Genomic DNA, 54,211 nt, shown 5'->3' with positions numbered 1-54,211 from the left:
GGGCCAACTCCGTTGGCCCAAGCCCGGATTGCTCCGCAATCCGGGCTGCAGAAATTCGCTCCGCGAATTCCTGTGGCTAGCTGGTGGAAGGCCCCCACCTTCGAGTTCCCGTAGCCCTGATGCTCTGTCAATTCTTAGCAAACTTAGTGGTACTGTCCGGCCTGGCATATCGGACTCGCAGCCGTGCCAGCTCTTGTAATAAGAAGAGCACCGTAGCGCGGCCCTACCAAGGTTGGGCGAACTGCTCGGGGAGAATCGCTCCGTACTTGTGCGAGAAGAGTCCCTGGTCGCTTTCCTGAGACCTTATGTCGCTCCGGTGCCGACCGGCTCTGCATCGGAGTCCGACAGACCTTCAGTACCGAGCAACCAGGACGAGCTGTTCGGTATCAACTCCGTTGATACCGAACTCCTTTGATGCCGTTCGCACGCTCCGTTCTTTCATGGCCCGACAGTCGTATACCGACATGCCATGTGTGACTACGGAGCGCGGAAATACCTTCATCGCCGACACCACATCGAAGAGGTGCACTCGGTCAGCTTCCTCGGGAAGAACTACACCATCCGTATCAGCGCGCCTCGAAGGACCCCTGCACGCCGCGCGCGCCCAAGGCACGACGGCCGCAGAGTACCGGGCCGAGCAACAACTCCCCGCCAGCGCCGCGCTCATGGCCATGGGTACGCGCCGCCCTCTCCCAGGCCTGTACCGCCGCGATGGCGGCGGTGGTCCGAGCCGAGGCCGCCCACGTGCTGGGCGGCCTGGCTGCGGTCCGCGGGACGCTGTCGTGACAGGCCGCAGGTTCCTGCCCGGTGTTTTCCGCCTTCAGATCAACGGCGACGACGCGGCCACGCAGCGTGCGCTCGTACCCGGCCCGTCACCCGTTCGGACACTTTGTCTCATTGTCCGGACCGCCTAAAGGCGTGGAGACTGTTCGGCATGATCAGAGCAAGAGCATCCCAGCTTCTCGCCCTCACAGCCTCAAGTGCCCTGCTTCTGCTGGGCGTTCAGGCCGCTCCTGCATCGGCTCAGGTCTTCTGTAACGAGGGCCACTCGGTCGACGGGGCCATCTGGACCGAATACACGCAGACGCCGGGCGTGCAGGCCTCCCTGGGCTGTCCGAAGTCCGACGAGATCCCGGTCTCCAAGGGCGGGGGCGCCCGCCAGGTCTTCGAGCATGGCTCGATCTACTGGAGCCCCAACAGCGGGGCCCACGCGATCTGGGGCCTCATCGGCGACAAGTGGGGGCAGCTCGGCTGGGAAGGCGGCAGTCTCGGCTATCCCACCAGCGACGAAGTCCGGCTTCCCGACGGCAAGGGCGTACGCCAGGTCTTCCAGGGCGGCTCGGTCTACTGGTCCCCCGACACCGGCGCGCACCCTGTCTGGGGTCGCATCGGCGAACGCTGGGGACAGGCCCAGTGGGAGACCGGCCGCTACGGCTACCCCATCAGCGACGAAGTCCAGGTTCCGGGCGTCAAGGGCGTCAGCCAGATGTTCAAGCACGGCCCCATCGCGTGGTCTCCCGAGGAGACTCCCAACCCGCAGTACGTGCAGGCACGCGACCTGTACCTCACCCCCAACAGCAGCACACGTGAGGGGGGTCTGCAGGAGGCCGCGAACCTGCTGCCCCTGGGAGGAGACCGGGGGATCGTCGTCGTACGCGGCTACATCGCCACCGACAACAATCCGGTGAACGACATCATCGGCAACCACCGCCAGTGGAGCACCGACCCGGCCGCCGAATCCAAGGTGACCGTCGCGTGGGACACCGAAACGGGCCGCGTCGGCGTCTACGTCGAACACTCCTGCGTCCATGACCCCAGCTCCACGCTGAACGGATGCCGCGACGCCAAGCCCCTCGTCCGCACCGCACACGCCGAAGTCGTCCAGGATGACCCCATCCCCCAGAATGAATACTGGGTCGAGCCCACCGGCGGCGGGGGCATCAAGGTATCGATCTCGGCGGTCAACTCCTTCGTCGGCGTCACGGGCTACCAGTTCGGAGACCTCGGCCGGATCAACGCGACGTGGTACCTGACTCCGCACGGGTACGACGACAAGAACAAGTCCTTCACCGGCTTCGACATCACGACGACGAAGGACAAGTTCCCGTCGTGGGAAGTGTTGCGCTACCCCCGGCTCCTCGACAACGCCGACGCCCCGCAGGCCAAATGGCAGGGCGCCGTCTGGCAGACCCATGTCAGGGACCTGCAATCCCCTCAGCACACCTGTACCCGGAACACCCCGGATTCCCAGGACGCCACCATGGCGTGCACCGGCTGAGCCTGTAGCGGCACGCCGAAGCCCCTCGTCAACCTCCGGGGCCGGGCGAGGGACTTTCGTCATCAAGATCCACTGAGCGCTCCTTCGACACGTATCTGGCTCGCGGCGCGGGGACGCAACGCGCCCGCGCCGCGGGCCCGGTCGAGCATGGACATCCGGCAAGGACACCAAGGCCGTTGATCGCCCCGCAGCCGAAGGACCGCGACTACCGCACTGTCATCGCCTGACGCACCATCGACGCCCACCCAGTGGACGTGTCCGGCAAGGCTGTGGAACTCGCCTTGGACTGCGTGCGCGAAGGCTGGGTGCCGGCGCGGTCCCCGTCGGACGCGTCCCGGCCGCGCGGATGACAGGGCTGGCCCGGTACGGGCTGCCCTCGAAGGTACCGCCCCTCAAGCGGCTGCCGCGGTGGTCCCGGATTCCGGCGGGGACAATGACGCGGAACGCCGGGCCGAGCTGGTCGCCCACTAGGGCACCGGGCGTGGCGCCGAACTGGGCGACAGCCGCGCCGACATGTTCCTGGACTTCATCACCGACGCCCTGCACCCGCGGATCGAACGCGACTACAGCACCACTCCAAGCGGTCAGGACTTCAACGACCGAGAGATCCTCGGAGACCTGGCCGTCCACCAGAATCCCGCGAAGAACGTGGCCACATCCTTCCACCGCCTCACCTCACGGGGCGGCTCCGTCACCAGTGCGCTCATGCACGAATCGCACGTGACGCTCGTGGACCGAGTCGACCGAACGGGCTGCGGAGCTTCCTCTCGGTCCGGGCCCAGGATGATCGCCTCCGGGTATGTGACGACCTTCCTGTTCCGCGGCGATCTGGAACAGCTTCCTGCTGCCGCTGGTGATCGCGTTCCTGCCGCTCCAGCGGTACTGCGGTCGGGGTCCAGGGCGGCCCGTGTGAAGGAGAGGCGTCACCGGCCGCTCACCCGAACCTCGCATCCGTGCGCACGGACCCGTAGGTCGGGTCCGGGCACCGTCCCCGGGCGTGCGGGACGGTCCGGCCGCATCACCCGGCGACGTCCCGCTCCCCGCGGCAACGGCACGGCCCGCCGCTGTGACGGCACCCCGTCTTGAGCACGATCGGCTTCCTGTGCGGCGGCCCGTGCGCCGGTTCACCATGGCACGGGGCCCTCGTCGTCGAAAAGGCCCCCGGTCGGCCCGTCATCGGGGAGGGTCGCCAGCCTGATCGCGACCCGAGCGCCCTCCTCGGGGGTACGGGTGCCGCTGAAGCCGTTCAGGTCGGTGGCCACATAGCCGGGGCAGGCGTTGTTGACGAGGACCGGGGTGCCGCGCAGTTCGGCGGCGTACTGGACGGTGACCGCGTTGAGGAAGGTCTTCGTCGGCGCGTAGCCCCCGCTGATGCCCCCGAGGTCGGTGCCGGGATCGGTCTGCAAGGTCAGGGAGCCGACGTGGCTGGACTGGTTGACGATCCGCGGATGCGCGGAGCGGCGCAGCAGGGGCAGCATCGCGTTGGTGACCCGGATGACCCCGACCACATTGGTGTCGACCAGCCGCAGGAGGGCGGCGGGATCGAGCGACGTCGGCTCGTCGGGCCAACCGCCCGCCGCACCGGCATTGTTGACGAGTACGTCGAGCCGGCCTGCGCGCTCCTCCACGAGCCGGGCGGCGGCGCTCACGTCGGCGTCGTCGGTGACGTCGAGCGGGACGGCGAAGGCGTCGATCCCCTTCGCGCACAGCGCCGCGGCGGCCCGCGCACCGCGCTCCGGGTCCCTGGCGCCGATACCTACGCTCCAGCCGAGCGCGCCGAGGCCCGCTGCGATCTCGTACCCGATTCCCTTGTTCGCGCCGGTGACCAGCGCGATCGTCTGTTCGCTCATGTCCGCCAGCATCGGCGGCCGGGGGCCGGGGACCAACACCGTACGGGTCTGGCAACGATGCCTTCGCGGCATCGGTCGCGGTCCGGGCGGGTTACGGTGCCGACATGGAGATGCGTGAGCTGCGGTACTTCGTCGCGGTCGCGGAGGAACTGCACTTCGGCAGAGCGGCTGAGCGGCTGGGGATCGCCCAGCCAGCGCTGTCGCGTGCGCTCGCCGGCCTGGAGGGACGACTCGGCGTGCTGCTGCTGGAGCGGTCCAGCCGCCGGGTCGGACTGACCGATGCGGGAGCGGTACTGCTGACGGAGGCGCGGGCGATCCTCGCGGCGGCGGAGGCCGCCGAGCGCCGTACCCGGGAAGCGGCCGAGCGACGACCGCGTATCGCCCTGGCGGTCAAGGCCGGTACGGCGGGTGAGCTGCTGGCCAAGGTGCTCGACGCGTACGGTGCGGATCCCGGCGCGTGCCCGGTCGACCTGCTGCTGTGCGAGGCGCACGAACAGCGGGAGCTGCTGTGCGCGGGGCGGGCGGACGTGGCGCTGCTGCATCTGCCGTTCGACGCCGTCACCGGACTCGACACGGAGGCGTTGCTGACCGAGGGGCAGGTGGCGGTCCTGCCCGGCGACCACATGCTGGCCGGCCGGACGGCGGTACGGCAGGCCGAGGTGACGGCCGCGCCCGGACCTCCCCCGGCGCGCTGGCCCGCCCCCGACGGCAGCTGCCCCGAGGGCCCCGGGGTCGCAGTGCGGAACCTGACCCAGCTCTTCCAGCTGATCGCGCTCGGCCGGGCCACCGTGGTCCTGCCCACCTCGGCCGCCGTCGACCTGCGGCGGGACCTGGTCGCCGTGCCGGTGACGGACGCGCCGCCCGTGACGACGGTGCTCGCCTGGCTGCCGGAGAGCCGGTCACGGCCGGTGGCCGATCTCGTGCGCGTGGCCACCTCGTTCTAGGAGGCCATCTCATTAGGAGATCGAGCCGCTGATGGACTCCTCGGCAGAGGCAGCGAGGATGGTCTCCTTCAGTTTGACCGCGGCTGTCACCGTGCCGGCGTGCCGGTCCAAATGTGCCCCTTGGCCACCGAGAGCGTGACGCCGGACTGTCCGTAGACGGTCTTGCTCTTGTCACCGACAAACGTGCTCTTGACGCTGGAGAAGGAGACGCCCGGGTCGGGCGTGCAGCCGTCCGGATTCACCGGGTGGTTGGCGTTGTCCGAGTCCGCTCCGGGGTCCACCGCGTCGATGTCGTCCGGCGTCTGAGGAATCGGGTTGCCGTCCAGGTGGGCATTGACCTCCGATGAGGTGTCCGACACCGACGGGGCGTCCGCTGCGAAAGCAGTTCCCACTCCCCCAGCTCCGACGACGAGAAGCGTGGTCAGCGCGGCGGCTGTGCAGGTGCGCGCCAGCGTGGCATTCATCAATTTTTCCCTCCCCTGCGCTGCCCACTGGGAGCAACATGAGCACGACAATCATGAGCCGCTTGAGTGGTCGTCAAGTAAATGTGAAGAGTCGGGCGGTGCCGCGCTCGAGCGTCATCGAATGTTCGCCGATCAGCGGGGCCGGATGCGTTGGGGCGTGCGGTGATACGCGTGCGCTGGAGCGCCGCGGTGCGACGGGGGCAGCGGGACGGAGCGGCCCACCTGGCCGGCACATGCGGCCGGCGCCGGGTGTGGCTGGTGGCGTCGTGCAGGAACGGCCAGGCGGGTTGCCTGGCCATTCCGTGTCCGTGGTGTCGGGGTCGGTTACCTCAGGCGTGAGGCACCAGGTTGTGCTCGGTACCGAGGGTCTTGCTGCCGGTGTCGGCGTACATCGTGGTCTCGCCGTCGGACCAGCGGATGATGAGATCGTCGGTGCGGTGGTTAGTGGTGAAGGATCCGGTCGTCATGACTGCGTTGTGGGTCCACAGGTCGTTGGGATTCTGGATGCGCGCTTCGGTGCCGAGGGCGGAGGTGGTGGTACCGACGTAGTTGTCGATTTCGCCGTCCGACCACTGCACCATCAGGTCCCATTTCTGGTTGCCGGAGTACTCGCCGGCGGTCAGCAGGGTGGCTTGGGTCCAGATCGAGTTGGGGTCCTGGAGTTTGTGTTCCTGTCCGAAGCCTCCGGCGCCCACGTTGGTGTAGAGGGTGAGTTCGCCGTCGGACCAGCGCACCATCAGGTCCGTGACGTAGGTCGAGGCGATGAAGCGGCCTGCGGCGATCTGGGTGGCGTGCTCCCAGATGGTGTGGGGTGCGGCCAACTGGGTGCCGGGCACGTTGAGGCCGTTGGTGCCGATGTCCCCGTAGAGGGTGACCTCGCCGTCAGACCAGCGAACCATGAGGTCGAACTGGTTCGATCCGGTGAAGTCACCCGCGGTGATGGTCTGCGCGTGTGACCAGGTCGAGTTCGGGGCCAGCAACTGGCGTTCGGTGATGAAGTGGCCTTGGCCGTCGTTGGTGTAGAGGGTCGCCTCGCCGTCGGTCCACACCACGAGCAGGTCGCTGTGGCCGGCTCCGTTGAAATCGCCGGCGGCCATCTGCTGGGCGTGTTTCCAGGTGTTGCCGTCACCCATGGAATAGGGGAGGGCCGGCTGGTGGTAGGGGCCGTGGTCGGTGTGCAGGCCCTGCTGGGCGTCGTCGTAGAGCTGGAAGAATCGGTCGCCGTGCAGAGGGCTGTAGGTGATCCTGTTGTACAGCGGGCTGCTGGAGGGCACATCGGGGCCGCCCCCCATGAAGCCGCCGACATTGCCGATGATCTCGCCGGTTTCACCCGAGGAGTCGAACTTGGAGAACCACGGTCCGCCGGAGACTCCTCCCCACATGCCGCCGCAGTCGATCTGCATCTGGTTGTAGGCGGGCAGGGGGGTCGTCCAGATGTCGCGGCAGCGGAACGCGCGGTCCTGAGTGTTGTGTGCGACGCTCGGATAGCCGATGACAGTCACCTGGTTGACGAACCCCGGGGTTCGGGCCAGCTTGTTGGCACCCACAACGTCCTGGACCTGGCGTCCACCGTCCTCCTTCAGGCTTGCGAAGGAGAAGTCCAGGTCGGATTTGGCGCTGCGGTCTGAGGCGTACTGCGAATCGCGGAACCACTCCTTGACCGGCCAGATGCCGTACGGCTGGTCGCCCGCTGACTTCGTGTCATCGTACTTGGGTACGAACGCGGCTTTATCGCCGAGGCAGTGACCGGCGGTGAGGATGAGGTTGTGCCCTCCACTGTTGACCACACTCGCGCTGCAGTAGTGGGCCTTCATGTCCTTGCTCTGGCTGAAGAGCGTGCCCACGGACTTGATGCCGTCGAAGTGCTCACCGTCGGTCGCGGTCAGGGACTGCTTCGTGTGTGGCGCTGTCCAGCCCTGAGGCTGCGCGTCGCGACCCGAGGGATCGGTGGCTGAGGCGATGCGCTCGGGCGTCCAGAACCGAATGGCGTCCTGCACCGTCCAACTGCCGTCTTCGCCATCACCGGCGGCGGGCATGGCCCGTGCCGGCGTGGGAGTGGTTTTGCCACTGGGCGCCTGCTTGGTGGTCGCCGGACGCAAGGGCGTTGGCGTCGGACCGGCTTGGGCCGCCGCAGCGTTGCCCAGCAGCAGGGCGGCGGCCAGTGCGACAACAGCCCCGTAACGTATTCGTCGGGTATACAAGTAGATGTACTCCAGAGTGAGCATGCCTGAGGGCGGGCCAGGGGCCCGCGACATGCGTGAGGGTGGCGGCCGCCGCCGAAGGCGGGGCCGGGTCTCCGCGCCCAGGAAAGTCACCCCTGCAGTCACGCGAGTTACCGCGACCCGCGAAAGCTCGCCTGGCCTACGGGGGAATCACGCGTACCGGAGTCCTCCGAGCCTACGGAGACGGATCCGCCGCTATGAGAGCAACAGCAGGAAGCCGCCTGTCGGAACAGGAACGCCGGTCTCGACCCGGGCATCACTCCGAACAGCGCTACCGCGCACGCAGCGGCGAGCGCTGCGGTCTGCCTCTGCGCCGACCGCGGGCGTATCGCTTTCTTGTCCGGTCAAAATCACCGCGCACCCCCCGATGCGTTCCCCGTGCCGCCATGAGGCGGATCCCAGCGACAGTGGTCAGCGTCGCGGCGCTCAGCATCGCACACACGATCGCCACGCGCACGCCACTATCGCGGCGATCGGCTCACCCAGTCGGGCGCAGCCGGGGCGAGCCCATGTGGATGGTGTCGCACACCGTCGCACGTACCCGCCGGCCGTGTGTATCGGACATGTGCACCAAGGTGCCGTAGTCGCTGCGCGCCGGGTGCGGCGGCTGCACCGTGATCCTCGGGTCCTCATCAACCGGTATGGCGCAGTATCCGTCGCGCAGGGGCTGAGCGGGGTAGAAGAGCGGGACCTCGACCGTGCGGCCGCGATTCACCCGCAGGCGGACCGGCGTTGTTGTCTTCGGCTTCGCCTCCGCCGCCGGACCCTTGCCCAGAGTCACCTCCACATACGGGTAACCGTCGAAGGCGCAGGCCGTGGCGCCGGTGTTGGTCGCGCTGAGCAGGGCCGTCGGCTCCTTGGCCGAGGGGGCGGCGAGACGTGTCAGCTTCCATCGCAGATGTTCAGTGCCGCACGCGGTACCCGCTGACGCCCGGGAGGGCGTACTCGTCCGCGCCGGAACGGGCGTTGGCACCACCGCCGGCGACGACGGCCCGGTGCCCGGTTTTCCGCCGTCTTGATGCGCCGGACCGCACGCTACCGCAGCTACCATCACCGTCAGGCTGATAGCCGAGACTGCCGCTGTCCGCCATGTCACGAGGACTCCCCCTAGGAAAGCGTCCGTTACGGAGGCACGGTGCCACCGCTCCTGCTGCCTGGACAAAGAGATGCATCTGCCTCCGCGAGGGTTCCTTTGAAGGGCGTTCATCAAGGAGATGCCGGCTTTCAGCTCGTCGTCGACCATGGCACAGGTCCGCTCGGCCACCTCGTCGCCGGCCTCTGGCCTGGGGTGAGCTTGTAGGGGCGGCCTGCTGCGCAGCCGGTGACGATCACGGGGACGCGTACGTCGTTGTCTAGGCCACGGAAGCCGAGGTCGGCGGCGCGCAGGTGGGCCAGGATGTGGTCGTGACGGGCGGCGGTGTTGTCGTGGCTGCGGCCGGGCCGGCTCCAGTACCGCCACGACGTCCTCGAAGGCTGCCTCGCAGGCACCGGACTCGTGCCCGCCCCGCCATGACGACATCACGAATTGAGGGGCAGTAACTCCAGCCTGAAAGGCGCACCAGCGGCCGGGACACCTGTCCCGGCCGCCGTCCGCACCCCCATGCCGGCGACGCCGTCCGTCCATGTCCCCCGGTGCGCACGATCGATCCGGGTGCGCACCAGAGTGCGCACCGGCCCCGGATGCGTTCCGGTCGCGGCCAAGCACTCCGGCCCGGGTCGCGATGGCACGGAATTACTTGGGCCCGGTGGAGACAGCCGGCTGCGGCCGCAGCCACCCGGGCGTTGGGGCCGGTGCCTCCTGCGCCCGGCAGTCCCGACGGCCCTCGACGCGGGCATCGGCGTCGGCACGCGTGCCGATGCGTCCCCCGCCCGTCACCGCCACCCCCGACAACCGCAGGCATCCAATCACCCATATTTCAGGCGAATCAGTAGCCCAAGCAGCTATACACTGCATGTATACGTGGTGTGTATAGTTCCGAGTATGACTTCCGCCTACCTGTTGCCGATGAAGACAGCGGCAGCGCTCTTCCCGCTCCTCGCGCTGATGCTGTTCCTCCCGACAGCGGTCGTTCTGTACCGCCGCCACGGCACCATGCCGCAATGGCGCGTCCTGTCGCTCCTCGGCTTCCTCTACTACGCGATCACGGCCCTGTGCATGACGCTCGTACCGCTGCCGACGCGTACGGCGGACATGTGCAAGAGGTTCGCGGCGGTCGCCCACCCGCAGTGGGCCCCGGGAAACACCTTCAGCGACATCTGGAAGGAGGCGCACCACAAGGTCACGCTGAACGCGCTGGTGCTCCACAACCCCGCGGTCAGCGGCGCGGTCCTGAATCTGGCCCTGCTGCTCCCCCTGGGCGTCTTCGTCCGCTACCACCTGCGGCGCGGCGTCACCGCCGCGATCGTCGCCGGCTTCGGCGCCTCCCTGTTCTTCGAGGTCACGCAGGGCACCGCGCTATGGGGCACCTACCCGTGCCCGTACCGGCTGTTCGATGTCGACGACCTGCTGCTCAACACCGGGGGAGCGCTCCTGGGCTGGTACATGGCCGGACCGCTGGCCCGGCTGCTGCCGACGGGGGAGACACCGGACGACGCGACGCTGGCCCGTCGGCCCATCACGCCCGGACGGCGCTTGGCGGCGCTGCTGGTCGACCTGATCGGGGTCTCGGCCGTCGCCGTCCTCGGGGCTCTGGCCACGGCAGACGACGTGTACAGCGCATTCCGTTCCGTACCCCGGGTGATGGTCGCGGTCTTCGCCGTGTGGTTCGTCGCACTGCCCTGGCTGACCAGGACGACCCCGGGCAAGCGGCTCCTCCTGCTGAAGCTGGCGCCTGTCGAGGGCGACGGGCGGCCCGCGCTGTGGCGGCTCGCAGTCCGCGCGGTGCTGCTCGGTGTGGTGACCCTCCCGCTGATGGCAACCCTCGTCACCGCGTCGGTGATTCTGCTGAACGGGCCCTCATGGGTGGTGCGGCGGGTCCGGGACGCAACGGCGGCGGACCAACGCATGATCCAGTGGCAGATGATCGACCGCTTCCCGCAAGTGCTGCTGATCGTCTTCGTCGCGGTCCTGCTCGGCGGACACGTAGTGATGACCCGGCGGCGGGAGGCGAACCTCTGGGCCCACGAGCGGGCGTCCGGGCTGCGCACCGTGGCCCTCACGCGCACCCGCGCCGCGACCGGTCCCCACCTCGGTTCCCAGGTCGCTCCCGACGACGAGTACGTGCATGCCCAGCAGGCTCTTGAGCCCTGCCCTTACCCTGGCCAGAAACCGCAGCGCGGACAGCCGCACCGTCTCTCCCGAACTGCTGAGGGCGACCACGCCGCCCACGTAGCCCCCCGGACATGAGCAGCACACTGGTCAGGCGCAGGTCGAGCACGCCGAGGATGTGCTGGTTGCCGCGCACGAGGCGGAACATCTCGGAAATGTGCACGGTGTCGCCCGGCCGCGCGTAGGTCAGCAGCTCGCGGAACTTCGGGCGCTGGGGCGGGTGGAGGCGGCTGGAGGTGCCCGGGTCCTTTTCGAAGACGACCGGCTGGAGTTGATCCGCACCGCCGACACAGCCGGACACCTGCTCACCATGCCCGAGGCCCTGTGCGCGGCCGCCACACGCCGCATGGAGGCCGGACTGGTTGCCGCCGACCTCCTCACCCCCGCCGCTGCCTGAACCACAAGCCCTCTGGAGAGACTGGCGCTCAGGAGCCCGTACGAATGTCCTGGAAGCCCGGCCCGAGGCCACGCCGCTTCGGCGATCTACGGGCCGGGGACACCGTCGCCGCGGCGGCGGCCGACTCCGGGGCCTGACAGTCGGTGCCGATGCCCAGGACCCGACGGGCGCCGTCGGTCGCGGCTGCCACGGCGGTGAGGGCCTGCGCCAGTTCCGCCCCAACACTGCCCAGGGCCCCGGCGAGGGTGTCGATCGCGTCGAGAACGTCCTCGGCGGCCGCTGTCGGAGGTAGACGCGCCGAACTTGCTGCACGGCGATACTCAAGGCCCGCGCCGGTGAGGAGCGATGCGACCCGGGGCGCGACCCAGGATGAGAGGAGCTACCTCTTGGCGATCTTGCTTGGGTTGCCCGTCGCCTTGTCGATCACCTCCCGGTCACCGAGGGCGGTTCGCAGGGTGTGACTCACTTGGTCAGGCTTTACGTAGGAGTAGGCCACGCCGGTGACAGGCACGTACGCCACATCGGCGCCGTGTTCGAGGCGGGCGGTGCCGACCAACTTCTGCATGTCCTGCGAGCCCACGCTCCGACACGGCGCGTGTTTCTTGCACTGGATCACCAGCTTGCGGCCGTCGGCCAGGTAGCCGACGACGTCCGCGCCCAGGTTGTGGCGATGTCAGGTGAGCAAGCCATCCCGTGCGCGCGAGGGGGGATCGGCCGACCGCCGCCGGTTCCTCGGCGGCTTCCCGCGGGGCGGGCACGCACTCGGTGACGGCCCGCACCGACAACGACAGGGACCGTCGCCGCTTCCGGAGCCGCTGGTCGTCTCACCGCTCTGTCGGGTAGAGCCGCCACAGCGGCGGTGCCTGGCGGGGCGGGGAGGTCGCGAGGAGGTGGGCGCGTAGTTCTGCCGACTGGGGTGGGAGCAGCGCCAGTTCCTCGGTGATGCGGCGGGTCGTGACGTAGGTGATTCCGCGGCGGGCGGTCGACTGCTCCCAGTGTGCGAAGCGCTCGGGGAGGGGGATGTTGCCGTCGGAGGGACGGGGGGAGGGGGTGTCCTGGTGTGGGGCGGCCGCCCGTGCGCGTTCCCGGGCGATCTCGGAGAAGCCGCACACCTGGAGGCTGGCCCGTTCTGCCGCGTCGAGGTCCGTGGTGTCTGCCAACGCCCTTGCCAGCGGGTTGAGTTGCAGGGCGCGTGTCAGGGTGAGCCGGTAGATGCCGGGGCTGGCGTCGGTGAGGGTGACGGGTTCGGGGGCGTCGCGTGTTCCGCAGATCCCGCGGATGCCCCGTGCCGCGGCGACCAGCAGGGCGCTCGCCTCCGACGGGTGCCAGTCGAAGACGCGCTCCACGACCTGGGTGTCGGCGGCGGTCAGGGTGCGCAGCGGTGCTCCGAGCGTGGGCAGCAGGGTCGCTTCGGGGACCTCCGAGTCGAGCCCCGGCCCGGCGATGTGCACCGAGGTGGAGAGCGAGGCGTGCGCGCAGGCGGCGAGGGCGAGCGCGTCGCCGAGCGGGCTGCGCAGGGTGGGCTCGGTGCCGTCGGCCAGGACGTCTCCCCCGACGTCCACGACGTCGACGTGGTCCGCTCCGCAGTACGCGGCGGCCTCCGTGATCTGCCGGGCGAGCCCCACCGCCCCGCCGTACGGGTCGAGCAGCCCCAGTTCCGTACGCAGATCCGCGGCGAGCCGGGGCAGCAGCGAGCCGGCCGGTGGCCGGGGCGCGGAGTCCGGGGTGACCAGGCGCAGCGTAGGGCCTGCGGGGACGGTGCCGGTGAAGTCGGACGGTCGGCGTGGGCCCGGAACCGGATCGACCACCAGCCGCTCCCAGGCGTAGGTGAGGATCAGCGCGGGTTCGTCGGGGCCGTGGAGGGCGGCGTGCACCATCGCTGTCGTGATGGCGTCCCCGCCCCCGCCAGCGGCCAGCAGAAGTCGCTTCATGGACGACATACGTATCTCAACAGCCGTGCGGATTCCAGGGATTCCCGGTTCCTGCCGTCCGTACGGGGCCCCGCCATGTCATGCCAGATGTTTCCGGGCAAGGCGCTGAAGGTGCCAACTTCGGTAAAGGAAAAGCCAATTACTTCGGTGGATCACCTCATGTATTCCGTCACCCTGTGTCGAGCATGCTGTCACTTGGCGCGACCATCGGACGGGATCGCCTCCCGATCCCGGTCCCGATCTCGACCCCGGAAGGAAGCATCGCTCAAGTGGCAACCTCGTTACCGCTCCGGATCTCCCGCTCCGCCCCCGACGAGCCGACGACCCCGTACAAGCAGTACGTGTACGCCTACCCGCACCAGAAGGCGTACCGGCTGGGTGAGGAACGGCCGCTCCTCACCGACGTGTGGGCCGGTGAGCGGCTGGACGCGCTCTCCCTCTACGTCCACATCCCTTTCTGTGAGATGCGTTGCGGTTTCTGCAACCTCTTCACCCGTACCGGGGCGCCCGAGGACGTGACCCGCGGCTTCCTGGACACGCTGGAGCGGCAGGCGGCCGCGACCCGGGAGGCGCTGGACGCCAACGGCTCACCGCGCTTCACCCTCGCCGCGTTCGGCGGCGGCACTCCGACGTATCTCACCGCCGACGAGCTGCGCCGGCTGTGCGACATCTGCGAGAACGTGATGGGTGCGGATCTGGCGGCGGTGCCGTGGTCGGTCGAGACCTCTCCCGCCACCGCGACCGCGGACCGCATCGCGCTTCTCGCGCGGCGCGGCGCGACCCGGCTCAGCATCGGTGTGCAGAGTTTCGTGGAGGAGGAGGCACGAGCCGCGATACGGCCGCAGAAGCGTGCGGAGGTGGACGCCGCGCTCTCCCGGCTGAAGGAGGCCGCCTTCCCCATCCTCAACATCGACCTCATCTACGGCATCGACGGCCAGACGGAGCAGTCCTTCCAGGTGTCCCTGGACGCGGCGCTGAGCTGGGAACCGGAGGAGATCTACCTCTACCCCCTGTACGTGCGGCCGTTGACCGGCCTCATGGCCAAGCACGACAAGAGCGGGGAGAGTTGGGACGAGCAGCGGTTGCGCCTGTACCGCTTCGGACGTGACCACCTGCTCGCCGCCGGCTACCGGCAGACGTCCATGCGGGTGTTCAGCCGGATCGGCACCGCGGCGGTCGACGGGGCGGACGACAGCAACATCAGCGAGTACAACCAGCAGGCCGGGATGGTCGGACTGGGCGTCGGAGCACGGTCGTTCACGACGGACCTGCATTACACGACCGACTACGCCGTCGCCGTGCCGGAGGTCCGGCGCATCATCGACGACTACATCGCCACGCCGACCGACGACTTCCGGCGCGCCCAGTGGTCGTTCCGCATGGACGACGACGAGCGGCGCCGCATGTACGTCCTGAGCATGCTGCTGGAGGCGGACGGCCTTCGCGTGGACCGCTACGCGGACCTGTTCGGCAGCCTCCCGCAGGACGACTTCCCCGCTCAGTTCGCTCTCGTCACCGGGCGCGACTGGGTGCGGGAGGACGGCGGGCGACTGCGGTTGACCCTGGAGGGCATGGCGTGGGCGGACGCCATCGGCCCGCTGTTCTTCTCGCACCGGGTGAACGAGGCCATGTCGTCCTATCGGGACCGCTGACCGGATACCAGGAATCGCTGACCGGACGCCGGGACATGCTGACCCCGCCACCCGTGAGGCACGTGTCGCGCGTCGCTGAACGGCTGCCGGGGAGCCGCTGGACGGCCTTCCGCGTCCGCCCCCTCCTGACGCATTCCGCGCCGCCCCCCTCCGGGCGGCGCGGGAAGCGTCCTTCCGTCGCCGGGTGAAGGCCGGCGCGGTCACTCCCGGGACGCCTCACCCGCACGGCCCCACCGGGCCGGTACGGAGACCAGGACGAGCCCGCCGAGCAGAAGCACCGCGCCGACGATCGCCGGTGCACCGAGTCGTTCCCCGAGCAGGAGCACCCCGAGCAGGGTGGCGACCAGCGGCTCCGCCAGGCTGAGGGTGCCGACGGTCGCCCCGCTGATCCGCGTCACCCCCCAGGTGAACAGGAGATAGCCCAGGGCGGTCGTGGCCAGGGCCAGCCAGCCGATCAGGACCAGCGCCCGCGGTTCGCCGAGCCCGTCCGAGTGGGCCAGGGCCCACGGCAGTACCAGCAGACCGGCCACGAACACACTTGTCGGGGCGGCGGCAGTGGTGTCCCCGCCGCGTTCCCCCAACTGCTTGGTCGCCGCGATGTACACCCCGAAACTGGCCCCGGCCACCATGGCGAGGAGCACGCCCGCGCTGTCGGTCGGCCGTCCGTGGGCCGGAACGAGGAGCAGGGCGATGCCGCCGACGGCGCACGCGGTCCCGCACGCCCACACGCGGCTCAGCCGCTCACCTGCCAGGACGCGCCCGCACACCCCCGACACCACCGGTACGGTGCCGAAGGCGACGGCGGTCGCCAGGGCGGCGCCGCAGCGCGCCACCGCCTCCAGGAAGCACACCTGGAAGGCCGCGGTGACCAGGATGCTCACCGCCGTCCAGCCGCGCGTCCGCCGCCGCACCAAGGTACGCATCCCGGCCCGTCGTGCGGTGAACAGCCCCAGGACGAGACCGCCGACAAGCATCCGGAACCCGCCGATCGACACCGGAGACGCGCTGCTCGCGGCCAGGATCTGCGCGGGTCCGACCGTGCCCCACAGGAAGGCGGCGGTCAGCACCGGCGCCACTCCGCCGCCGCGCACGAATCGGTCCGTCGTGCCCGCTGTGCTCGTCACACTCACTCTCATTCCGCAGAGCCGGGCAGGAGCCCGTGGCACAGCACACCTCGGTGGCACACCCGGCGATTCCTGGCTCCGACGCTAGTCAGCGTCCGGCGGCCGCCCCCATTGGGGGAAGCCACCAACTCTGCGGCCGCCGCTTGGAGTTATCCACTCCTGCCCTGGCCGACGGATCGAGCAGCGGTGCGGAAGCAGAGAAAACTCCACCTACAGTAATTCAGGAAGGGAAATCCAAGCGTGAATGCGGAACGGCCCACTCGACCTCATGGGCATCGGTGAATTGTTCGCTCCGCACAGTGCGGAAATTCCGTTGTGACACCAGGTACGGAACCATAGGATGCCCGCGCCAAGATGGACATGATCATGCAAGGACGAAGAGTGACTGAGAACGACGAGCAGCGCCACACCCTGACCAACGGGCAGGGTGTGCCGGTTCTGACCTACCTGCAAGGTGTACGGGAGGGGCACCCGTGGGCGGACCTGGCCGAGGTGGTCGGCCCCGATCCTGTCGGAACCATCGTCTCCCGCATGTCCGGATGGGCGGTGTCGGGATCCGTGGAGCTGGGTGAGCAACTGCTGCGCCGTGGCGCACGGGTGATGCGGCACGCCCATGAAATGCGGAGAGACCTGGTCGCGTGTCCGCCCCCGGTCGGCTGGTCCTCCCACGCCCTTGGAGACGGACTTCGGGCCGTCCCCTGCGACCGCGATGCCGCCGCGGTGTTTCCGGCATGGCGAGCCGCCTTTCCCGCCGACCATCCCGACCACCATCGCGGCAGCGACGAGGAAGCGCTCGACGAGCTCCTGACACCCATGCTGGCGGGCTCCGTTCTCGGGCCGGTCCTTGCGTGCAGCGCCTTGGTGGTGGACGAGACGGACCGCGTGGTGGCCGGAGCGATTGTCACCGACCGTGACGGACTGCCGTGGGTCGCGGACGTGTTCCGCCAGCCCGGAGCACGCTACGCGGGCCTCGGCGCCAGCCTGCTGCGCCGTGTGCTCGGCGCCGCCGCGGCCGACGGACTGACCGACATCTCGCTCGTCGTGAGCGATGCGAATCCCGCCCGCCGTGTCTACGAGAAGCTCGGGTTCCAGCTGACCGGCACATCGCTGACCGTCGTAGTGCCTTAGCCGAGTGCTGTCCCTCAACTGCGGTTGGTGGCCTGTGCCGTCATGACCGCGCATTCGGGGCGAGGCCGTCACCCGTACCGGTCACCGGTCACCGGTCTTCGTGTCCGGTCGCGGCTGGGTCCCGGCGCAAGAAGATGGGGCAGGTGTCCGCGTAGCCGCGGGTGAGGGTCTCGCGGTCGGCGCGGACCTCACGCTCCAGCAGCGACGGGCGACCTCGAAGCTGCACTCCGTTCCGCCCGCCGACGTCAGGCAGCCACCTGCCCGCACGCTCCGGACAACAGGGCGCTGAGGATGCGGCGGAGCTGGGGTTCCAGGTCGACGACGGCGTCCTTCAGTTCGCACTCGTAGAGTTCGCGCACCTGCTCGCCGGGGGTGGACATGTGCCACAGCGCGCCTGCCATGCCGGTCGCGGTGGCGACGGTGTCGACCGCCTGCTGCCGGGAGAGGCCGAGGAGGCGGCGCAGCTCGGTACTGATCAGGTCGACCTGGTGCAGTGTCGACGTCTTGAACGACCTCACCGCATCGACCGAGACGTTGCGTTCGAGGTTGAGAGGGGTGTGCGCGAGCAGGTCGCAGAACAACGGACGCGCCACCAGGGTTGCCGCCAGCACCCGGGCCACATCGGGGGGTGTGCTGCGTCCGGCGCTTCCCAGCGTGCGGCACACCTCCGCGGTCCACATCCGCCACTCGGTGGCCGAAAGACTGAGGAAGATCTGCTCTCGGGTCTCGAAGTAGCGCAGCAGGGCGGACTTGTGCATGCCGATGGCCGTGGCGATGTCGGTGAGGGTGATGTCCCGTACGCCCCGCTCCGCGGCAAGGGCGCGGGCCGCGCTCAGGATCGTCAGCTCGCGCGCCTGCTTGGCTTCGGCGCTGCGCGCGCGCTGGAAGACCTCACTCATGACGGCCAGTCTAGCCGACTTAGCGAGACGGTGTTGCCTTACGAGCGGCCGGCCGCCCGCCCCGGCGGCACCGCGAGAGGGCGAGGCTCCCTTCCCGTGCCGCACGAGCGACGTTAACGAACCGGCGTTGACTTATTAGCGCAACGGTGTTTTATTAGGTGAGGCGATCCGCCCCTCGAAGGAGCGACAAGCGGCACCCGCCCCGGCCACCTTCCCGGTGCCTGCCGCCCGGTGACCGCCCGCCCCACCGCCCTCACCGCCCTGCTGACGGACGGACACAGCCGCAGCACGCACGACGACAGCCCGACGGAACAGGAACAGCACATGCGTACCTATGACCAGCTCTTCATCGGCGGCACCTGGGCCGAGCCCAGCAAGAAGGACCTGCTCGACATCCGCTCCCCGCACGACCGCTCCGTCGTCGGCCGCGCAGCACAGGCCCGGCCCGCCGACATCGACCGCGCCGTCGCCGCGGCCCGCACGGCGTTCGACCGGGGCCCCTGGGCCGACACCAGCCCCGCCGAACGCATCGCGCTGCTGCGCCGCTTCAACGACATCCGCGAAGCCCACGACGACACCCTCGCCGCCCTCATCACCGCCGAGAGGGGCTCCGCGTCCTGGTTCAACACCGGCCTACAGGCCAGCCTCACACCCCAGTTCAACGCCTTCGTCAAGGCCGCCGAGGAGTTCGGCTGGGAGGAGACGCTCACACCCTCCGCCCCCGGCGCCCCGTACCGCAGCGTGGTGCGCCGCGAGGCCATCGGTGTCGTCGCCGCTGTCATCCCCTGGAACGCCCCGACCTCCTCCGCCTACGGCAAGATCATTCCGGCGCTGCTCGCGGGCAACACGGTCATCCTCAAGGTCTCGCCGGAGAACTCGCTCAGCATGGGGTTCCTGGCCGAGCTGCTGGAACAGGCGGGTCTGCCCGAGGGCGTCATCAGCGTGCTGCCCGCCGACCGGGAGACCAGCGAGTACCTGGTGTCGCACCCGGACGTCGACAAGATCGCCTTCACCGGTTCCACCGGCGCCGGCCGCGCCATCGCCTCCATCGCGGGGCAACAGCTCAAGCGGGTCAGCCTGGAACTCGGCGGCAAGTCGGCCGCGATCATCCTGCCCGACGCCGACATCGCCGAGTCCGTCAAGGACCTGCGGTTCGCCTCCCTGCTCAACAACGCGGAAGCCTGCATCGCGCTGACCCGTGTCCTCGCCCCGCGCGACACGTACGAGGAGGTCGTCACCGCGCTCAAGGAGCTCGTGGAGTCCCTCAAGGTCGGCGACCCGAGCGACCCCGACACCTTCTTCGGACCGCTGGTCCGTCCCGACCAGCAGGAACGCGTGCGCAGCTACATCCGGCTCGGTATCGAGGAGGGCGCCCGCCTGGTCACCGGCGGCCCGCAGATTCCCGAGGGCCTGGAGCAGGGCAACTACGTCACCCCGACGGTCTTCGCCGACGTCGACAACCGGATGCGGATCGCCCAGGAGGAGATCTTCGGCCCGGTGCTGGTCGTCATCGCCTACGACGACGAGGACGACGCCGTCCGCATCGCCAACGACTCCGAGTACGGCCTCTCCGGCGGCGTCTGGTCCGCCGACGAGGCACACGCCCTGGCCGTAGCACGCCGCATCCGCACCGGCACCATCGGCATCAACGGGGCCCCCGTCGGCTACGACGGCCCCTTCGGCGGCTTCAAGAACAGCGGCATCGGCCGCGAGTTCGGCGCAGTCGGCCTCGGCACCTACACCGAGTACAAGACCGTCACCCTCTGAGGTCCCTGTCGGCCTGCGGCCGCGCAGGGTCCGGCGTCAGGTGAACGGGGCCGTGCTCGGGCTCCGTTGCGCCCGGTGTGCGGGTCTGCCCACGATCCGTCGCCGAGAGGACGAAGACGACCGGGCAGACGGCGCCCGGCGGGAGAACTCGGCGCGATGGACCTCGGCCGGGTGGGCGGGCACCAGCCGCCCCTCCCCCTTGCGGGCCCTGGATCTGACATGCTGTCATCGAGACTCGGGCGTGGCTCGGATGTCGGAGGAGGCCACGGCAGGACGACGCCTTGGCAGGAGCCACGGCAGGCCGGACGGCCCGCCCGCGCCGCCGCGGACGCCCGGGAGAGGGCAGCCGCCCCACCCGGCCCGGCCGACGGACGTCTCCGGACCGCCGGGACGTACGGGCGGCGGACGAACGGGGGACGGACTGGTGGAAGAGCAGGCGGAACAGCGGGACCGCGCGGCCGCCGAGCGCGGTGACGCGGACGCGATGGTCCGGCTGGCGGTGCTGGCCGGGCAGCGCGGGGACGCCGCCGGGGCCGAGCGCTGGTACCGGCGGGCCGCCTTTGACGGGCACGGCGAGGCGATGCTCCACCTCGGCGGGCTGCTAGAGGAGCGCGGGGAGTCTGCCGAGGCGGAGCACTGGATCCGCAGGTCCGCGGAGGCGGGGAACGTGGACGCGGTCGGCGCGATCGGATACCTCCGCGAGACCCACGGCGATCTGGAGGGTGCGCACGAGTGGTACCGCACGGCGGCCGGCCGGGGCGATTCCTACGCGATGGTCCGGCTGGGTCTTCTGCTGGTGCGCGGCGGCCGCCCGGAGGAGGCGCGGGAGTGGCTGCGGAAGGCGGCGGGGGGCCCGGGACAGCCGCTGGTACGGGCCGACGCCATGCGGCAGCTCGCGCACCTGGCGGTGCAGGACGGTGACCGGGCCGAGGCGGAGCGGCTGCTGCGGGAGGCCGTGTCGATGCTGGTGGAGGCGGACGAGCCGGCCACGCAGGAGACGGTCCAGGTGTCGAACGAGCTGCTGACCCTGCTGGGGTCCCTGCTGCGGGACCGCGGTGAGTCCGCCGAGGCCGAGACGGTCTACGGATGGGCCGCGGAATTCGGGCACACCCCCGCGATGATCGAACTCGGGCGGCTGATGGAGGAGCGGGGCCGGCCCGCGGCGGCCGAGGAGTGGCACCGGAAGGGGGCCGAGGCCGGCGATCTCCGCTCGGCCCTGCTGCTGGCGATGCTGCTGATGGAGCAGCGGCGTCCGGCCGAGGCGGAGCCGTGGCTGCGGCGGGCGGCCGAGGCCGGGGTGCCGCCGGGGATGGACTTCCTGGGCACGCTGCTGGAGAAACGCGGGGAGTTCGCCGAGGCGGAGCGGTGGTACCGGGAGGCCGCCGAGGCCAGGATCGACCATGCGATGTTCCGGCTCGCCTATCTGGTGGAGAAGCGCGGCGACCTGACCGAGGCGCTGCACTGGTACGAGCGGGCCGCGGCCGCCGGACAGGACATGGCCATGCTCAAAATGGGCGAACTCAAGGAGCGGCAGGGCGACCGGGACGCGGCCGACCGGTGGTACGAACGGGCCGCCCAGGCGGGCAACGAGTTCGGCATGTTCCATGTGGCCCGTCTGCGGACGGACCGCGGCGCGCACGAGGACGCCGAGATGTGGCTGCGCCGGGGGTCCGCCGCCGGCAACGCCAACTGCATGGCGCTGCTCGGGATCCTCCTGGCCGAGCAGGGTGATGTGGCCGCCGGTGAGCAGTGGTGCCGGCGGGCGATGGCCGCCGGGGTGCCCAACGCCCTCACCGACATGAAGGCCGTACTGGAAGCACACCGAGGCCCCGGGCTGTGACCGCCCGCCTCTTGAACGGGGAGAACGATGCAGGCGTACATCCGGCTGACCGGCGACGCGGCTCCCGAGGAGCTGACCGGGCTGATCGACTGGCTGTCGCGTGAGGACGGGTTCCGCGGGCGGACGGCCGTCGAGCGGCCCGACGCTCCGCCGGACCACATGGGCGGGCTCACCGAGGTCGTGATCGTGGCCCTCGGCGCCCAGGGAGCCGGCACCGCGCTGGCGGCCTCGCTGTCCGTGTGGATCAGGCACCGCCGTCCGTCCGCGGACATCGAGGTGACCGGTCCCGACGGGACGAGCGTCAAAATCTCCTTGCGCGACGCCCCCGAGGCCGACGTGGAAGCCGTGCTGCGTCGCGTCCTGGAGCGCTGAATGCGCCTGCCCGACCCCTTGCGTTCCCGGGCGGTGCTGCTGGGTTTCGACACGTTCACCGACCCCGGCCTGTCGGACCTGCCGGCCGTGGCGCGCAACGTCGCCGACCTGGCCGGGGTGCTGACCGGTCCGGCGGGGACGGCCCTCCCGGAGCAGTACTGCGCGTGGCGGCGCGAGGCGACGGGCACCGAGCTGACCGACCCCGCGTCCATCGGGGCCCGGCTGGTCCGCGCCGCCCGGGAGGCCGAGGACCTGCTGCTCGTCTACTACGCCGGTCACGGCCTGGTCGGCCCGGACGGCGAGCTGTACCTGTCCCTGTCCGGCACCCGCAGCGAGCCGGATCTGGTTCCCTGGACGGCGATGCCGTTCAGTCTGGTGCGCCGTACGCTGGCCAACGCCCGCGCGGACAACCGGGTCCTCGTCCTGGACTGCTGTTTCTCCGGCCGGGCGATCGGTGTGATGACCGGTACCGCCTCGGTGGTGGCCGGTCAGCTGGAGGTGGCCGGCACCTGCACGCTGGCGTCCTCGCCCGCGAACCGCCCGTCCGACGCTCCCCTCGACGCGCGCTACACGGCCTACACCGGCGAACTGCTCGCTCTCCTGCGGGACGGGACCGCCGAGGCCGGGGAGTTCCTCACCCTCCAGACCATCCACGAACATCTCGCCAGGGCCCTGCCCGCCAAGGGCCATCCGCGCCCCGAACTGCGCGGCACCCACACGGTCGGCCGTCTCGCGCTGGCCCGCAACCAGGCGCACTCGGGCATCTCGGACCCGGAGGCGATGGTCAAGGAGGCCACACGGCTGGAGCGGGTGGGGGACGACGCGGGCGCGGCGCACTGGTACCGCAAGGCCGCGACCGCCGGGCGGTCCGACGCCATGAGGGAGCTGGGCCGGCTCCTGGAACGGGACGGAAGCCGTGCGGAGGCGGCACTGTGGCGCCGCCGGGCCGGCGAGTCCGGGGACCCCGCCGCCCTGTACGACCTGGGAGTCTCCTCCTGGCACACCGGGGACCTGGCGCAGGCCGAGAACTGGCTCGCACAGGCCGCGGCCGCCGGAGTGCCCGAGGCGGCGGAGGATCTGGAGAGGCTACGACGACGGCGCGGCTGAGCGACGGGCGACAGGCCCCGAGTCGGTGCCCGTTCCCGCTGCCGTTCCCGCTCCCGTCTCCATACCTGCCTCTGTCCGTTCCTGGCTCCGTACTTGTCTCCGGCGGACGCCGCGACGGCCGAAGTCGCGACGGCCGAAGTCGCGACGGCTGGTCCGGGCCCCGGGAATCCCCGTGGGCCCGGACCGGCCCTCCCGGCCGGTCCCGTCACGCGCCGCCCGGCGGAAGGGCGAGTGCCCCCTCGGGCAGATCGTCCGGAAGCAGGGTGGTGAGGGCTTCCAGGTCGGGGGCGGCGAGGGACGCGAGCCGGCCCGCCTGACGGGTCATCATGGTCTCCAGCAGCTGGCGTGCGAACCGCGCGTTGCCGAAGGACCGGGTGCGGGGCACGGCGGCGAGGTGGGCGCGCAGCGCCTCCCGTGTGGACGGGGCGCACACGTATCCCGCGGTCGTGGCCTGCTCCGCCATGATGGACAGCAGCTCGTCGGTGGAGTAGTCCTCGAAGACCACCTGCCGGGAGAAGCGGGACGCCAGGCCGGGGTTGGAGGCCAGGAAGCGGTCCATCTCCGCGGGGTAGCCCGCGACGATCACGACGACCTCCTCCCGCCGGTCCTCCATCAGCTTCAGCAGGGTGTCCACGGCCTCACGGCCGAAGTCCTGGGGCGAGTTCTCGGGCGTCAGCGTGTACGCCTCGTCGATGAAGAGCACACCTCCGACGGCCTCTTCGAACTTCTCGGTGGTCAGCTGAGCGGTGTGGCCGATGTAGCGGCCCACGAGGTCGGCACGGCCCACTTCGACGAGCTGGCCCTGGGAAAGGATCCCGAAGGACCGCAGCAGATCGGCGTAGAGACGTGCCACGGTGGTCTTGCCGGTGCCGGGTGGTCCGGAGAACACCGCGTGGTGGCTGACCGCGGGGGTCGGCAGGCCCATCGCGGCCCGCTGCCGGTAGGTGTTGAGCAGGTCGACGATGCCGCCGACCTCCTGCTTGACCGCCGCCAGGCCGGTCATCGCGCGCAGGCGCGCGAGCACGTCGGACTCGCCCGGCTCGCTCGTCGCCTCCGTGCGCACCGCCTCGGCGACGTCGGCCCCGACGTCCTCCGGCAGCATGAGCATCAGATCCGCCTCGCTGGCGTCGAGCTGGGTGGCCAGCCGCAGGGACTGCCGGTCGACCATGTCCTCGAAGACCTGGCGCGCGGCCCGTCCGTTGCCGAAGGTGGCGTCCCGCCGCATCCGGGAGAACCGCAGGCCGAGCGCCTCCCTGGTGAGCGGGTCCAGGACGTAACGGTGCCCCGAACACATGCTTTCGGTGATGGTGACCAGCTCGTCCACCGAGTAGTTCTCGAACTCGACGGTGCGGGTGAAGCGGGAGGCGAGGCCGGGGTTGGCGGCGAGGAAGTCCACCATCTCCTTGGGGTATCCGGCGACGATCACGACGGTGTCGTCCCGGTGGTCCTCGATGAGCTTCACCAGGGTGTCGATGGCCTCCTGGCCGAAGTCCACGCTGGATCCCTTGCTGTCCGACAGCAGGGTGTATGCCTCGTCGATGAACAGGACACCGCCCTGGGCCTGTTCGAACACCTCCGTGGTCTTGATCGCCGTGCCGCCGATCACCTGGGCCACCAGGTCGGCTCGGGACACTTCCACGATGTGGCCCGACGAGAGCATGCCGAGGCCGGCCAGAATGCCTCCGTAGAGGCGGGCCACCGTGGTCTTGCCGGTGCCGGGCGGGCCGGCGAAGACGAGGTGGCGGCTCATCGGCGGGGCCGGAATGCCCAGTTGGGCTCGTCGCTGGGCGAGCTTGCCCAGACTCACGAGCATGTTGACCTGTTCCTTGACGTTGGCGAGCCCGACCAGCGCGTTCAACTCGGCGACGAGGGCGTTCTCCGTCGTACCGCCTCCGCCGTCGGCGGTCTCGGCCGTCTCCGTGTTCTCGCCCTCGGCAGGGTCGGCGCCCGGGTCGGTGCCCTCGTCGGGGGACTTGTTGTCGACGCTGGTGAGTCCGGAGAGGGTGAACTCGGCGCGGGACGGCGCCCGTTTGAGCCCCGCACCGCGATTCGACCGTACCGTGCAGTCGGTCACCTCGACGGCGCGGTCGGTGTCGATCCGGATGCCGTCCCCGGTGTTGCCGCTGAACTCCGAGGCCTTGAGCGTGGCCCGGCCGCCGGTGCCGATCAGGGCTCCGTGGCCGCCGGAACCCAGGACCCGGGCCCGTACGAGCGTCAGGTCGCCGCCCTCCTCGACGGCCGCGCCGGACGCGGAGCAGCCGGAGATCTCGCAGTCCCGCAGGGTGGCACGGCCCTCGCCGCCGACACTGACGCCGGAACGTCCCGCACCACGCAGCGCCGAGGAGCCCACATGCGGGTTGCCGCCGCCCTCGACGCGCAGGGCGTGTCCCGAGCAGTCACCGATCTCGCAGTCCTCGAACCGTCCCCGGCCGCCGTCCGCGACGAGGACGCCCGCTCCGCGCGCCTCGGTGATCCGTGCCCGGCGCAGGAGCGGATTGGCCCCGGAGGCGAGGGAGACGCCGTTGCCGGCGGCTCGTACCACGTCCAACTGGTCGAACTCCGCGGCGGATTCGCCCTCCAGCAGCACGCCGACGGCCTTGCTGTTCGTCACCCGGGTTCCGCTCAGGGAAGGGGTGCTGGAGTCCTCCACGTGCACCGCCGCCCCCTCGGCGGCATCGAACGCGCAGTTCACGAAGTATCCGCGGGAGCGTCCGGTGACGTACAGGCCACTGCCGCGGGTGCCGGAGGTCTCGCAGTAGGACAGCTGCGGATCGGAGCGTTCCGCCACCACGAAGCCGTGTCCGGCCGACGCGTAGACCTGTACGTGGGACAGTTCGGTGCGGGCGGAGCTGGCCAGATGGACACCCACGGAGCACTCGCGCAGTGTCGTGCGCACCACGCGCAGGGCCGTGCCGCCCTCAAGGGCGATGCCCGGCTTCTCCACCGTGGTGATCTCGCAGTCCTCCACCACGCCCCGGGACTGGCCGTTGGCGAGCACGCCGTTGCCACGGGCGTCCCGGATACGGCAGTTGCGCACGTCGGCGCGGCCCTGCTCGCTGATCACGACGCCCGAGGTGCCCAGGTTCTCGATGAGGCAGTCCTCGATGACACTTCCGGTCGTCCCCGCCTCCACCACGCCCGCGCCGACGGGGTTGGTGATCCGGCACGCCCTCATCGCGAGTGAACCGCTGCCGCGGCTGAGCAGGGCCGTCCAGCCCGCCCCGAGGACCTCACAGCCGTCCATGGCGACCTGGCCCCGGACCGCGTCGATCACGGGCAGTTCGCCCTCGCCGCCGCGCAGCACCAGATCGGTCAGCATCACCGCGTCGGCGGCGAGGGTGACGGCGGCGCCCTTGACCGGAGCGATCTCCACACTGCCGCGTGGCCCGTCGGCGACGATGGTCACCCTGCCGCGGACGGTCAGGTTCTCCCGGTAGCTCCCCGGCCGGACGCTGATGACGGCGCCCGGCCGGGCGCTGCCCAGGGCCGCGTCGATCGTGGTGTGGTCGCACCCGTTCTCCTGGCCGACGGTGATCAGATGGCGGGCCACGCCTGCTCCTTCATGTTCGCGATGGGCTCAGTGCTGGGTGCCGGCGGCCCAGAGGGTCTGATCGTCGGCGCTCAGGATCGTGACGTTGCCGTCGTTCTGGATGACCAGCTTGGCGCCCGTCTGCCCGACCACCTGCGAGGACCACAGGGTCTGCTGGTACGACGAGCGGACGACGAGTTCGCCGTCCGTCTTGAACGTGGCGTAGTTGTTCTTCCCGGTGGTGTGGGACGACCAGCGGACGGCGCCGTTCTCGTCCGAGATGACGAGGTCACCGCCGGTCCGCATGGTGATGCGCATCCGGTCGGAGGCGACCGATTCGCCGGCGCGCAGCGTGAACGTGGAGTCGAGGACCTTGGTGCTCCACTGGGGGGCGGGCTGTGCCTCGGCCGGGGCGGCGTCCGCGGGCCGGGTGTCGTGCGCCGCCGTGGAGGAGGTGGCCTGCGCGCGGTCCTCGGCCGGTGTGTCGTCGGCCGGTGTGTCGTCGGCCGCGGCCGACGCGGATGCCTGGGTGCGGTCCTGGTCCGGGGTGTCCTGTGCGGCTGCCGAGGCCGTCGCCTGGGCACGGTCCTGGACAGGTGTGCCGGTCGTGTCCGACGTGTCGCCGCGGTCCTCCAGCGCGGTGAGCGCCGCACCGGCCGCCACCGGCTTCGCCGTACCGGCGGCGGTCGAGGAGACCGCCCGCGCGGAGACGGGGGTGGTGGTGCCGTCGGCTTCGGCGGTGGCACCGGACTTGACGGCGGTGGCGGACGCCGGTCCCGCGGATCTGGCCGCCCCGGTGCTCGTCGCCGTCGCCGGGGGCTTCGCCGCCGGGTGTTCCGCGGGCTTGTTGTGCGCCGCGGCGACGGGCTTCGGCGACGCGCTCTTCGACGACACCGCCACCGCCGAGTGCGGCGCGGCCTGCGCGGTGGTCGGGGCCGGGGTGTCCGCGGCCTGCCTCGGCTGTGCGGAGACGGCCGTCGCCCCGTGACCGGGCGCGTGCGCGGTGGAGTTGTCCGCCGCCAGCACACCGGGCACGACAGGAGCGTCGGCCGCCTGTGCCTCGTGGGGCGTGGCAGTACCGCCGGTCCCGTGCCAGGCCCCGGCCTCGGGGTTCAGCAGGGTGTCGGCGGACGGACCCTGGTCGCCGTCGCCCGCGGCCGGTATCGACAGCCGGCTGTCGTAGGCGGCGTCCGGGTGCCGGTCGGGGGAACCACCGGCCTCCACCGCCACCGGGTCCGCCTGGCCGAGCCCCTCATAGGTCGTCGAGTGGTTCTTCGCGTGCGACGCCACGAACGGCGTGGCCGCGACCACGGCGCCGGCGACGGCCGCGGCGACCAGGAACGGCCGTTCGGCGACCTTCGACGTCAGCCGGGCCCCCTTGGTCCGGCGCTGGGGCGAGGCGGGAGCATCCCCGTCGACGGCGGTTCCGGCCGGTGCGTCCGCCTCGTCCGTGCCGCCGCCCGGACGCCACGCGGTCGGATCGGCCTCCGGCTCCTTCTCCGCCGTTCGGGCCGCGGCCAGCGCCGAGGAGAGGGACCGGACGGTGCTCTCGTCCGGTCCGGTCCCCAGGGGATCGGCCGGGGCGAGGGGGGTCATGCTCGCCCCGTCCGGCATGGGCAGCGCCGCGGACCGGCGGATACGTCGTCCGGCATCCGCCGTACCCGCCGTGGCGATCGGTTCGGCTGTGGACCTCGGCGTTCTGGGGGACATGACACTCCTCGTGGCGGGACGGTGCTGAAGGGGCTCGGTGGCGGACGGCTGCGGCCGAGGGGCCGGAACCCTACGTTCCGGGGTCGGGGCGGAGACCCGGGCCGGCCGGCGGGGCGGGCTGACGGGGCTCCGGCCCGGCGGCGGACGGCAGTTCGAGTACGGCGCGCAGCCGGTTCAGCAGGGCGGAGTCCGGATGCGGCGCGGAGGTGTGCGCCTGCTGCGGCACCTCCTGGAGCAGACCGACCGTGGCACCGCCACGGCGGGTGACGCCGAGAAGCCGGAATCTGGACTCCCTCAGGAAGAGGATGTCCGGCGCGCCGGATGTGCCGGTGAGGGCCCGGCGGCCGGTGACCGACCAGATGAGGACGTGGTCGGTGGCGGGGCCCGGGTAGGCACCTGTCACCGATGTCGCGCGGACCGGCACGCTCCCTTCCCACTCGCTTCCCACCGCGTCGGCGGTGAGGCGCCCGACCAGTTCCTCGGCGGTGCTCACCACCGCACCGCGGTAGGACGGCAGCCGTCGCATCCCGGGCTTCAGGCAGCGCAGCAGCGTCCGGCTCTGGTCGTCGCCCTGTGCCAGCTGGGCGCGCAGTTGCGCGTCGTCCACCGCCGTCATGTAGACGTGCACCGCGACCAGGTCGGCGGCGTCGGAGTCGTCGCGCGGGCGGCTGCGGGACAGACCCGCCATGGCCTGGGACACGGCAGCGCGGTGCTGCTCCCAGTAGGGCCCCAGGTAGGCACGCAGCTTCCCCTGGTCGGTGTCCTGGTGCGGCGCGGTGACGCCGGGGCGGGTCCGCGCGGGGGCCGCGGCCGCGGGGGGAGGTTTCGGGGAGGAAGCCGCGGGCGCGGGGGCCTCGGCGGGCGACGGACGTGTCCCGGTCGTGGGGCGCGCGGAGGGGGCGGACGGCGCGGACGGCGCGGACGGCGTGGAGGGCGCGGGGGCGAGGCGGTGGACGGCCGGTTCCGTGGCGGGTGCGGGGGTGGCGGGCGCCGACGCCTGAAGCTGTTGCGGCACCGCCGCCGACTGCGACTGCGACTGCGGCTGCGGCTGCGGCTGCGCGACGAGTACGGCTTCCTGCTCCGGCTCAGCGGGCGTGGTCTCCGTGGGCAGTACCGGGGCCTCGGCCGACGCCCGCGTCGTACGGTCCTGGGACGCCTCCTCGTCGGCATGGACGCCCTGCGGTGCGACCGCGGTCCCGGCCGGCTCCTCCGTACGGGGCTCCTCCTCGTACGACTCCACGTCCGGCGCGGGCGGGGGCCCGGCCGGGGCCGCGGAGGGGGTGGAACCGGCCGGCTGCTGCCCCACCGCCGCGCCGTCGCCGTGTCGTTGCGGTACGAGGGAGAAGCTGTGCCGGACCGTCAGCCGCCGCAGGTGCTCCATGCCCTTGGCGCTGAGCACCCCGTGGACATGCACGACCGCTCGCTCCCGTACGTCGGGATCGAACTGCTCGAACAGGCGGTCCAGGCCGGGCCACAGCGCGTCGTCGACCGCACGGCGCGGGGCTCCCAGCTCGACCGCCACGACGTCCGGAGCCGCCGCCCGGCTCACGGCGACGGCCGGGGGCTCGCTGCTGCGCGGGCCCAGCCACAGTCCCGCGGGTGTCACCGCCGCCTTCCAGGTTCGCTCGAAGGGCAGGGCGTCGGGCTCGGCACCCCGCAGGACGGCGGCGGGAGCGCGCCACGAGGTGACCTTCGGCTGTTCCTTCCGGCCGTCCGCGGCGGGCACGCAGGTGAGGGCCTGCGCGAACGGCCGCCAGGCAGGCGTGCCGTCGGCGCCGACCGTGTACAGCTCCGGCGAAGCCTGGCCACCGGAGTCGTCGTCGGCGAGGTCATCGGCGTCGACCACCACGGGCATCCCGTTGGCCACCTGCACCTCGGCTCCGAGGAGGTCCGCCACGGCCTGCCCGGCGTCCAGCAGGGAGCCGCCGTCCAGGGACAGCAGGCGTATGTCCTTGCGTACGCGTCCCGGCAGCGCGGCGACGACCGTGGCCAGTGCCGCGACCGACACCTCCGGGGTGCCGACGAGGAGGTACGGCCGCTCCGGGTCCGGCGGAACGGCGTAGGGCAACGTGTGCACCGCGGACGGGGCCGCACCCTCCGGACGGATCACCAGACCGGCCGGTACCGCCTCGATCACGTGACCGGCGACCGGGGTGTCCTCCGTCCTGCGCAGGGCGGACTCCCAGTCGGGGATCGGGAGCCGGCTGCCCATGAAGCGCGGCACCTCGCCGAAGGAGAAGTGCCACCAGCCCCCGGGGGCGTCGGGGAGATCCGGCGAGAAGAGGGATCCGTCCGGGACGACGACCGCCGCCCCGGCGGTCGCCAGGACGTCGATCTCCCAGCGCTCGCAGATGAGCCGGGCCGCCGAGGGGCGCCCCTCGGCCTCGTCGGCTCCCGCCGACATCACCAATCGCACCAGGCGTACGTCGTCGTCCTGGAACTCCCGCAGTGCGGGGGCCAGTCGATCGCACAGCTCGTCCACGCCGCCCGCGCCCAGGGAGGCGCCGACCAGCACGACCGCCTCGTGCGGACGGGCCGGGCCGAGCCAGTCCGCGATGTCGGCCAGCCGTCGTGGCGACGTGCCGCCCGTGTGCACCAGGTGGACACGCGCGCGGGCGCGTGAGACCGACAGGCCCACGGGCGGGTGCCGGTCGGCATGACCGGTGCGCCGGCCGGTGCCGCGCCGGATCATCGCGCGCTCCTCACAAGAATGACGGTCATGCGGTCCTCACGGCTCGTGATCCCACCCGGCGCGGTGACATCAGCAGGTACTCCGGACACAGAAAGGTGTCCCGTCGGTGACAACGGGCCGCCGACGAGCTGAAACCGGGCGGGAAATGTAGGTCTTCTGTCGTATGTCGCTCACGAGACCGGCGCACGACTCGACGCATTCGTCCACCGACACACGTTTCTCTTCCTCGCAGCTTACCCGCTGGCGGCGACACCGAGCGAGGGAGGCTCGGTGCGGACATCGACGGTGACTCGGGCGGGGCGGAGCGAGGACCCGGCGCCGGTTGTCTAGCATGTGTTTCCGTCCCCGCCCCATCGGGGCGCGGCGAGTCGTAGGCGATCGTCCGGGCCGGTCGGCCTCCGCCCTGCTCCACCTTCCTGCCCGTCCCCGTCTGCCCCCCCCCCGGCAGCCAACCGGTCGTCACGGCCAGGGAATTCAACGACATGACCGACGAGACCCTCTTCCACCCCCCGATCCGGCGCGCGTGCCGGGACGGGGAAGACCACCGCACGTCACGGCACGGACCGGGCAGGCGTGGCCCGGCGATACTGGTTCCGCTCCTGGGGGCGGCGCTCGCCGTGGTCCCGGCGGCGAGCGCGTCGGCGGCCATGGGTACGGCCACGGCGCCGGCCACGTCAGCGGGGCCGAGACTGCCGTTGATACCGTCCGCGCTCGACCCCCAGAGGGATACCTGCGTCAAGGCGTCGAACACACATGTGAGCACTGTTCCCTGGGCCCAGCAGAGCCTGAACCTGGCGCAGGCCAACAAGTACGGCCAGGGCAGCGGGATCCGTGTCGCGGTGGTGGACACGGGTGTGTCCCCCCAGGCGGCGGGACTGGCCGGACGGGTCGAGGCGAGCGGTGCCGCGGCCGAGGACTGCGTGGGCCACGGCACGTTCCTGGCCGGGGTGATCGCCGCGTCCGCGACATCCGGCAGCGGGTTCGCGGGCGTCGCCCCCAAGGCCCGGATCATCGCCGAACGGGGCACCGACGAGTGGGGCCGGCCGAGCGCCGCACAGGTCGCCGCGGGGATCGAGGCGGCCGTCGCGGCCGGTGCGAGGGTGGTGGACGTGTCGGCCGCGCTGAAGAAGAGCAGCCCGCAGCTGCGGACGGCCCTCCAGCACGCCGCGGACGCGGACGTGCTCGTGGTGGCCCCGGCCGCGCCCGACGCCGATCCGCGCGACACGTCCGGACAGGCGTCGGCCCCGCCCCCGGCCTCCTACTGGCCGGCCGCCGCGGACGGTGTGCTCTCCGTGACGGACGTGAACGTGGCCGGGGACCGTCCCGACGGAGCTCCGGTGCCGGAACACGCCGACCTGGCGGCACCCGGCTACGCGATCACCGGGATCGGGCCGAAGGGCACGGGCCACTACGTGGCCAACGGCGCCTCGGTGGCCACGGCGTTCGTGGCCGGGACGGCCTCCCTGGTGCGGGCCCGACTGCCCCGGCTCAGCGCCGCGCAGACCGCCGCCCGGCTCCGCGCCACCGCCGCGCACGCGCCGGTGCCGCTGCTCGATCCCTCGGGCGCGCTGAGCACGGTACTGCCGCAGGGGACGCACGCGTCCGCTCCGCGGGAGGAAGCCGTGCGGCTGACCGCGGCGGCGCCCGCGAGTCCCGCCGTCCGCCGGGCCTGGGAACTCGCCGGGGCGTGCCTGTTCCTGGGCGTCCTGGCGGGCGGGGGCATGGCGTTGGCGCGGGTGCGCGCGTCCCGGCGGACGTCCGGGCCATCGGCCTGAACACGAGGACGCGCGGAGAGCGGCCCGGCACGCCGGTGGCGTGCGGGGCCGCTCTCCGCGCTCAGGCCCGGCGGGGGCGTGCCCCGCCGGGCGGGCGATCAGTGGCCGGGCGGCAACTCCGTCTCCTCGCCCTTGCTCTCCAGGAGCGCGGTCTGGATCTGCACCGCGCTGCGCCGCGTGATGTAGGTGCCCCGGCCGGGCGGCAGCACCCGTGGCTTGACGTTGCCGAACACATAGCCCTCGTTGGGCGGGCAGGACAGCAGCAGGCCGGGGGTGTTCACCTCCAGCATGCGCCGTACCAGCGGATCGCTCACACCGCGCATCGCGCCCGCCGCGGAGCGCGTGACCACCATGTGCAGGCCCACCTCGTAGCCCAGCGGCAGGTGTTCGAGCAGGGGCTCGAAGACGCTGCGCATGGGGTTGGCGACGAGATCGTAGTCGTCGACGAGGACGAACAGCCGGGGTCCGACCCACCAGTCGGCCAGCCGCATGCGGGCAGGTGTGATCTCCGGGCCGGGGGTGCGGGTCTTCAGGGCCCGTGCCGCGCCCTGGACGTACTCGTCCAGCTGGTCCAGCGACACGGCATGCCCGAGCCGGTACTCCTCGGGAACCGACTCGACCAGTTCGCGACGGAAGTCGACGGCGAGAATGCGCGCCTCGGCCGGGGTGAACCGTTCGGTCACCGCCTTCGCGACCACCCGCAGCAGGTTGGTCTTGCCCGACTCGGTGTCGCCGAACGACACCAGGTGCGGCGTCTCGGCGAAGTTGTGCCAGGCCGGTGCCAGTTCGTTCTCCTCGACGCCCAGCGCGACCTGGAGGCGCCGTCCCTGGGGCGCCGGAGCCAGCTCCCGGGCGTCCAGGACCGTCGGAAGCATCCGCACCGGCGGGGCGACCGGGCCCTGCCAGCCGTCGGACACGGCCTGGACCAGGTCGGCGACGCCGTCACCGAGGTCGGCGGGATCGTCGACCCCGTCGATCCGCGGCAGCGCGCCGAGGAAGTGCAGCTTCGAGCCGATCGTCAGACCTCGGCCCGGTATCCGCGGGATGCTCTTGGCCATCCTGATGTCGATCATCGAGTCCAGCGGGTCGCCCATCCGCAGCTCCAGCTTCGTGGCCGACTGGTCGCGGACCGCGGCGGTCAGCTCCACCCAGCGGGTGGTGGTGGTCACCACGTGGATGCCGTAGTTCAGACCGGTCGTGGCGAGCTGGCCGATCACCTGCACCTGGTCCTGGAAGTCCTGCCGGGCCGTCTGCCATCCGTCGACCACCAGGAACACGTCGCCGTGCCGCTCCTCGGGGAACTCACCCGCTGCCCGTCGGCGGCGCAGGGTGGCCATGGAGTCGATGTTGTGCTCCAGGAAGAACCGCTCCCGGTGAGCGAGCAGCGTGGCCATCTCGGCCACGGTCCGGGCGACGCGTTCCCCGTCCAGACGGCCGGCGACGCCACCGACGTGCGGCAGGCCGGCCAGCGAGGCGAGCGAGCCGCCGCCGAAGTCCAGGCAGTAGAACTGCACTTCGCGGGGCGTGTGGGTGAGTGCGAGAGCGGTGATCAGGTTGCGCACCAGGGTGGACTTGCCGCTCTGGGGTCCGCCGCCGATCGCCACATGACCGCCCGAGCCGCCGAGATCCACCATCAGCAGGTCCCGCACCTGCTCGAACGGCTTGTCCACGATGCCGAGCGGCACCCGGAGACTGCCGCGGTCCGCCCAGTCGGCGGTGGTGAGTCCCAGTTCGGGGTCGGGGACCAGCGGGGGCAGCAGCGCGTCGAGGGTCGGGGGGGCACCCAGCGGCGGGAGCCACACCTGGTAGGCCGGGGGCCCGGAGTCGCGGAGTCTGTCGATGGCCACGGCCATCAGGCTGGTGTCGTCCCCGTCGTCCGTGTCGCCCGTGGCGTCCCCGTTCATCGGCACCGGTTCCCGGGCGGCCGGCTGCTCCCGCGTGTTCACCCAGTCGCCGGTCCAGGGCACCACCTGACCGGCGATCTTCTCCTGGGCCAGCGAGCCGACCCGCTGCCGGTACGCACCCGACACATAGGCGGCACGGAAACGGGTGAGCGGCTCCACACCGCTCTTGAGATAGCCGCTGCCCGGCTGCGACGGCAGTTCGTAGGCGTCGGGCACACCGAGCACGCCCCGGCTCTCCATGGCGGAGAAGGTCCGCAGACCGATCCGGTAGGACAGGTGGCTCTCCAGCTGGTGCATGCGCCCCTCGTCCAGGCGCTGCGAGGCGAGCAGCAGATGCACGCCCAGCGAACGGCCCAGTCGACCGATGGCCACGAAGAGTTCCATGAACTCCCGGTGCGCGGAGAGCAGTTCGCTGAACTCGTCGACGACGACCAGCAGGCTCGGCAGCGGTTCCAGCGGTGCGCCCGCGGCACGCGCCTTCTCGTAGTCCAGGGCGGAGGTGTAGTTGCCCGCGCTGCGCAGCAGTTCCTGGCGGCGCTGCATCTCGCCGCGCAGCGCGTCCTGCATCCGGTCCACCAGCGCGGCCTCGTCGGCCAGGTTGGTGATCACCGCGGAGGTGTGGGGCAGTTCGTCGAAGCCGAGGAAGGTCGCGCCGCCCTTGAAGTCGACCAGGACGAAGTTCAGCGTCTCGGACGAATGGGCCAGGGCGAGCCCCAGCACCAGGGTCCGCAGCAGTTCGCTCTTGCCGGAGCCCGTGGCGCCGATCAGCATGCCGTGCGGACCCATGCCGTCCTGCGCCGACTCCTTGAGGTCCAGCTCCACCGGACGGCCGTCCGCCCCGACCGCGATGGGCACCCGCAGCCGCTTGTTCTGCGACGCGCGGCGCTCCCAGTAGGTCTGCGGGGAGTGCCGGTGCAGGTCGGGGATGCCGAGCAGGGAGGTGAGCTGGATGTCGGTGGCCAGGGGCTGCGCCGCCTCCGCGGTCGCTCCTGTCCGCATCGGCGCCAGCAGGGCGGCGAGGGCGCGGGCCGCGACCGGCCCGAGCCGGTCGGCGCGGCCCAGCGGGATGGATGTCTCCTTACGGCTGCGATCGGTGCGCACGACCTTCACCGCGTCGTACGTCCCGCCCTTGTTCCCGTTGCCCTCGTCGCCCTCGGTCTCCTCGACCGTCAGGCGCAGCACGGTCCGGCCGGGCTTCCAGGCCAGGGCGCCGGAGACGTCCAGCACGACCGAGTTGCGGAAGCCGGTCCGTTCGAAGCGGTGGCCGGCGGGCACCTGGCCGCCGTCCAGCACCACCACGACGTACGGCTCGTCCTTGCCGGGGGACGCGCCCGCCTCGAAGAGCGGGCGGTCGGTCAGCTCCTCCCCCAGCAGATCCTCCAGTTCGGCGAGGTTGGAGGTGATCAGCCGCGCGGGTCCCGCGCCGTCCGACTCCTTCGGATGCAGCGCGTGCGGAAGCCACTTCGCCCACTCCCACTCCGCTCGGTTCTCCGGCGCCACGCAGAACGCGATCATCATGTTCTGCGGGGTGTGCAGCACGGCGAGCTGGCCGAGCAGGGCCCGGACGGTCGCCAGCACCTTCTCGCGCTCGCCGCGGAACAGGACCCGGGCCCATGCCCTCAGGAAGATCGAGATCGGCTGTTCCGGCACGGTGGAGTAGGCGTTGATGAAGGCACGCAGCGCGTGCGCGGACAGCGGGTCGAGGTCCTCGACCGGCTTCGCCGTCTTGTTCACCAGCTGCATCGCGAGCCGCTGCTCGCCCACGGCGACCCGCACCTCCGCGAAGTCCTCGTCGGCGGGCCGCCGCTCCCACAGCCGGGTGGTCTGCGCGAACGACCACAGCGCGGTGGGTTCGGGGTGTTTCCAGGCCAGTGCGCGCTGCTGCTCGGTGACGGCGGACCGTACCTTGCGCCGTGCTCCGCCGAGGTAGCGCAGATAGTCCCGGCGCACACCCTGCATCTTCTGCTTGCGCTCGGACCCGGACTTCACCAACTGGCCGACCAGCATCATGACCATCGACAACAGCATCAGCCCGACCACCAGATAGATGACCGGGCCCGTTCCCTTGCCGATACGGGTGTAGAGCAGCACCATGCCGACCGACATACCCGCCATGGGCAGATAGGTGAGCATGTTGGCCGCGGACGACGGTGCCGTCTCCGCGAGTGTCGGTGGTTCCTGGAGCGTGAGCTCGCCGTCGGGCAGATCCGGACCGCGTCGGCGGACCGGCCTGCGGAAGAAAACCACACTCAACTGGGCTCTCCTTCAACTCTGCACAGGGCGTTTCGGCGGGCCCCGCGCGGAGGTGATGAGTTGTCTGGAGAACGGGCTCACCGCAGGGTGCACACGTTTGTACTGCCCAACGCCTGGGCCACCGCGACAACGGAGCGCCGCGAACAAGGATACGTGTTACCGAGGGGCTCCGGTGATGAGAGGCTTCCGGCCGTGAGAGTATCTGCTGTCAGGTGTTTCTGGCGAAGGTGTCGGAAGCCCTCGACCGCCCCACGCTCCACCGGCCGGCCGGCGCCCGCGCCGGGCCGAAGCCGCCTCCCCGACCGCTTCGCCCCGCGGTGACGTGTTCCTCGGGCCACGTCGCCGCTCGGCCGTGTATCTCCCCCTCGGAAGGCTGTTGCCCCCATGAGCGAAGGCTCACTGAACGGGCTGTGCCGTCTCACGGTGCGCGCCCCTGACAAGACACTGGACCTCGCCGTCCCGGCGGACGTGCCCCTCGCGGACCTGCTGCCCGTGATCGCCGGCCACGCGGGCGAGGACCTGGCCGAGCAGGGTCTGGAGCACGGTGGCTGGGTGCTCCAGCGCCTCGCCGGCCATCCGCTGGACCTCGAGGGGACACCCGAGTCGCTCGATCTGCGGGAGGGCGAGACGCTGTTGCTGCGCCCGCACACGGAGTCCCTGCCCCCGGTGCGTTACGACAGCCTGCTCGAAGCCGTCTCGGCCGTCGTCCAGAATCTGCCGCACGCGTGGAGCCCGCACATCAGCCGCTGGCTCCTGCGTACGCTCATGGCGACGGCGCTGCTCGGCTGCCTCGGACTGCTCGTCGTGTCGAAGGGCGAGTCGGGCGACCGGATGATCCTCGCCGCGGGGGCGGCCCTGCTCGCGCTGTCCGGGGCGGGTTCCGCGGCCCGGGTGCTGGACGACCCGCAAGGCGGTGTGCTGCTGGGGCTGTTCGGAGCGGCCTTCCTGTCCGTGTCCGGTCTGCTGCTGATCGGTGGTGACGGGGCCGGGGACGGTTCGGCCCGGACCGTGGGCGCCCGGCTGCTCGCTGCGGGTGCGGCCGGCACCGTGGGGCTCGTGCTGGCCACCGCCGTGGTGGCCGGCTACCCCGTGGTGTTCGTCTCCTGCGGTGTGCTGACGGTGGCGGGGGTGCTCGGGGGCGCGCTGATGGTGGCCCTGGACGTGCCCGTCCACCAGGCCGCCGGGGCGGTCGCCGTGGCCGCCGTGCTCCTCGGCGCCTTCATCCCGATGATGTCGTTCTCCCTGGCCGGTCTGCGGCTGCCGCCGCTGCCCACCAACCCCGGCCAGCTCCAGGAGGGCATCGAACCGCGGTCCGAGAACGACGTGGCGAGCGGCGGAGCCGCGGTGGACCACTGGATGACCGGCCTGTACGGCGCGGTCGGCGTGGTCTGCCTCGGCTGCCTCGTCGCGATGGCCGGGCACCCCGGCCCGGCCGAGACGATCACCGTGCTCGTCCTGGCGGTTCTCCTCGGGCTGCACGGGCGGTCCCTCGGCACCTCCTGGCAGCGGGTCGCACTCAGCCTTCCGGCGGGTCTCGGCGTCGTGCTCCTGGTCGTCGAACTGGCCGTCCGGCACGGCGAGCGCGGCGAACTCCTCGGTATCGCCGCCCTGCTCGTCGGCGCCGCCCTCACCGCGGTCGTCTCCTGGACGGTTCCGGGACGGCGACTGCTGCCGTACTGGGGACGGGCGGGTGACCTGCTCCAGTCCGGCGCGGCTCTCGCGGTGCTGCCTCTCGCCCTGTGGGTCCTCGACGTCTACCAGCGCCTGCGCAGCCTGTTCGGCTGAACCTGAGGAGGTGTCACCATGCAGTCCCGACGCGACCAGGTCATCGCCCACCAGTTCCTGGTGTCCCGTCTGACCTCGGGTTTGCTTCGCGCCGACCCCGACGTGAGCGAGCCGCCCAACCGCCGGACCAACCGCGGCATGAGCTACGGAATGGTGGTCGCGGCGGTCGTGTCCGCCGGGTTCCTCGTCTTCGGCCTGGTCAAGCCCGGCGGCAACACGTCCTGGCAGAGCGGCAAGTCCCTCATCGTCGAGAAGGGAACCGGCACGCGCTACGTGTACGACGGTCGTCTGCACACCGTGCTCAACTATCCTTCGGCCCGGCTGTTGCTGGGCGCCGACATGGCGACCGTCTCCGTGACCGCCAACTCCCTGAGCACGGCGCGGCACGGAACCGAGGTCGGCATCCCCGGCGCGCCCGACTCCCTTCCCACGGCCGACAGCCTGAACGCCCATCCGTGGCAGGTCTGCGCGGCCGACGCCACCACCGACTCCGGGGCGCACAAGCCGCTGACGGTCCTGGCCGTCGACGCCGCGCCCAACGGCACCGGGGTCCGGGCCGACCAGGCGATACTGGCGAAAGGACCGGACGGCGGCATCTACCTGCTCTGGCAGGACAACCGGTTCAGGGTGACCGGTGGCCAGGCCGCCCTCGCGGCCCTCGGCTACGGTGGTGCCGGCGCCGCGCCGGTCTCCGCGGCCTTCCTCGATTCCCTGCCCGCCGGTCCCGATCTCGCCGCCCCGCCGGTGACCGGGCTCGGCGGCAGCGGTCCCGCCCTCGACGGCCAGGCCACCCGCATCGGGCAGGTGTTCACCGTGCAGACACCTGGTTCGGCATCGCGGTACTACGTGCTCGGCGGTGACGGTCTGACCCCGCTCACCTCGACCCAGGCCGCGCTCGCCCTGGGCGACCCCGGAGTCAGACAGAAGGCCTACCACGGAGCGGCTCCGAAGCCGGTCGTGCTGTCGGCGCAGGCGCTCAGCGGAGCGCTGGCCCCCGCCGGGTCCGAGACCGGCAGGGCCGTTCGGCAGGCCGGATCGCAGCTTCCGGCCGAGCCGCCCGCGCTGCTGGCGGCATCCGAATCGACCGGCGTGTGCGTCGGCCTGGATCCCGAGGGCGGCAATGGGATCCGGGTGACGCTGACGACGGTTCCGGCGAAGACGGTGGTCGGGCAGGCACTGCCGCCGCTGAAGGCGCTCGCGCCCGCCTGCCTGCCCGTCGACGGCATAGCGGTGGCCCCGGGGAGCGGCAGCATGGTGAGGGCGCTGGACAGTTCCGGGCACAGTACGGGCACGACGACGTACCTGGTGACGGACAACGGCGTGAAGTACCGGCTGCCGACGGCGGGCGCCGCCAAGGCCCTCGGCTACGACTTCTCCGCCGCGGACGGTCTTCCGGCCGCACTGCTGAACATGCTTCCCACGGGTCCTGACCTGTCTCCGGAGTCCGCGGCCACGGGCAGGGCGACGGTGACAGGTACGCCCACGTGTGGGCAGGACAACAAGAACACCTCGAAGACGAGTTGACGTCCCACCCGCTAGAGTGAACCCCGCAGACACATATCTCGTGCTCAGGAGGTGGCGGGTGGTTCCCGCACCCGACGCCTCCCGCACACTCTGATTCCGCCCGGCCCGGTGTTCTCCCGGGACCACCGGCCGGCGCACCTCACGACATCACGGAGAGAATTCATGGCCGATCTGACGAAGTCACAGCGCGCCACGTACACGCAGTCCATCGGCTTCCTGGAGCAGGCGCGGCAGTCCCTCAGGCAGCGCCAGGAGGTGATCCGGTCGCACCGGGAGACCCTCGCCAGCCACTATCAGGGCAGCGACGGTGTCGCCTACGGCCAGGTGGTCCAGACATGGCTGGAGGAGGTCGACCGCATCGCCAACACCTGTGTCGCGATGGAGAACACGCTCGGCGAGAGCATGCAGCGCTCCAGCCATGTGCAGGAAGCCAACTACCAGGCCGTGGTCAGCAACAACGGTTCCCTGACCGGCTTCGGCCAGGGGATCGCGAGCACGGGCGGCAGCATCGCCGGAAACACCTTCAACACCCTGTCGCCGGGAGCCTGAACGCGTCCGTCGGACGCACACCGCTCAGCACCGATCAGCCCGAACCGCATACTCACGGAGGAAACATGTCGGACAGCGGCATCAGCATCGATCACCTGCAAGCCGGTCAGTCGGCGCAGGCCATGATGGAGGAGACCGGAAGGATCCAGGCCATCGTCACCGAGCTCCAGCAGCAGATGGAGACGGTCGTCAACGACTGGATCGGCCCGGACCGGGACGTCTACAAGCAGAAGGTGCTGCCCACCTGGAACGCCGAGGTCGCGGCTCTCTCGCAGATCCTGACCAGGTTCTCCACAACGCTGAACGACGTCTCGGACAACTACAAGCGCACGGTGCAGACCAACGCGGAGAACTTCCTCGACATCCGCATGTGACCTGAGGCCGACGACGAAGGGACAGGAAGGCGCCCATGCCCGCTACCAACGGTCATGACCTGGAAAGACTCGACTACGCCGCCTTGAAGGGTTTCATCGAAAACAAGGTGCGCCCCTTCCTGGAAGAGATCAAGAAAAGGCGGAAGCCCGACGGGGATCCCGAATCCCTCTTCGACATCAGCACGAAGCCCCAGATCCTGGCGCTCGGACCGATGGCCAATGACGACCAGACGGGCGGCAAGTCCATCTGCGAGAACGCCAAGAAGGCCGCCACCAGCATCGACAACGTCTTCAGCCACCACGAAGTCGCCTTCACCAAACTGATAGCAGATCTGGAGAAGGTCATCGCGGACATGAAGAAGGCACAGGCGCACAATCTCACGGACATCAAGTCGAACGATTTCATGCGCGCGATCCGGGACTACCAGTCGGGCCTCGGCGGCGACACGGGCGGCGGCAGCGGCGGCGGCAGCGGCCAGAACAACTCGGGCTTCTGATCGCCCATGACTTCACCGGAGCAGTAGACCATGGGCGCGCAGAGCTGGGAAGACATCCTGCACCTGACGACGGGTTGGTCGCTCGTCAAACGCGACGACGTCACCAAGGTCGCCGGCGACAGTGGGATCCCCTGGGTCAACATGGCCTTCAAAAGGGGCGGCACGCTGTTCGACAGCAACGACGACTTCTTCGCGTTGATCCAGCCGGTCAACCCCAACAAGGGATTCCATTTCGAGTTCTTCACCTTCGGCGGCGGCGATGCGAGGAAGTGGCGGCTGGACATCACCTACCTCGACAATCCCGCGTTCCACGGATACTGGGAGAAGGCGTCCCGGGTACTGTCCGACCTGGTCTACGGCCACTCCTCGATCAAGAACGAAGTCAGTGGCAGCACCGACGGGGCCGAGGCCGACGGGGTGAGGCTGAGCGATTTCGCCAAGCTGGCCAAGTCCTTCGACGACGCGGGCAGGTTCTTCGACGAGCGTATCCAGAACCTACAGGACTGGAAGGATGAGCTCGGCAACGAGCAGGCGGGGTGGAAGGGGAACGCGGCGGGCGCCTTCTGGCTCCTGCTGGACGATCTCCACAAGAAGTACGAGAACTACCTGTCCCAGTTGCGGCCGCCGGGCTTCACGTCGACACACACGTCGCCTTCCACCAATACGACGAGCAGCACACTGCACGGGGACAACCTGATCGGCGCCGAGGAGGCCCTGTACAAGGCGTACCAGGAGCTGTACCGGATCTACGGCGATTTCTACTGGCAGCGAGGGGAACAGATCACCACCACCCTCCCGGACGGTTCGACCACGCAGCAGAACATCCCGGCCGATCCCCTCGACGTGCTGAACCAGGTGTTCGTCGAGATGGGTCGCTGGATCATCGACAACAACGCCCGGCAGTGGGCCATGGGCCCGTACAGTGTCGATGACGGTGAGCAAAGCGGCGACAACTTCTACTTCACGAAGAACTTCAAGCAGGAGTCCCAGTTCGGCGCACTCTCCGACACCGCCAGTTGGCACAACCTGGTCAATGAGGCCGTGAGCCGGTGGGTCAAGAACGTCGAGATCAATCTGGACAAGAAGGCCCAGCCGGTGCTGGAGACCTTGCAGAAGGACTGGTCGCGTGTTCTCAACCCCTCGTGGAACTCGGCCTTCTCCTTCACCGACGCGCCGTCCACGCTCACCTCGGACGTACAGGACGAGAACAACGAGAAGAACGGCAACGACCTCGGCAACGGTCTGAAGGGCCTCGGTGACGGCATCACCAAACTCGGTGACGGCATCACCAACGGGTTCAAGGGCCTCGGCGACGGCATCGGGGACGGCTTCAAGGGCCTCGGTGACGGCATGGGGAACAACTTCAAGGCCCTCGGCGACGGCATCGGCAACCATGTGCCGACCGTCAACGGGAACGGCGGGTTCGGTGATGTTCCCTCCACCGGCCCCAACGGCGCGAACGTCCCGGGTGGCGGGAACGTCCAGGTCCCGAAGCCGAACATCCCGAACATCCAGGGCAACGGCGGATTCGGTGACCTGCCGACCGGGAACAGCCTGCTGGGCGGCGGCGGTGCGCTCGGCGGGGGGACGGCTTTCCACGGCGGTCTGCCCATCAGCAACATCGACGGCAGCACCACGACCCGGTCCGGTGGGGGTGTCCTCACCAACTATCCGAACGGCAGCAAGGTGATGCGCAACGCCGACGGCAGCATCACCTCGGCGTTCTCCGACGGATCCACGCGCACGGTCACCCCGGACGGCGCCGTGACCACGGTCGACCCCAAGGGGCACTCCACGACCAGCCACCTCGGTGTGGGTGAGTCGGTCTCCAACCCGGACGGCACGAGCATCACCCGCAACGGCGACGGCAGTCTGACCCAGACCGCCGCCGACGGCACCAAGACGACGACGCTCGCCAACGGCACCTCGAAGATCGTCCAACCGAACGGCGAGACTCAGCTGACCTCGCCCGACGGGACCGTGTCGCACGTCAACAGCGACGGCAGCCTGACCACCGACGGCGCGGACGGCTCGAAGGTCACCGTGCATCCCAACGGGGACGTCACCACCGTCGATGCCAAGGGCCACTCCACGACCACCCATCTGGGCTCCGGCGAGAGCGTCAGCAACGCCGACGGCAGTACCGTCACCGTCGACGGCAAGGGCAACATCGTCACCCACAATCCGGACGGCAGCACCACGACGCTGCACCGGGACGGCACGGTCACGACCACGCAGGCCACGGCCAACAACGCCGGAACCTACGGTGGCGGGCGCGTCAATGTCCCGTCCGTCCACGTCCCCACCTACAGCGGTGGCGGGATCTCCTACACGCCGGACGGAACCAGCATCACCAGGCACCCGGGCGGCGCCACCGAGTTCAAGCACCTGGACGGCAGCTCGCTGATCACGACGTCGGACGGGCGCTCCCAGGTGGTTCCGAGCCCGGCGAATCTGACTGCCGGGGCCGGAGGTGCCGGAGCGGCGGGCGCCGGGGCCGGGGTCGGGGCGGGTGCCGCGGCCGGAGTCGGCACGCTGACCGGTCCGGGTGGTACCGGCGACAGCCAGAACGCCATGGGTCTGCTGTCGCCCATGATGATGATGGCCGGCATGAACCGGATGAACGGTCAGCAGGGCGGCCAGGGCGGCGGGGACCGCGAGCGCAACCTCTACGACGGCAACGACATGGACGGTGCCGTCGTCCAGCACGGCATGTCCCCCTTCGCCGCCCGCGCCGACGTACCCGAGGATCCGGAGGAGTGGGAGGAGGAGGAGACCGACTCCGACGAACTCCTCGGCCCGCGTCGTCCGTCCACCGAGTCCGCTTTCGGGCCCCCCGGGGGCTCCCGGCAGTCGCCCCGGAGTTCCGGCAAGGACCTCTGGGGTACCGAGGAGGGCGGCCTGCCCGCGTCCATCGGTCACTGACGCCGGCCTCCGGCTCCTCCCCCGCTCTTCGGCAGCGGCCCCCACAGCACAGGAGAATCCATGAGTTCCTCACTCAAAGAACAACAGCAGCAGGCCATCGAAGAGTTCAAGAAGATGCGCCAGGCCCTGATCGACGCCAGGAACCAGGTCCGGACGCTCTCGGCCACCGCGCGCTCCCGGGACGGTGCCGTCGAGGTCACGGTGGGCACGGACGGATCTCCCTCCGGGCTCCGCTTCCCGAACAACAAGTTCAAGCAGATGACCGGGCAGGCCCTCGCCGCCAGTGTGCTGGAGGCCATGGCGGCGTCGAGGGCCCAGGTGGCCTCGCGGGCCACGGCCATCATCGAGGCCGCCGGTGGCGTCGGTCCGGGCACCGCGAGCGACGGCGCGCTCGACCGCGTCAACCTCGACAAGCTTCTCGACGGCGGCTCGCTGGAGGAAGTCCTCGCGCCGCGCCGCGCCGGAGGTGAGGGCCGTGTCTGACGACAGCACCTTCATCGCCGATCCGAGCCGTATCCAGGCGGGCGCCGGAGCCACCGACCAGATCGCCGACGTGACCCAGCGCGCGGGGGAGAAGTACGCGGACGACACCGCCTACGACGTGCAGGACCCTCCGTGGGGCAACGACCAGTACGGCCGTACGTATGTGCAGAACTACATCACCCCTCACAACATGCTGGCGCACGAGGGCATGTACGCCCTGATCAGGGCCATGCGGGCGGCCGCTGATCTCACCAACGACTCGTCCAAGAGCTTCGCGAAGACGCAGAACGACAACATCAACAACATCCACGATCTGCCCAATCCCCACCACACACGGATCTGAGGGGAACGCCCGCTCGGACGCTCCGGACGGATGTCACAGACGAGAGGGGGCCTTCCCGCGCCGGACGACCGGCGCGGGAAGGCCCCCTCTCGGAGTTCTCGGACGAACCGGTCCCGCTACTTCTTGGACCACTTCTGGTTGCCGGTGCCGGCGCAGGTCCACAGTTGCAGGCGCGTGCCGTTGGCGGTGGACTGGTCCTTCACGTCCACGCACTGGTTGGCCATGACGTTCGTCAGGTCGTGGCGGGCGTTGAGCCGGAACTGCTGCGCGGGGCCGCCGTTGCACTTCGCCAGCTGAACGACCGTACCGTTCGCGGTCGACGCTCCCGCGGCGTCCATGCACAGCCCGAAGGCGCGGATCGTGCCGTCGGAGGCGAACGTCCACTTCTGCGCCGTCGAACCGGAGCAGTCCCGGATCTGCAACGGTGATCCGTCCTTGCCCTGGCCGCCGGTCACGGTGATGCAGCGGCCGGAGGCGTGGCTGAACACCATCACGCCGGGGGCGGCCGAACCGCCCGAGCCGCTCGCACCACCGGGGGAGGTCGAACCGCCGGTGGAGGTCGACGAGTTCGTGCCGGTGGTGGACGACGTCGACGCGGAGTGGTGCGTCGACGAGGAGGAGGACGAACTCCCGCTTCCCGTCTTGCCGCCGTCGTGCGAAGAGGACGAGGACTTCGACGAGGAGTCGCTCGTACCGCCGTCGGCCGCGACCGCGGCGGCAGCGGCCTTCTTCGCACCGTGCGAAGCCGGGCCGCCACCGGTGGGAGCGGCGGAGGGGGAGCCCGACTTGTGGCCGGTCGGAAGCGGTATCGCTCCCGGCACGCTCCCCCGGGATCCGCCGTCCTCGCCCGGTTCGAACAGCGAGGCGGCGGGATCGGGGGCAGCCGTGTCTTGAGCACCGCCCCCGCGCAGGCCCACGAGGACACCTGCCACCAGCACGACACCGGTGACCGCCGCGACGGTCAGTACGGTGCGGTGGCTGCCGCGCAGCAGAGCACGGGCGCCTGGGCGGCCCGCCGGTCTCCTCGCCGCGCCGTCGGCATCGGCATCGGCATCGGCGGAGACGGAACCGCCGCCTTTCCGTCCCGTGCTGGTACGGGACCGGATGTCGGGGTCGCGGGTGTTCCCCGGTGAACTGGCGCGGCTGCTCGCCGCCGTGGCGGTGGCCGAGCTCTCGGCGGCCGTGTCCACATCACGCGTGCCGCTTCCGGCTCGCCGTGCAGAGCCCCGCGGGGCGAGCGACGCGAGCGAGGAGAGTACGCCCTTGCTCTCCGTGGACCGTGCCCGTGTGCTCTCTGGGGACTGTGCCCGTGATTCCCCGGCACCGGCCTGCGTCCGCGCGGTGTCCTTCTCCTCGGGCCGTTCAGGCTTCGAGCTGCCGCCGACGGGTCGAGCGGCCGGTGCGCTCCGCGTGCTGGTGGCCTTGGCGTCCGGGTCCTTCTTCCCGGCGCCGGACGTGTCGGTGGAGTTCTTCCGCGACGTCGTCACGGACTCCGTGGGCAGGGAAGGGGAGACCTGTACGGTCTGGGCGGCGCTGTCGCTGGACACCGCGGCCGGTGTGACGGGTGTACTTGCCGGAGCCGCGCGGGCCGGCCGCGGCGGATCTGGAGACTTCATGTGCTTCCTTCCGAGGGAGCGCAGGCCGGGCCCCGTGCGTCTGGTTTCGGCACACCCTGCCTACTTCCACCTCTGCGAAAAAGGATCCGAGTATCGCAGGGTACAGCACGTGTGAGTGTGAACTTCGGTGTGGTGGCCGGGCATCGCCGACACTTCGCACGAGCGAAAACATGTGCCAACTTCACCGACATGGCGATACGTATAATTAAGGGCTCCGTCCCGTATGACATCCCGCTCCGACGGGCCCGCGGCCGGGCATTGGGTCACTGACCGACGAGCCTGCACACATGGGGAAGCTGTGACTGAGGAACCCTGGTACAACCCGATCGTGGTGTTCGTGGCGGGTATGTCCGTCCCGATGGGGTCGTCGGAACGTGTACACAATGAGGTGGTGGTGCCCCACCTGGAGCTCATCACGTTCCTGGACGAGTTCCAGAACCTCGCAGCTCAGGTCACCGGAGGCACCGCCGCGGGCGCGAGCGGCGCGTGGCCGAAGGCCTACATCGAGGCGATGAAGACGTTCATGTCCGGCGACGGCGCGGACTTCGTCTCGGGCCTGAGAGAGACGGCGGAGCAACTCGCCGAAGGTGCATCCGAGTTCGCCTATCAGCTGGACTACACCAACCTGATGATCGTCCTTCAGGTGATGGCGTTCCTGGTGGAGTGGGCGATCACCCTCATCATGTGGGAGTGGAACCCCATCGGAGCCGCCATCGAACAGTCCTTCCTTCAGACCCTGTTCAAGGTGCTGTTCGGTGGCACGCTCCGGCGGTTCCTCACACATGCCGCGTTCACCGTGGTGACCAACGTCGCGCTGTCGACCGCGCTCGACGGACTGTCCCGGTGGATCCTGGCGCTCCAGGGTAAGCACACCACGCAGGGTTCGCAGTACCACAAGAGCGCGGTGCTCTCGGGTGCCGTCCAGGGTGCGATCGGCGCGGGGGTTCCGCTTCTCACCGGGCCGATCAAGAAGCTGATCTCCAAGGGCTTCTCCCCCTCCTTGATCAAGGCGCTGTCGGGGAAGATCGAGGACGCGCTGAAGCATCCCGGCACCTCCGCGCCCACCAAGTCCGCCACCTCCGACATCGCCAAGACCGCGGCGAACGGGGCGAAGACGGGCGGCGGCCTCTCGGACATCCCGCTGGACAAGGACCTCGCCGGCCTCGGCGGCTGGTTCGGCCCCAAGATGGCCGACCTGACCGTCGCGATGCGTGTCGAGCTCACCCACGGCGTGGTGTCGAAGGATGTGCAGAAGTCCTTCGTGAAGGATGTGAGCGACCAGTTCGAGAAGGCTTTCGGACCCCGGCTGGGGTCCGACGTCGCACGCCGGATGGGCGCCGACTGGGCCGGTGCGTTCATGTCGCACGTCGACCGGAAGTCCCTCCCGGACGCGCTGAAGTCGGCCCTGGGGCCGATGGACAAGATGGGCGCGGGCTACGCCCCCCTGCGCTCGGCCCTGTCGGACGGTGTGGCCGAGACCAAGCCGGCCCTCTGGAAGGAGAAGCCTCCGCACACGGCCGTGGACATCTTCTTCAGCATGGCGCACCAGAACGCGTCCGAGGCGGTCGTCAACTACATCGAGACGGGCAAGGCCAGCAGCACCGGGGAGACCACCTTCGGCGCGCTGGGCGGCGAGGTCCTCAGCCGCGCCAAGCCGTTCGTCCTGTCGGCTGTGGTCAAGGGGCTCAAGGGCACGCTCCACCTGGACTTCAAGATGCCCCATCTGTCCCTGTCACCAGGGCAGTTCAACACCGCGACGGCCGACGGCTTCGCCGCGACGCCGCCCGCGTTCACCCAGTATCCGACCGGGGGTGAACTCAGTGTGGACGGCACGGACGTGGCGGGCTTCACGCCGCCGCCCGCCTACAGCACGGTAGCCGACGGCGTGGTGACGAAGCCGTCCATCGACGTCCCGTCCCTCGACACCGTGTCGTTCGACCCGTCCGCGTTCAACCCGTCCGCGTTCAACCCTGCGTCCTTCGGTATTCCCACCGTCGGCGCCGCCGAGGGCTTCGACAAGATCGCGCCGCAGACCGGCGCCGACGCGGCGGTCGGCTCCGCCGCACAAGGCCCGCCCCCGCGCACCGCGACGAACACCGGCTCCCCCGCGTCGTCCGGCGTCACCCCACCGACGACGGGTGCGGGCGGTACCCGGGGATCCGGTGGGCCGGCCGAACGCCCCGACGACACACAGCGGCCGGTACGGCAGACGCCGCCGGCGGCTCCCACCCGCCTCGGCACCGTCAGCGGGACGGGCGACGACGTGACGAGCGGCTCGCAGGCGTCGGTCGGCGTATCGCGGGCGGAGGCGGGGCAGCAGACACCGGAGACCGCGGACCGCCCGGCGACCGTGCCGTCCGGCGACGGCGCCTCCGACCTGCCCACCGGGGCCGGCTCCGGACGGCCGGAACACCTGTCGACGGTGTCGGAAGGCTCCGGGCAGGACGGACCGCCGAGGCCGCAGAGCGACGAGATCCGGCCGACCGCGGACGAGGGACACCGGGCCGAACAGGCGGTGCCACAGCGGGAGATCCCTGCGCCCGTACCCCGTACCGGCCCCGAGCGCCCGGACAGCGCGACTCCGGCGGCCCACGGAGACGCGACGCTCGTGCACGAGCCCGCCGTGCACGAGCCCGCCGTGCACGAGCCCGCCGTGCACGAGCCCGCCGTGCACGAGCCCGCCGTGCACGAGCCCGCCGTGCATGAGCCCGCCGTGCACGAGCACTCCGACGTCCTGGCGAGTCCGCCCGACAGTCGTGCCCAGCCGGCGAACCCGTCGGCCGGGCCGGGGCCGGGACGAGACCCGAAGCAGGTGCCGGACCACGGGACGATGCCGGGGGCCGGCCGCCTGGATCCTCGCGTGAACCTGAAGATGGAATACGCGAGGGAACTCAGGATCCGGCACGGCGACGTGTCCGACACCGCGTTCGACAGGCTCTTGGAGGAGACGGCCGAGCACTTCGACGCCGCCGAGTGGCGGCGCATGACAACCCGGGAGCAGGCCGCGCACATGGCCGCGGTCGACAGGACCGGGCATCCCCTGCGGATGCGGGGCGGCGCGGCTCGCGAGGACCAGAACCACGAGGCGGTCGCTGAGGCAAGCACCTCGCGCCTGCCCACCGTCGGCGCGGGCCACACCGACCACGACGGCACAGAGTCGGACACCTCAGACACCGAGGACCGGCCCGACGCCGTATCCCATTTCGAGTCCGAGCCCGGTTCTTCCGCGGTCCACCTGTCCAGCCCCGGCCAGGACCAGGGGGGAACGACGGAAGCGATCCGCGGCGGAGACGGGGCCGAGGGGAAGTCCGTCGTACCGGGTGCGGGAGGTGTTTCCCGGGATTCCAGTGCTGGACTGCCGGGTGGGGACGGTCCGGTGAAGCCCGAGTTGGAGGTGCTGCTGGAGAAGCATCGTGCGGCTGTGAAGAGTGTGACCGAACCTCAGTCGGCGGTCGACCAGCTCAAAGTCTCACTGGCGACTGCGCGGCGGAAGCTCGCCGAGCCACAGGCCGAGGCACAGGCCGAGGCACAGGCCGAGGCACAGGCCGAGGCACAGGCACAGGCCGAGGCACAGGCACAGGCCGAGGCACAGGCACAGGCACAGGCACAGGCCGAGGCCGAGCCGGCCGGTGGCCGCAGGTCGAAGAAGGCGGTGGTCGCGAACAAGTTGCAGCTGAAGCTCAAGGAGACCGAGCAGAAGATGGCCAAGGCGCGGGGAGCCCTGGCCAAGGCTCGGGCGAACCGGGACGAGGCCGGTGACAGGCTCACAGCTGCCATGGCCCTCGGGACGGAAGCGAGGTTGTTCTCTCAGCCGGAGACACATCGTCTGATCGACCTGTTCGCCGCGGCGGGCTATGTCGAACACGCCGTGACCCTGCGGGCGTATGCGGAACACTTGAGCGGGCAGGCACGCGGTGAAGAGACGGGTGACGGCCTGCCGGGGCAGGTGATGTGGACCGGCGTCGAGGTGGGGCAGCACGCCGATACCGTGCTGCGGCAGGCCCAGGAACTGGAGGAACTGCTCAGTTCCGGGACACGGCACGACAGCGACGTGACCCTTGCCGCGACGCCGGAGATCAGGGCTCTCGCGGACCGGCTCGGTGCGTCGGCAGCCCGGCTGGACACGATGCTGAGCGGCTTCGTCAAGGACGCCGCTGTCATGGGGGGCCTGTTCGCACTGCGCGATGCCCATCAGCCACTGGCCGCCGCGGCGGGGAAGCTGGCCGAGCGGGTGCAGATCGCGGTCAGGGACGTGCCGGACGGTGCGGTCGTTCGGGTCGGCAATGTCCTCAGCACGGGGAAGGCCGCACAGAGTCTCCAGAACGTCCTCACCCGGCGTTTCCGGAATTTCCGTACCCAGCAGGCATATGCCGAGGTTCCGACGGGCACGCAGTGGAAAGCGGTTCTGCCCGGCGACAAGGAGTCCTGGAAGGGAATCTTCGACAAATTCGACGAACTGACTCCCAGGCAGCAGGAGAATTTCGTACGGACGCTCTCGCGGAACAATGTGGCCCGGCTGCACCGGGAGATCGGTGAACTCGAGGCCGAGATCCCGGAGAGCGAGCAGTTCTCCGCCCGGGATCTCGTGCGCAGGCTGCATGGCCTGGACTACCGGATCAAGCACGCCACGCCTGCCTACCATGCGATAGCGAACAGCGGGATCATGTCATCGAGCAGTGACCTGAACCGCCGTGATGCGGGATTCCTGGTATCGGGCAAGAGCTCGAAACAGAACACGACGAATCTGGGGAACGAGGACTTCCTGTTCTTCCGGGTGGACGTCGGTGACGCGCCGATGGAGACCCGATACGGTCCGACGACCCTGGTGTTCGACGCGGACGTGATCGCGGAGCACCACGGGTGGGTGTCCCTCCACGACCAGCTGCATCCCCTGGACCGGCCGGCCATGCAGACGCTGGAGCGGGACGGCCGGACATTCCGCACCGCCGAGTACGACGCGGGATTCACCGAATCCGGCAAGCGGGCCCGGTGGACATACACGTATCCCGAGAACAACGGCCGTCGGCACACCGTCACCTTCGAGCAGGAGGTGTTCTTCGGCACCCAGGTGACAGAGGGAATCGCGCTGTCGGTGACACGTGAGGTGATGCTCGCCGGTCCCGAGTTCCGCCAGTACGTCCAGTCGCTGGACGACGCCGCGCTGGGTGCCGTCGTCAGGAGCCTGGTCCGTCCCGAGGCCAAGTTCGGCGCCGGCCTTCCCATCACTCCCGCAGCAGCCGAGAAGCTTCCCGGAGGCGCACCGAAACCACTCCTGGTGCATCACGAGGACGGCGACGGACGCTATATGAGCGACGGAACGGTCGACCCCTACGGACGCGCTTCAGGAAAAGCCTTCGACGCCGCGGAAGACGCTCTCCGCTCGGCCCAGCACAACATGGAGACCAACAGCGCGAAACACATAGCCGGAAAACTGAAGATCGCAAAGACAGAAATCCAGCGTGCGCTCGAACTGACCGAGAAGTGGCACGAAGAGACCGCGAAGACCGAGCACACGAACCCGGGCACCGGGCGCCTCGCCCTGATCAGCGAACTCCTCGAGAAACGGAAACTTCTCCTCCAGGAGATCGAAGACCTCCAGAGAAATCCCGCACCGGCACAAACACACAACAGCAACGTCAGCAACAACAGCGCAGCCGAGACGGCCACCGTGCCACCGCGCGAGGGACCGGCCGCGGCAGACACCCCTACCGGTGGAACTCCGTCGGCCGACACCGCGAAGCAGCCCCGTCCACGCCCCAGCGAACCCGAGCCGTCCCGGCCCGAGCCGACAGCTCACGTTCCTTCCCGCCCGGCTGACGCAGCCCCCGCCGAAGGAACACCCGCCTGGAGCGCAGCCCTCTCCGAGTTCCTGGGCCAGGGCCAGACCGCGACTCCCGACATGCTCGCGATCATCTCCAAACTCGTCGAACAGAACGGCGGCCCGATCGCGGTGAAGGACGCAGGGGTCGCCCAGCGGCGTGGCGACACCGCCGGAAAGAAGCTGGAAGCCCTCGGCCTCGCCCAGCGAGGCGGCAAGAACATCCAGCTCACCCCCCAGGGCAAGACCCTGCTCCTTCCCTCGCACACGAACGCCCCCGAACAACCCGGCACCGGCGAAGCAGACCGAGCGTTCCAGGAACTCACCACAACCGGCTCCGCCGAGAGCCACCGGCCTCAGCCGGGCGACGGGTCACAGCCCCTGCGACCGGCCGACGAGGGACCAGCAGGTGCCGAGGACATCAGTGCGCCGTCCGAAAGCCCCACATTCCTGCCGAGGCACGCGGCCGATGCCCTTCACGCGGAGTTGCGGGCGAAGCTGGACAACGAGACGTACCAGCAAGTCATCAGCAATGCCACGAACATCGTCGAGGGCGTCACCCCGATCCGCCTGACCGAGAATCTGTCCGCGGAACAGCCGGAAGCCTATGCGACGCTGATCGGTGTCGCGCACATCCTGGCCTATCACCGGAACGACCCGGCGAACGCACGGGCTTTGGCCCAGAGTCATGTCCTCTCCCTGTGGGCAGACGCCGAGCCGGTGGCCGCGGCACATGCGGCTGAGAGCCCGGCCCTCGACCAGGGCGGCGAAGTTCTGTCCGGCTCGGGGCATACGGCCGCGCGGCCCGGTGCGGAGACCGGACCGGATAACGGCTCGGCACAGGAACGCGTCCAGGACACCGTCCAGGACACCGACGACACACCCGCGCCGGTCGANGTCGAGCAGGTGTCCGACGACGCGGTGGACGTGTTGCCTCCCGAGACACTGGACAGCACGGGAGTTCCCGAACAGCAATGGTGGCGGTACTACCTCAACCCTGAGNTCAGCGACTGGATCACGCAGCAGAACCGGATCCAGCCACTCCTCGATCCGGGCCTCCACTACGACGCCATCGAACCGGGCCACCACGCGCACATGACACACGTGTACCGCGTGGTCCTGAACGACCTCGACGCCGTGAGCCGACCGCTGGACTCCACGGAATACGCACGACTGCACGCCCTGGTGAAC

The 54,211-nt window shown here is 70.4% G+C and carries 31 protein-coding genes and 1 pseudogene; 19 read left to right on the top strand and 13 right to left on the bottom strand.

Annotated features, from left to right (window positions below; translation table 11 throughout):
* Positions 1–934 precede the first annotated feature (934 nt).
* Positions 935–2,278, top strand: a complete 1,344-nt coding sequence (locus B086_RS0126625; protein ID WP_037873965.1) for an LGFP repeat-containing protein — start codon at positions 935–937, stop codon at positions 2,276–2,278.
* Between the two features lie 1,124 nt (positions 2,279–3,402).
* On the opposite strand, the gene B086_RS0126620 is transcribed toward B086_RS0126625, so the two are convergent.
* A complete protein-coding gene (locus B086_RS0126620) occupies positions 3,403–4,140 on the bottom strand; it encodes an SDR family NAD(P)-dependent oxidoreductase (protein WP_018569485.1) in 738 nt (245 codons plus the stop codon).
* Positions 4,141–4,232: 92 nt separating this feature from the next.
* On the opposite strand from B086_RS0126620, the gene B086_RS0126615 reads away from it, so the two are divergent.
* Positions 4,233–5,072, top strand: coding sequence for a LysR family transcriptional regulator (locus B086_RS0126615; protein WP_018569484.1), 840 nt, complete (start codon positions 4,233–4,235; stop codon positions 5,070–5,072).
* 86 nt (positions 5,073–5,158) lie between these two features.
* Here the strand turns inward: B086_RS0126615 and B086_RS0126610 are convergent, their stop codons facing one another.
* From B086_RS0126610 to B086_RS43240, 3 genes are all read right to left on the bottom strand, one after another.
* Positions 5,159–5,536, bottom strand: coding sequence for a hypothetical protein (locus B086_RS0126610; RefSeq protein WP_158690422.1), 378 nt, complete (start codon positions 5,534–5,536; stop codon positions 5,159–5,161).
* Positions 5,537–5,865: 329 nt separating this feature from the next.
* Positions 5,866–7,761: a trypsin-like serine peptidase gene (locus B086_RS0126605; protein ID WP_234029376.1), complete on the bottom strand. Its 1,896-nt coding sequence runs from the start codon at positions 7,759–7,761 to the stop codon at positions 5,866–5,868.
* Between the two features lie 475 nt (positions 7,762–8,236).
* Positions 8,237–8,809 (bottom strand): DUF4232 domain-containing protein, encoded by a 573-nt coding sequence (locus B086_RS43240; RefSeq protein ID WP_234029378.1) that lies wholly within the window; start codon positions 8,807–8,809, stop codon positions 8,237–8,239.
* A 930-nt stretch (positions 8,810–9,739) separates the two neighbouring features.
* On the opposite strand from B086_RS43240, the gene B086_RS42085 reads away from it, so the two are divergent.
* Positions 9,740–11,104 (top strand): VanZ family protein, encoded by a 1,365-nt coding sequence (locus B086_RS42085; protein ID WP_018569480.1) that lies wholly within the window; start codon positions 9,740–9,742, stop codon positions 11,102–11,104.
* A gap of 40 nt (positions 11,105–11,144) precedes the next feature.
* Complete coding sequence (locus B086_RS44725; protein WP_037891824.1) at positions 11,145–11,423, top strand: hypothetical protein; 279 nt, start codon at positions 11,145–11,147, stop codon at positions 11,421–11,423.
* 499 nt (positions 11,424–11,922) lie between these two features.
* Here the strand turns inward: B086_RS44725 and B086_RS44720 are convergent.
* Both B086_RS44720 and B086_RS0126580 read right to left on the bottom strand, forming a co-directional pair.
* Positions 11,923–12,087, bottom strand: a pseudogene (locus B086_RS44720) (restriction endonuclease); the annotation flags it as partial.
* Positions 12,088–12,247: 160 nt separating this feature from the next.
* Positions 12,248–13,354 carry a DUF1152 domain-containing protein gene (locus tag B086_RS0126580; protein ID WP_026252793.1) on the bottom strand — a complete coding sequence of 369 codons (1,107 nt, stop codon included), beginning with the start codon at positions 13,352–13,354 and terminating at the stop codon, positions 12,248–12,250.
* Between the two features lie 269 nt (positions 13,355–13,623).
* On the opposite strand from B086_RS0126580, the gene B086_RS0126575 reads away from it, so the two are divergent.
* On the top strand, positions 13,624–15,006 hold the full coding sequence (locus B086_RS0126575) for an STM4012 family radical SAM protein (RefSeq protein ID WP_018569476.1): 1,383 nt from the start codon (positions 13,624–13,626) through the stop codon (positions 15,004–15,006).
* 200 nt (positions 15,007–15,206) lie between these two features.
* On the opposite strand, the gene B086_RS0126570 is transcribed toward B086_RS0126575, so the two are convergent.
* On the bottom strand, positions 15,207–16,130 hold the full coding sequence (locus tag B086_RS0126570; RefSeq protein WP_234029375.1) for a DMT family transporter: 924 nt from the start codon (positions 16,128–16,130) through the stop codon (positions 15,207–15,209).
* Positions 16,131–16,484: 354 nt separating this feature from the next.
* On the opposite strand from B086_RS0126570, the gene B086_RS0126565 reads away from it, so the two are divergent.
* Positions 16,485–17,258 (top strand): GNAT family N-acetyltransferase, encoded by a 774-nt coding sequence (locus B086_RS0126565; protein WP_234029374.1) that lies wholly within the window; start codon positions 16,485–16,487, stop codon positions 17,256–17,258.
* A 245-nt stretch (positions 17,259–17,503) separates the two neighbouring features.
* Here B086_RS0126565 and B086_RS0126555 read toward each other — a convergent pair whose 3' ends face one another.
* Entirely contained in the window at positions 17,504–18,157 is a 654-nt protein-coding gene (locus B086_RS0126555) for a TetR/AcrR family transcriptional regulator (protein WP_018569472.1), read from the bottom strand.
* Between the two features lie 324 nt (positions 18,158–18,481).
* Between B086_RS0126555 and B086_RS0126550 the strand changes: the two genes are divergently transcribed.
* From B086_RS0126550 to B086_RS0126535, 4 genes are all read left to right on the top strand, one after another.
* Complete coding sequence (locus tag B086_RS0126550) at positions 18,482–19,924, top strand: aldehyde dehydrogenase (protein WP_026252791.1); 1,443 nt, start codon at positions 18,482–18,484, stop codon at positions 19,922–19,924.
* A 424-nt stretch (positions 19,925–20,348) separates the two neighbouring features.
* Positions 20,349–21,764, top strand: coding sequence for a tetratricopeptide repeat protein (locus B086_RS45975; RefSeq protein WP_018569470.1), 1,416 nt, complete (start codon positions 20,349–20,351; stop codon positions 21,762–21,764).
* Between the two features lie 27 nt (positions 21,765–21,791).
* On the top strand, positions 21,792–22,136 hold the full coding sequence (locus B086_RS0126540; protein ID WP_018569469.1) for an effector-associated constant component EACC1: 345 nt from the start codon (positions 21,792–21,794) through the stop codon (positions 22,134–22,136).
* Positions 22,137–23,243: a caspase, EACC1-associated type gene (locus tag B086_RS0126535; RefSeq protein ID WP_026252790.1), complete on the top strand. Its 1,107-nt coding sequence runs from the start codon at positions 22,137–22,139 to the stop codon at positions 23,241–23,243.
* Positions 23,244–23,448: 205 nt separating this feature from the next.
* Here B086_RS0126535 and B086_RS0126530 read toward each other — a convergent pair whose 3' ends face one another.
* The 3 genes from B086_RS0126530 to B086_RS42080 all read right to left on the bottom strand — a co-directional run bounded on the left by B086_RS0126530 (position 23,449) and on the right by B086_RS42080 (position 31,174).
* Complete coding sequence (locus B086_RS0126530) at positions 23,449–26,793, bottom strand: right-handed parallel beta-helix repeat-containing protein (RefSeq protein WP_018569468.1); 3,345 nt, start codon at positions 26,791–26,793, stop codon at positions 23,449–23,451.
* 27 nt (positions 26,794–26,820) lie between these two features.
* Entirely contained in the window at positions 26,821–28,368 is a 1,548-nt protein-coding gene (locus tag B086_RS45660) for a hypothetical protein (protein ID WP_020573048.1), read from the bottom strand.
* 184 nt (positions 28,369–28,552) lie between these two features.
* Positions 28,553–31,174, bottom strand: a complete 2,622-nt coding sequence (locus B086_RS42080; protein WP_051115925.1) for a hypothetical protein — start codon at positions 31,172–31,174, stop codon at positions 28,553–28,555.
* A 755-nt stretch (positions 31,175–31,929) separates the two neighbouring features.
* Between B086_RS42080 and B086_RS40845 the strand changes: the two genes are divergently transcribed.
* On the top strand, positions 31,930–32,949 hold the full coding sequence (locus tag B086_RS40845; protein WP_018569467.1) for a S8 family serine peptidase: 1,020 nt from the start codon (positions 31,930–31,932) through the stop codon (positions 32,947–32,949).
* 98 nt (positions 32,950–33,047) lie between these two features.
* Here the strand turns inward: B086_RS40845 and B086_RS0126510 are convergent, their stop codons facing one another.
* On the bottom strand, positions 33,048–37,106 hold the full coding sequence (locus B086_RS0126510; protein ID WP_026252788.1) for a type VII secretion protein EccC: 4,059 nt from the start codon (positions 37,104–37,106) through the stop codon (positions 33,048–33,050).
* Positions 37,107–37,490: 384 nt separating this feature from the next.
* Between B086_RS0126510 and eccD the strand changes: the two genes are divergently transcribed.
* The 8 genes from eccD (at position 37,491) to B086_RS0126470 (ending at position 45,586) form a co-directional block, all read left to right on the top strand.
* Positions 37,491–38,891 carry a type VII secretion integral membrane protein EccD gene (eccD, locus tag B086_RS0126505; RefSeq protein ID WP_018569465.1) on the top strand — a complete coding sequence of 467 codons (1,401 nt, stop codon included), beginning with the start codon at positions 37,491–37,493 and terminating at the stop codon, positions 38,889–38,891.
* An 18-nt stretch (positions 38,892–38,909) separates the two neighbouring features.
* Complete coding sequence (gene eccB / locus B086_RS0126500; protein ID WP_018569464.1) at positions 38,910–40,415, top strand: type VII secretion protein EccB; 1,506 nt, start codon at positions 38,910–38,912, stop codon at positions 40,413–40,415.
* Positions 40,416–40,577: 162 nt separating this feature from the next.
* A complete protein-coding gene (locus B086_RS44715) occupies positions 40,578–40,964 on the top strand; it encodes a hypothetical protein (RefSeq protein ID WP_018569463.1) in 387 nt (128 codons plus the stop codon).
* 65 nt (positions 40,965–41,029) lie between these two features.
* The gene (locus B086_RS44710; RefSeq protein WP_018569462.1) at positions 41,030–41,338 is read left to right on the top strand and encodes a WXG100 family type VII secretion target; all 309 of its coding nucleotides are present in this window, start codon (positions 41,030–41,032) and stop codon (positions 41,336–41,338) included.
* A gap of 35 nt (positions 41,339–41,373) precedes the next feature.
* Positions 41,374–41,835 (top strand): type VII secretion system-associated protein, encoded by a 462-nt coding sequence (locus B086_RS0126485; RefSeq protein ID WP_018569461.1) that lies wholly within the window; start codon positions 41,374–41,376, stop codon positions 41,833–41,835.
* Positions 41,836–41,865: 30 nt separating this feature from the next.
* Complete coding sequence (locus B086_RS0126480) at positions 41,866–44,760, top strand: AAWKG family protein (RefSeq protein ID WP_026252787.1); 2,895 nt, start codon at positions 41,866–41,868, stop codon at positions 44,758–44,760.
* 60 nt (positions 44,761–44,820) lie between these two features.
* A complete protein-coding gene (locus B086_RS42075) occupies positions 44,821–45,243 on the top strand; it encodes a YbaB/EbfC family nucleoid-associated protein (RefSeq protein WP_018569460.1) in 423 nt (140 codons plus the stop codon).
* Entirely contained in the window at positions 45,236–45,586 is a 351-nt protein-coding gene (locus B086_RS0126470; protein WP_018569459.1) for a hypothetical protein, read from the top strand. Before B086_RS42075 ends, B086_RS0126470 begins: the two co-directional genes overlap by 8 nt.
* Before the next feature lie 116 nt (positions 45,587–45,702).
* On the opposite strand, the gene B086_RS45655 is transcribed toward B086_RS0126470, so the two are convergent.
* The gene (locus B086_RS45655; protein ID WP_234029373.1) at positions 45,703–47,133 is read right to left on the bottom strand and encodes an RICIN domain-containing protein; all 1,431 of its coding nucleotides are present in this window, start codon (positions 47,131–47,133) and stop codon (positions 45,703–45,705) included.
* Positions 47,134–54,211 lie beyond the last annotated feature (7,078 nt).

This window comes from Streptomyces sp. PsTaAH-124 (assembly GCF_000373685.1).
In the GTDB taxonomy this organism is placed as follows: Bacteria; Actinomycetota; Actinomycetes; order Streptomycetales; family Streptomycetaceae; genus Streptomyces; species Streptomyces andamanensis.
This window is presented reverse-complemented; position numbering and strand designations above follow the sequence as displayed.

Coding starts and splice junctions, on each gene's coding strand:
- B086_RS0126620 (WP_018569485.1), bottom strand. CDS start 4,140: ATGCTGGCGGACATGAGCGAACAGACGATCGCGCTGGTCACCGGCGCG.
- eccD (WP_018569465.1), top strand. CDS start 37,491: ATGAGCGAAGGCTCACTGAACGGGCTGTGCCGTCTCACGGTGCGCGCC.
- B086_RS0126555 (WP_018569472.1), bottom strand. CDS start 18,157: ATGAGTGAGGTCTTCCAGCGCGCGCGCAGCGCCGAAGCCAAGCAGGCG.
- B086_RS0126480 (WP_026252787.1), top strand. CDS start 41,866: ATGGGCGCGCAGAGCTGGGAAGACATCCTGCACCTGACGACGGGTTGG.
- B086_RS0126610 (WP_158690422.1), bottom strand. CDS start 5,536: ATGAATGCCACGCTGGCGCGCACCTGCACAGCCGCCGCGCTGACCACG.
- B086_RS0126535 (WP_026252790.1), top strand. CDS start 22,137: ATGCGCCTGCCCGACCCCTTGCGTTCCCGGGCGGTGCTGCTGGGTTTC.
- B086_RS42075 (WP_018569460.1), top strand. CDS start 44,821: ATGAGTTCCTCACTCAAAGAACAACAGCAGCAGGCCATCGAAGAGTTC.
- B086_RS43240 (WP_234029378.1), bottom strand. CDS start 8,809: ATGGTAGCTGCGGTAGCGTGCGGTCCGGCGCATCAAGACGGCGGAAAA.
- B086_RS0126540 (WP_018569469.1), top strand. CDS start 21,792: ATGCAGGCGTACATCCGGCTGACCGGCGACGCGGCTCCCGAGGAGCTG.
- B086_RS0126485 (WP_018569461.1), top strand. CDS start 41,374: ATGCCCGCTACCAACGGTCATGACCTGGAAAGACTCGACTACGCCGCC.
- B086_RS42080 (WP_051115925.1), bottom strand. CDS start 31,174: ATGATCCGGCGCGGCACCGGCCGGCGCACCGGTCATGCCGACCGGCAC.
- B086_RS44710 (WP_018569462.1), top strand. CDS start 41,030: ATGTCGGACAGCGGCATCAGCATCGATCACCTGCAAGCCGGTCAGTCG.
- B086_RS0126615 (WP_018569484.1), top strand. CDS start 4,233: ATGGAGATGCGTGAGCTGCGGTACTTCGTCGCGGTCGCGGAGGAACTG.
- B086_RS44715 (WP_018569463.1), top strand. CDS start 40,578: ATGGCCGATCTGACGAAGTCACAGCGCGCCACGTACACGCAGTCCATC.
- B086_RS0126605 (WP_234029376.1), bottom strand. CDS start 7,761: ATGCTCACTCTGGAGTACATCTACTTGTATACCCGACGAATACGTTAC.
- B086_RS0126580 (WP_026252793.1), bottom strand. CDS start 13,354: ATGAAGCGACTTCTGCTGGCCGCTGGCGGGGGCGGGGACGCCATCACG.
- B086_RS42085 (WP_018569480.1), top strand. CDS start 9,740: ATGACTTCCGCCTACCTGTTGCCGATGAAGACAGCGGCAGCGCTCTTC.
- B086_RS45660 (WP_020573048.1), bottom strand. CDS start 28,368: ATGACCCCCCTCGCCCCGGCCGATCCCCTGGGGACCGGACCGGACGAG.
- B086_RS0126625 (WP_037873965.1), top strand. CDS start 935: ATGATCAGAGCAAGAGCATCCCAGCTTCTCGCCCTCACAGCCTCAAGT.
- B086_RS0126565 (WP_234029374.1), top strand. CDS start 16,485: ATGGACATGATCATGCAAGGACGAAGAGTGACTGAGAACGACGAGCAG.
- B086_RS0126550 (WP_026252791.1), top strand. CDS start 18,482: ATGCGTACCTATGACCAGCTCTTCATCGGCGGCACCTGGGCCGAGCCC.
- eccB (WP_018569464.1), top strand. CDS start 38,910: ATGCAGTCCCGACGCGACCAGGTCATCGCCCACCAGTTCCTGGTGTCC.